Origin of the sequence: Variovorax sp. 350MFTsu5.1 (assembly GCF_048302515.1) — a bacterium.
Taxonomy (GTDB): Bacteria; Pseudomonadota; Gammaproteobacteria; order Burkholderiales; family Burkholderiaceae_C; genus Variovorax; species Variovorax guangxiensis.
Window position 1 is genome coordinate 5,864,721 of sequence record NZ_CP157620.1, and the last position, 57,671, is coordinate 5,922,391.

Sequence of the window (57,671 nt, forward strand, 5' to 3'; positions counted from 1 at the left end):
GATGGCGCTCCGACGGCGTGCTCGACTTCCTCGGACGCGCCGACCAGCAGCTCAAGATCCGCGGCTTCCGCATCGAGCCCGGCGAGATCGAGGCCGCGCTCACCCGACTGCCCCACATCGCACAGGCCGCCGTCATCGCCCGCGAGGACTCCCCCGGCCACAAGCAGCTCGTGGGCTATGTGGTGGCCGAGTCCGCAGGCTCGACCGTCGACACTGCCGCCCTGCGCCGCAGCCTGTCGGAGTCCCTGCCGGACTACATGGTCCCCGCGGCCATCGTGGTCCTGCCCGCTCTGCCGCTCACCCCCAACGGCAAGCTCGACCGCAAGGCCCTGCCAGCACCGGACTTCACCCCCCACAGCATCCGCGCCCCGCGCACCCCCCAGGAGGAGATCCTCGCGGCACTCTTCGCCGAGATCCTCCACCTCCCGCAGGTCGGCATCGACGACAACTTCTTCGACCTCGGCGGCCACTCCCTGCTGGCGACCAAGCTCATCAGCCGCACCCGCTCCGCACTGGGCGTGGAGCTGGCCATCCGCACGCTGTTCGAGGCCCCCACCGTCGCGCAGCTTGCCCAGCGCCTGGGCGAGGACTCCACCGCCGCACGCACGCCCCTGCGCGCCCTGCCCAGGCCCGCGCAGCTGCCGCTGTCCTTCGCGCAACAGCGCCTGTGGTTCCTGCACCGCCTGGACGGCCCCAGCGCCACCTACAACATCCCCCTCGCACTGCGCCTGGGCGGCCCCCTCGATGCCGAGGCCATGGCGCAAGCCCTGTGCGACATCGCCGCGCGCCACGAGAGCCTGCGCACCGTGTTCCCCGACACGGACGACGTGGCCCAGCAGGTGGTCCTTCCACCGGAGGCCGCACGGCCTGTCCTGCAAGTGCTCGATGCGTCCGAGGCCACGCTGGCCGAGCAGCTCTCGCAGGCCGCCGGCCACGGCTTCGAACTTGCCCACGAGCTGCCGCTGCGCGCGTGGCTGTTCCGCCTCAACCCCCAGCAGCATGTCCTGCTGCTGCTGTGCCACCACATCGCCAGCGACGGATGGTCGCTCGCACCGCTGGCGCGAGACCTGTCCACCGCCTATGCCGCGCGCTGCCAGGGCAAGGCCCCCGCCTGGACGGCGCTGCCGGTGCAGTACGCCGACTACGCCCTCTGGCAGCGCGAGCTGCTGGGTGACGAGGCCGATGCCGACAGCACCGCAGCGCGCCAGCTGACCTACTGGCAGCAGACCCTGGCCGGACTGCCCGAGCAGCTGGAGCTGCCCACCGACAGGCCCCGCCCCGCCGTCTCCAGCTACCGCGGCCAGAGCATGGCGTTCACGATCCCCGCCGAGGTGCACCAAGGCCTGCTCGCCCTCGCCAGGGAAGGACAGGCCAGCCTGTTCATGGTGCTGCAGGCGGCGCTGGCCACGCTGTTCACCCGCATGGGAGCAGGCACCGACATCGCCCTGGGCAGTCCCATCGCCGGTCGCACCGACGAGGCCCTGGACGATCTGGTGGGCTTCTTCGTCAACACGCTCGTGCTGCGCACCGACACCTCGGGCAATCCCAGCTTCCGCGAGTTGCTCGCGCGCGTGCGCAACACCGACTTGGCCGCCTATGCGCACCAGGACCTGCCCTTCGAGCGGCTGGTGGAGGTGCTCAATCCCACGCGCTCGATGATGCGCCATCCGCTGTTCCAGGTGGCCCTGGTGCTGCAGAACAACGCCCGCGCCAGCTTCGAGCTGCCGGGACTGGTGGCCACGGGCGAGCCGGTGCGCAACCACACGGCCAAGTTCGACCTGTCCTTCGCCCTGTGGGAGCAGCGCGACAGGACCGGGCAGGCGCAGGGCATCGCCGCCCGGGTGGAGTTCGCCACCGACCTGTTCGAGCTGGCCACGGTGGAGCAGCTCGTGGCCCGCCTGCAGCGCGTGCTCGAAGCCATCGCCGCCGACCCCGCGCAGCCCATCGGACGCATCGAGATCCTCGCGCCCGAGGAGCGACAGCAGATCCTCAGCGGCTGGAACGACACCGCCCACCCCGTGGCCGAGGCCACCCTGCCCGCCCTCTTCGAGCAGCAGGCCGCGCGCACCCCGGAGGCCATCGCCCTCGTCTTCGAGGACCAGCGCCTGAGCTACGCCGAACTCAACGCGCGCGCCAACCAGATCGCCCACCACCTCATCGCTCAGGGCGTGGGACCCGAGCGCTTCGTCGCGCTCGCACTGCCCCGTTCGATCGAGCTCGTCGTCGGCCTGCTGGCCATCCTCAAGACCGGCGCAGCCTACCTGCCCCTGGACGTGGACTACCCCAGGGACCGCCTGGCCTTCATGCTCCAGGACGCAGCCCCCGCCTGCATGCTCAGCGACTCGGCCACCGCGCGGCTCCTGCCCGAGGGCGTATCCACCGTGCTGATGGATGCCCCAGACGTGCGCGAAGCCATCTCCTCCCGCTCCCGCGCCAACCCCACCGACTCCGAGCGCACGCGCCCCCTCACCCCCGCCAACCCCGCCTACGTCATCTACACCTCCGGGTCCACCGGCAAACCCAAGGGCGTGGTCGGTCCTCATGCTGGCGCCATCAACCGGCTGAAATGGATCCACACGGCGTATGCCTATGACGAAAGGAAACCGTCTATCGCCAAAAGCTCCATCGCATTCATCGATGGAACGACTGAGCTTCTTGGCCCCCTGCTGTTCGGCGCGCCTGTTGTGATGGCCAGCGCCCACACAACCAAGACACTTGACGATCTGGTCACGCTGGTCGCGCACCACCGGATCGAACGCATCACGCTCGTTCCAAGTCTGCTCGCTGCCTTGATCGAACAAGGCGATGCCTCGTGTCTGACGGACTGCCGACTCTGGATTGTGAGCGGCGAGGCACTGACCACGGAACTGGCCACTCGCTTCACGACGTTCCTGCCGCACGCGCAGCTCTTGAACTTCTACGGTTCCTCGGAGGCAACGGGAGACAGTGTCTTCGCACCTGTCGGCAAAGACGAAGCACCGATCGGCCGTCCGATCTGGAACACGCAGGTGTACGTGCTCGATGCGGCCCTGCAGCCCGTGCCCGCGGGCGTACCCGGCGAGCTCTACATCGCAGGCGCAGGCCTGGCTCGCGGCTACCTCAACCGCCCCGGCCTGAGCGCCGAGCGCTTCGTGGCCAACCCCCACGGCCCCGCGGGCAGCCGCATGTACCGCACCGGCGACCTCGCACGATGGCGCTCCGACGGCGTGCTCGACTTCCTCGGACGCGCCGACCAGCAGGTCAAGATCCGCGGCTTCCGCATCGAGCCCGGCGAGATCGAGGCCGCGCTCACCCGACTGCCCCACATCGCACAGGCCGCCGTCATCGCCCGCGAGGACTCTCCCGGCCACAAGCAGCTCGTGGGCTATGTGGTGGCCGAGTCCGCGGACTCGACCGTCGACACTGCCGCCCTGCGCCGCAGCCTGTCGGAGTCCCTGCCGGACTACATGGTCCCCGCGGCCATCGTGGTCCTGCCCGCTCTGCCGCTCACCCCCAACGGCAAGCTCGACCGCAAGGCCCTGCCGGCACCGGACTTCACCCCCCACAGCATCCGCGCCCCGCGCACCCCCCAGGAGGAGATCCTCGCGGCACTCTTCGCCGAGATCCTCCACCTCCCGCAGGTCGGCATCGACGACAACTTCTTCGACCTCGGCGGCCACTCCCTGCTGGCGACCAAGCTCATCAGCCGCACCCGCTCCGCACTGGGCGTGGAGCTGGCCATCCGCACGCTGTTCGAGGCCCCCACCGTCGCGCAGCTTGCCCAGCGCCTGGGCGAGGACTCCACCGCCGCACGCACGCCCCTGCGCGCCCTGCCCAGGCCCGCGCAGCTGCCGCTGTCCTTCGCGCAACAGCGCCTGTGGTTCCTGCACCGCCTGGACGGCCCCAGCGCCACCTACAACATCCCCCTCGCACTGCGCCTGGGCGGCCCCCTCGATGCCGAGGCCATGGCGCAAGCCCTGTGCGACATCGCCGCGCGCCACGAGAGCCTGCGCACCGTGTTCCCCGACACGGACGACGTGGCCCAGCAGGTGGTCCTTCCACCGGAGGCCGCACGGCCTGTCCTGCAAGTGCTCGATGCGTCCGAGGCCACGCTGGCCGAGCAGCTCTCGCAGGCCGCCGGCCACGGCTTCGAACTTGCCCACGAGCTGCCGCTGCGCGCGTGGCTGTTCCGCCTCAACCCCCAGCAGCATGTCCTGCTGCTGCTGTGCCACCACATCGCCAGCGACGGATGGTCGCTCGCACCGCTGGCGCGAGACCTGTCCACCGCCTATGCCGCGCGCTGCCAGGGCAAGGCCCCCGCCTGGACGGCGCTGCCGGTGCAGTACGCCGACTACGCCCTCTGGCAGCGCGAGCTGCTGGGTGACGAGGCCGATGCCGACAGCACCGCAGCGCGCCAGCTGACCTACTGGCAGCAGACCCTGGCCGGACTGCCCGAGCAGCTGGAGCTGCCCACCGACAGGCCCCGCCCCGCCGTCTCCAGCTACCGCGGCCAGAGCATGGCGTTCACGATCCCCGCCGAGGTGCACCAAGGCCTGCTCGCCCTCGCCAGGGAAGGACAGGCCAGCCTGTTCATGGTGCTGCAGGCGGCGCTGGCCACGCTGTTCACCCGCATGGGAGCAGGCACCGACATCGCCCTGGGCAGTCCCATCGCCGGTCGCACCGACGAGGCCCTGGACGATCTGGTGGGCTTCTTCGTCAACACGCTCGTGCTGCGCACCGACACCTCGGGCAATCCCAGCTTCCGCGAGTTGCTCGCGCGCGTGCGCAACACCGACTTGGCCGCCTATGCGCACCAGGACCTGCCCTTCGAGCGGCTGGTGGAGGTGCTCAATCCCACGCGCTCGATGATGCGCCATCCGCTGTTCCAGGTGGCCCTGGTGCTGCAGAACAACGCCCGCGCCAGCTTCGAGCTGCCGGGACTGGTGGCCACGGGCGAGCCGGTGCGCAACCACACGGCCAAGTTCGACCTGTCCTTCGCCCTGTGGGAGCAGCGCGACAGGACCGGGCAGGCGCAGGGCATCGCCGCCCGGGTGGAGTTCGCCACCGACCTGTTCGAGCTGGCCACGGTGGAGCAGCTCGTGGCCCGCCTGCAGCGCGTGCTCGAAGCCATCGCCGCCGACCCCGCGCAGCCCATCGGACGCATCGAGATCCTCGCGCCCGAGGAGCGACAGCAGATCCTCAGCGGCTGGAACGACACCACCCACCCCGTGGCCGAGGCCACCCTGCCCGCCCTCTTCGAGCAGCAGGCCGCGCGCACCCCGGAGGCCATCGCCCTCGTCTTCGAGGACCAGCGCCTGAGCTACGCCGAACTCAACGCGCGCGCCAACCAGATCGCCCACCACCTCATCGCTCAGGGCGTGGGACCCGAGCGCTTCGTCGCGCTCGCACTGCCCCGTTCGATCGAGCTCGTCGTCGGCCTGCTGGCCATCCTCAAGACCGGCGCAGCCTACCTGCCCCTGGACGTGGACTACCCCAGGGACCGCCTGGCCTTCATGCTCCAGGACGCAGCCCCCGCCTGCATGCTCAGCGACTCGGCCACCGCGCGGCTCCTGCCCGAGGGCGTACCCACCGTGCTGATGGATGCCCCAGACGTGCGCGAAGCCATCTCCTCCCGCTCCCGCGCCAACCCCACCGACTCCGAACGCACGCGCCCCCTCACCCCCGCCAACCCCGCCTACGTCATCTACACCTCCGGGTCCACTGGCAGGCCCAAGGGGGTGATGGTTTCGCATGCGGGCCTGAACAGCCTTGGCACTTCCATGACGCAGCGTTTTGTCATCGGCCGAAGCGCACGCGTGCTGCAGTTTTCCTCGAGTGGTTTCGACGCTTCGGTGATGGATCTGCTGATGGCTTTTCACGCTGGTGCAACTCTGGTCCTGCCGGAGCCACAACAGCTGCTGGGGATGGAACTGGCCCAACTGCTTAATCAGCAGGCTATAAGCCATGCACTGATTCCTCCAGCCGCGCTGGCGACGCTGCCGGATGGCGAATATCCGCACTTGCAGACCGTGGTTGTAGGCGGCGATGCCTGTTCGGACGAGTTGGCCGCACGCTGGTCGAGGGGACGCCGCATGATCAATGCTTACGGTCCGACCGAAATCACGATCTGTGCCAGCATGAGCGCTCCGATGAATGGGCAAGAGCGCCCCTCCATCGGCCGCCCGATCTGGAACACGCAGGTGTACGTGCTCGATGCGGCCCTGCAGCCCGTGCCCGCGGGCGTACCCGGCGAGCTCTACATCGCAGGCGCAGGCCTGGCTCGCGGCTACCTCAACCGCCCCGGCCTGAGCGCCGAGCGCTTCGTGGCCAACCCCCACGGCCCCGCGGGCAGCCGCATGTACCGCACCGGCGACCTCGCACGATGGCGCTCCGACGGCGTGCTCGACTTCCTCGGACGCGCCGACCAGCAGCTCAAGATCCGCGGCTTCCGCATCGAGCCCGGCGAGATCGAGGCCGCGCTCACCCGACTGCCCCACATCGCACAGGCCGCCGTCATCGCCCGCGAGGACTCCCCCGGCCACAAGCAGCTCGTGGGCTATGTGGTGGCCGAGTCCGCAGGCTCGACCGTCGACACTGCCGCCCTGCGCCGCAGCCTGTCGGAGTCCCTGCCGGACTACATGGTCCCCGCGGCCATCGTGGTCCTGCCCGCTCTGCCGCTCACCCCCAACGGCAAGCTCGACCGCAAGGCCCTGCCAGCACCGGACTTCACCCCCCACAGCATCCGCGCCCCGCGCACCCCCCAGGAGGAGATCCTCGCGGCACTCTTCGCCGAGATCCTCCACCTCCCGCAGGTCGGCATCGACGACAACTTCTTCGACCTCGGCGGCGACAGCATCAGCTCCATCCAGCTCGTCAGCCGCGCGCGCAAGGCCGGACTGCTCATCACGCCGCGCAGCATCTTCCAGCAGCCGAACATTGAAGCGCTGGCCGCGCAGTCCAGTTTCGAAGCATCGGCAGGTCGGCTAAATGCGGTAGGGAATCCAGCAGTTGGCGACTTGCCTCCTACACCGGTCATCCATTGGCTGCGCGAGCGTGGCGGCCCTTTGACGCGATTCAACCAGTCGATGCTGCTGCAGGTCCCTGCGGACATGCAGCAGGACCATCTCGTGATGGCGTTGCAGGCTGTGCTCGACCAGCACGACGCACTGCGCATGCGCCTCGTGCCCGGCTGGCATCTGGAGATTCCCCCAGCGCCATCCTTCGAGGCCAGGGAGTACCTGCGCCGCATCGACACGATCGGCCTGCACGAGGACGGCCTTCGCATGCTCATCGCCGAGGCTTCGCGCGCAGCCGCCTCCCGCCTGGACCCCGAGGCCGGGCGCATGCTGCAGGCCACCTGGTTCGACGCCGGCAGCGCACAGCCCGGGCGCCTGCTGCTGACGATCCACCACCTCGCAGTGGACGGCGTCTCCTGGCGCATCCTCGTGCCCGACCTCGAACTGGCCTGGCTGGCCGCCCAGCGCGGCGAGCGCGCCGGGCTCGGGCCGCGCAGCAGCTCCCTGCGCCACTGGGCGCTGCGCCTGAACGCCGAGGCACTCTCCCCACGCCGGCTCGCCGAGCTGCCGCTGTGGCGCGCCATCGTGGACGCCGCGGACCCGCTGCTGTCGCACCGCGCGCTCGATGCCACCCGCGACACGGTCGCCACCGCCCGGCGCCTGACGCTGAGCCTGCCCACCACGCTCACCTCCGCACTGCTCACGCAGGTGCCCGCGCTCTTCCACGGCCGCATCAACGACGTGCTGCTCACGGCCTTCGCCCTGGCCGTGGCCCAGTGGCGGCGCAAGCGCGGCGGTGAGCACGCACCCGGTGTGGTCTTCGACCTCGAAGGCCACGGCCGCGAGGAGATCTTCGAGGACATCGATCTCTCGCGCACCGTGGGCTGGTTCACCAGCATCTTCCCCGTGCACCTGGACCTGCAGGGCATCGACCTCGATGATGCCCTGCGCGGCGGCGCCCACATGGGCCGTGCGCTCAAGCAGAGCAAGGAGCGGCTGCGCGCCCTGCCCGACAACGGCCTGGGCTTCGGGCTGCTGCGCTACCTCAACCCCGAGACGTCCAAGGTACTCGCGGGGGCCGCACCGCAGATCGGCTTCAACTACCTGGGGCGCTTCGCCGCCCCGCAGGCCCAGGACTGGGCCGCCGCACCGGAGGCCAGCGCCTTGGGTGGCGGCGGGGATGCGGAGGCGCCGCTGGCGCACGCGATCTCGCTGGACGCGCTCACGCGCGACAAGGCCGAGGGTCCCGAACTCCAGGCCTCCTGGGCCTGGGCCGGCGAGCTCTTCAGCGAAGCCGACATCCGCGATCTTGCCCAGGGCTGGTTCGACGCCCTCGCTGCGCTGGTCGCGCACGCCCAGCGCAGCGACGCCGGCGGCTTCACGCCCTCGGATTTCCCTCTCCTGAGCCTGAGCCAGCCGGAGCTCGAGCGCATCGAGCAGCAGCACCCCGCACTCGAAGACATCCTGCCGCTGTCGGCCCTGCAGCAGGGCCTGCTGTTCCACGCCATGTACGACGAGCACGAGGCCGACGCCTACGTCGTGCAGATGGCCTTCGAACTCACCGGCCCCCTGGACGCTGGCGCCCTGCACACCGCCGCCAGCGCGCTGCTGCAGCGCCACGCGCACCTGCGCGCCGCGTTCCTGCACCAGGACCTCTCCGAGCCCGTGCAGATCATCCCGCGCCAGATCACCCTGCCCTGGCAGGAGATTGATCTGAGCGACCTCGCGTCGGACCAGCAAGATGCCGAGCTCGCTCGTTGGCTCAAGGCGGATGCCTCTCGTCCCTTCGAACCGACACAGGCACCGCTGCTGCGCTTCGCGCTCATCCGCCTGTCCGCCCAGCGCGCTCGCTTCGTCTTCACCAGCCACCACATCCTGCTGGACGGCTGGTCCATGCCGATCCTGCTCAAGGAGCTGTTCGCGCTGTACGCCAGCCGCGGCAACCCCGCCAGCCTGCCTGCGGCCACGCCCTACCGCAACTACCTGGCCTGGTTCAAGCAGCAGGACCGCGCCGCCGCCGAGCAAGCCTGGCGCGACGCCCTCGCAGGCCTGCAGGAGCCCACCCGGCTGGTCACCACCCAGGCCTCCACCTCGGGGCGCCAGTCCTCCTTCGCCTTCAGCCTGCCGCAGGCTCTGACCGACGCCCTCACCCGCCAGGCTCGCCAGCACAGCCTCACCCTCAACACCCTCATGCAGGGCGCATGGGGCGCGCTGCTCGCGCGCCTGACCGGGCGCCAGGACGTGGTCTTCGGCATCACGGTCTCCGGACGCCCGCCCGAGCTCGCCGGCGTGGAGGCCATGGTGGGCCTGTTCATCAACACCCTGCCGCTGCGCCTGCAGTTCGAGTCCGACGAGCCTGCCGTGCAGGTCCTCGCACGGCTGCAGGACCAGCAGTCCTCGCTCATCGCGCACCAGCACCTGGGCCTGTCGGACATCCAGCGCATCAGCGGCTTCAGCACGCTGTTCGATACGCTGTTCGTCTTCGAGAACTACCCCGTGGACCCCAGGGGGCGCCAGCCTTCCTACAACGGCCTGGAGATCGCGCGTGCCGGGGGCAGCGGGGGCGACACCACCCACTACCCGCTGAGCATCGCGGTCGTCCCCGGTGCGCAGCTGCAACTGCGCGTGGGCTACCGCCCCGACCTGTTCGCGCGCGACGCGGTCGACCAGCTGGTGGGGCGCCTGCAGCGCGTGCTCGAAGCCATCGCCGCCGACCCCGCGCAGCCCATCGGACGCATCGAGATCCTCGCGCCCGAGGAGCGACAGCAGATCCTCAGCGGCTGGAACGACACCGCCCACCCCGTGGCCGAGGCCACCCTGCCCGCCCTCTTCGAGCAGCAGGCCGCGCGCACCCCGGAGGCCATCGCCCTCGTCTTCGAGGACCAGCGCCTGAGCTACGCCGAACTCAACGCGCGCGCCAACCAGATCGCCCACCACCTCATCGCTCAGGGCGTGGGACCCGAGCGCTTCGTCGCGCTCGCACTGCCCCGTTCGATCGAGCTCGTCGTCGGCCTGCTGGCCATCCTCAAGACCGGCGCAGCCTACCTGCCCCTGGACGTGGACTACCCCAGGGACCGCCTGGCCTTCATGCTCCAGGACGCAGCCCCCGCCTGCATGCTCAGCGACTCGGCCACCGCGCGGCTCCTGCCCGAGGGCGTACCCACCGTGCTGATGGATGCCCCAGACGTGCGCGAAGCCATCTCCTCCCGCTCCCGCGCCAACCCCACCGACTCCGAGCGCACGCGCCCCCTCACCCCCGCCAACCCCGCCTACGTCATCTACACCTCCGGGTCCACCGGCAGGCCCAAGGGCGTGGTCATCCCCCAGCAGAACGTCGTGCGGCTGCTGGGTGCCACCGAGCACTGGTATCGCTTCGGACCGGACGACGTCTGGACCATGTTCCACTCCCATGCCTTCGACTTCTCGGTCTGGGAGCTGTGGGGGCCCCTGCTTCGCGGTGGCCGCCTGGTCGTCATCCCCAACCTGCTGAGCCGCTCGCCCTCGGAGTTCCTGGCCCTGCTCGTGCGCGAGAAGGTCACGGTCCTGAACCAGACGCCCTCGGCCTTCTACCAGCTCATGCAGGCCGACCAGGAGCAGCCGCAACTGCGCGCGGGCCTGGCGCTGCGCTGCGTGATCTTCGGTGGCGAGGCCCTGGAGCTGCGCCGCCTGCAGGATTGGTACGACCGCCATGCGGACAACGCCCCGGTGCTGGTCAACATGTACGGCATCACCGAGACGACGGTGCATGTCAGCTACATCGCGCTGGACCGCCACATCGCCTCGGCCGAGGCCAACAGCCTGATCGGGCGTGGCATCCCGGACTTGCAGGTGTACGTGCTCGATGCAGCCCTGCAGCCCGTGCCCGCGGGCGTGCCCGGCGAGCTCTACGTCGCCGGCGCGGGCCTGGCTCGCGGCTACCTCAACCGCCCCGGCCTGAGCGCCGAGCGCTTCGTCGCCAACCCCCACGGCCCCGCGGGCAGCCGCATGTACCGCACCGGCGACCTCGCACGATGGCGCTCCGACGGCGTGCTCGACTTCCTCGGACGCGCCGACCAGCAGGTCAAGATCCGCGGCTTCCGCATCGAGCCCGGCGAGATCGAGGCCGCGCTCACCCGACTGCCCCACATCGCACAGGCCGCCGTCATCGCCCGCGAGGACTCTCCCGGCCACAAGCAGCTCGTGGGCTATGTGGTGGCCGAGACCACCGGCTCGGCCTCGGACGCTGCCCTGGACACCCAGGCCCTGCGCCGCAGCCTGTCCGATACCCTACCCGAGCACATGGTCCCCGCGGCCATCGTGGTCCTGCCCGCTCTGCCGCTCACCCCCAACGGCAAGCTCGACCGCAAGGCCCTGCCGGCACCGGACTTCACCCCCCACAGCATCCGCGCCCCGCGCACCCCCCAGGAGGAGATCCTCGCGGCACTCTTCGCCGAGATCCTCCGCCTCCCGCAGGTCGGCATCGACGACAACTTCTTCGACCTCGGCGGCCACTCCCTGCTGGCGACCAAGCTCATCAACCGCACCCGCTCCGCACTGGGCGTGGAGCTGGCCATCCGCACGCTGTTCGAGGCGCCCACCGTCGCGCAACTCAACGAGCGGATCAATGCCAAGAACCAGAACGACTCGTTCGAGACGCTGATCCCGATCCGAGCCACGGGAGATACGACACCGTTGTTCTGCATCCACCCGGGGGGCGGATTGAGCTGGGGCTATGGGTCGCTCATCAAATACCTTGGCAACAATCGTCCCGTCTATGGCCTGCAGGCCCGAGGGTATGCCGACCTCGCGCTCATGCCGGATTCGATCGAAGCGATGGCGGCGGACTACCTGGAAGAGATCAGGAAGATTCAGCCTTCAGGCCCCTACAACCTCCTCGGCTGGTCATTCGGCGGGTATGTCGCCGTTGAAATAGCACGCCTCGCCACTTCCCAAAGCGGGCAGGACAACCAGGTTGTCCTTCTTGATACCTATCCACCGCATGTGAACATTTTCAAGGCGCCGATTCAGCAGCCCGACCTCGAACGACTCGACTTCCCTGTCGAGCGAAAAACTGCCTATCTCCAGCAGGAGAGAATATGGAAGGGCATCACCTTCAACACGGAAAAATCCATTCTTTCGAGCCTCAGCAAGAACCACATCGAAAGAATGAACCGAGTGACCAAACACAACGTGTCACTTCTCAAAGACTACAAGCCCGAGAAGATCTCTGGCAACCTGCTGCTGTTCGTCGCCACTGAAACACCTCGCCTTCCCTCCCCCGAGGTCTGGCTCCCCTATGTGACAGGCCAGGTCAATGTGTATGAAATCGCATGCCACCATGGCGCGATGACAGACCCCGAACCGATGTCCGAAATCGGCAAGGTTCTGACCTCAAAGCTGCAGGGAGCATTGCAGAGTACGTCTTAGCCAGATGGGTGTTGCTGCACGCCATGGCAGCATCACCCATCCCGGCAAAGACTCAGATATAAAGGGGGTCTTCGTTTGGGGAAACCCCAAGCTGGACTCAGCTCGGCGCCGGCGTATCGTCAGGCGGGTCCATGGCGTCAGCCTGCGATGAAGCCTGGATGTCGCGGATCTGCTCCTCGTCTGCTGCAGACTCAGCAACTGAGCTCAGGCTCGCCCTGAGCAATTCGGTGAAAGCCCTGACCACCGGCGCTGCGCTTCGCTTACTCGGATAGAAGACATTCAGATCCAGGGAGCGAACTTCCAAGTCCTTGAGCAAGTGCACAAGTTCCCCCCGGCGAACCTGGTCCCTGCACATGTGCTCAGGGAGACAGACAATGCCCAGCCCCTGAAGGGACAGATGGCGCGCGCCGGCGAGGCTGTCGATATTGAGCCGCGGACGCACATCCTTGAAGACCTCGAGCTCGAACAGATTGCCCAGTCCAGGCGCGAAATGAGTCTCCCGATCATTGGTCGCAATGATGTCGTGCACGCCCAGATCGTCCAGAGACTGAACAGCACCGCGGCGCTCCAGATAGGCGGGGGATGCGCAGAGCCAGCGAGCCAATGAGACGAAGCGGGAAGATCCCGGCGGGTGCGTAGGTCCACTGGAAATCGCGACATCCACGTTCTCCGAGCGAAGCTCGGCTTTCTGCATCGTGGAGCGAAGAACGACGTTGACCCCTTCATACCGTTCAAGGAATCGCGGCAGCACCGACTGCTGCAACTGCTCCTCCAGGCCTGCATCCGCTGCAATGCAGACCGTCAACTGCCCCTGGGGAGCCAGCCCTAAATCGCCGACATAGCCAATGGACTCGCCGATGCGCTTCATGATATCGACGCCCCGGTCCTTAAGCACATTCCCGGCGCGAGTGAGCTTGACCTTGCGCGTCGTCCGATTGAGCAGCGCGGTGCCCATCAGAGTCTCCAGTCGCACGATGCTGCGGCTGACGCTCGATTTGCTGATGCCCAGTTCGTCCGCAGCGGCGGAGAAACTGTAGAGCACCGCGACGTAGGTAAATATCCGAAGATCATTCAGATCAAGCAAATCCACCTTGTTCTGCGTTGTCGCTTCACCGTCTTGCATTCTGTGCAGTGGGGCTGAGAGTGTTGTTTTAGACAGATCGCCCGATTGCAGACGACCCAGATGCTTAAATGCAGACATGGTCAGGCACCACGAGCCTGCGTCTACAAGTCACCGCGCAAGTGTGCCCTACTTCAGTTGCCGCACCTGACACATTCCACTTGCCTCCAAATCCTCTGGCATTTTCCAAGCCGAGGACTCGGAAAAAAGCTCTCGCCCTGAATGCCATGCCGTGCAATGCTCGCTGGCTTTGCCGGTCAACAGACACCACGGACCACGTCACCAGCGCCGGAGTGAAAGCCGAAGATCGAGATAACGATCACAGCACCAGTTGCCATCCAAGGTCCACACTTGGCATCAACGTCAGCAAGCCTTGATAACGAAAATGCAAGGCAGTTTTCTTCCCTTTCCTTTGAACATGCCAGGAAAGCAAAAAAGCCACCCGACTTGCGTCGGGTGGCTTTGACTTTTTAACCGAAGCCGGCTTGCGCCAGCGTCAGATTAGAAAGCGTGACGGATACCGAAGTCGTAGCCGGTGGAGCTCTTCGGGGTGAAGCCGCCGGTGGTGATGAAGGCGGGGCCGCCAACGGTCAGAGCAGCACCGTTCTTGTTGCTCACGCGAGCGATCGTTGCGTACAGAGCCGTGCGCTTCGACAGGTTGTGAACGTAGCCCAGAGCCAGCTTGTTAGCCTTCGGGTCGTTGTTGTTGGCCGGGTTGAAGAAGTCGAACGGCAGGTTGCGGTCGTACTTGACGTGCGAGTACGAAGCGCGGATCAGGCCAGCGCCAACCGGCACGGTCACGCCGAGCAGGTAGCCGGTCAGATCGATGTCAGGACGGCCGCCCAGGAGAGGCGTCACTTCGTAGTCGATCTTGTTCTTTGCCTTCGACACTTCACCGAACAGCTTCACGGGACCGAAGTCATACGAAGCGCCCAGGTTCAGGGTGTTGACCTTGTTGGTCGTACCGACATAGTACTGGTCGCCCACCGTGCTGCTGCCGTAAGCGATGGCAACGTCCAGAGGACCGTTGGCATAGCCGAAGCGACCGCCGATGTAACGGCCTTGACGCGTGGTGTTGTCACCGCCAGGCGTAGCCAGACCCGGGCTGTACTTGTTCTTCTCAGACAGGGCGTACTGGAACTGGCCATAGAAACCGCCCAGGTTCGGGGGCAGGAAGTAGCCGATGCTGTTGCTTGCGCGAACGTAGTTGCTCGTGCTCACGTTGGGCACACCGGGAACAGCCGTAGGAGCGGTGCCGTTGAAGGCGCCGAAGCTGTTGTTGGCCGTGTTGATCAGGTTGGTACCAACGCCGTTGGTGCCGAACGGGTCGAACACGGTGTCGTTCCAGAACGTCGGGGTGTAGTCACGACCCAGGCGCAGTTCACCGAAACCACCCGACAGGCTCACGGTCGAACGACGTGCGAACGTCGAGATACCGGTTTGGCCGTCGTCATTGCTGATCGGGGCTTCGAGCCAGAAGCTGGCTGCCAGGCCACCGCCCAGGTCTTCCGTACCACGGAAGCCAATGCGGCTGGAGTTGTAGCCCGAGTTAGCCAGCTGACGGCTGCTGACCTTGACCGAACCTTGGTTCAGGTAAACAGGAATACCGAAAGCGTTGGGGAACACCGTCGGGCGCAGGTCGCGCGAGGTGCTCGAATAGCCGCTGATCGACGCGTCGACCACACCGAACAGCGTGACGGACGACTGAGCCGAGGCAACACCAGCGACAGCCAGCGCAGCCAGAGCAACCAGAGATTTTTTCATTGCAAGTTTCTCCAAGGTTAAACATAGGGCTCCGGTGCGAAGGGCTCACCGTGACTGGCACTTTTGTGCTCCCACCGGACCCCGGGCCAACCTCCTTTTGGGAAGTTGATGCTATTGCACCAGAGCCGATGCGCTAGGGCAAAACAATTCGCCCGAAAACAGGGGCGAAGGTCCGTTCCGTTGTGCTGAAACTACAACCCGATCCCAGCCGATCCGCACGCAGCCATCGCTCAAAAGGCATCAATTCCGCATTATGAGATGGAGGTGAACGCAACATTCGATGTTCGCGGAAGCTCAAAGCGGGTGGCCTTTCGCGCACTCTTTTGGAGCAACATCGCTCTGAGTCCACCCTGCCAAGGCTTCCGATCGGTAGCCCTGTTGTCTGATTGAAGCGGTGCGCCAACCAAACGTCCCGCAAACGGCGCGCACGTGTCCCCTGGCATCGGGGCCAGGTGGACACCCGGGTTTCCACTACATATAGTCACGGTCCATCGGGTGCGAGGGACATTGATTGCGACAGGCTGTGCACAGGGCGCAGCGCCTCGCGTTGCCGATTTGCGCAGTCACATACACATGACCGTCTGGGCCCTCGGCTTGAACCATACGACCGCGCCGCTCGATCTGCGCGGTCGTTTCGCGTTCGCGCTCGACCAGATCGCCCCCACGCTGCAGAGCCTGCGCAGTTCATTCGCCTCCGGCCGCCATCCCCAGGTCGAGGCCGCGATCATCTCCACCTGCAACCGCACCGAGATCTACTGCGCCTCGGAACACGCCGCGCTCGACCACACCTTCGGCTGGCTCGCCCAGAGCGGCGGCGTCGCCCCCGCCCTGCTGCGCTCGCACGCCTACACCCTGCACGACGGCGAAGCCGCCCGCCATGCCTTCCGCGTGGCCAGCGGGCTCGACTCGATGGTGCTGGGCGAGGCCCAGATCCTCGGCCAGATGAAAGACGCCGTGCGCGCCGCCGAGACGGCCGGCGCCCTCGGCAGCACGCTGAACCAGCTGTTCCAGCGCTCCTTCGCGGTGGCCAAGGAAGTGCGCACCGCCACCGAGATCGGCGCCCATTCCATCAGCATGGCCGCCGCCGCGGTGCGGCTGGCCGGCCAGCTCTTCGAGGACCTGCGCAAGACGCGCGTGCTCTTCGTCGGCGCGGGCGAGATGATCGACCTCGCGGCCACGCACTTCGCGGCCAAGGAGCCGAAGGCCATCGCCATCGCCAACCGCACGCTGGAGCGCGGCGAGAAGCTGGCCTCGCGCTTCGGCGGCGAGGCGATGCGCCTTGCCGACCTGCCCTCGCGGCTGGCCGAATTCGACATCATCGTGAGCTGCACCGCCAGCACGCTGCCGATCATCGGCCTGGGCGCCGTCGAGCGCGCGCTCAAGGCGCGCAAGCACCGCCCGATGTTCATGGTCGATCTGGCCGTGCCGCGCGACATCGAGCCCGAGGTGAAGGCGCTCGAAGACATCTATCTCTACACCGTCGACGACCTCGCACAGGTCGTGCAGCAGGGTCAGGCCAACCGCCAGGCCGCCGTGGCGCAGGCCGAGGTAATCATCGACGCCGGCGTGCAGAGCTTCATGCACTGGCTGGGCCAGCGCGGCACGGTGCCGCTGATCCAGCAGCTCAACGCGCAGGCCGACGAGTGGCGCGCCGCCGAGATGGCGCGTGCGCGCAAGCTACTGGCCAAGGGCGAATCGGTCGAGGCCGTGCTCGAGGCCATGTCGCGCGGCCTCACCCAGAAGATGATGCACGGCGCGATGGCCGAGCTGCACGCGGGCGACGCCGCCTCGCGCGAGCAGACGGCCCAGACGATCTCGCGCCTGTTCCTGCGCAAAGAGCGCAGCGGCACCGGCCATTGAACGGTGGCGCTCCCATAGCCCGGATAGTGCGAAATGCCTCTCTCAGGCCCGCCCCTTGGCGAACCGGTCTACGCCATCTACATTGCGTCATGCACCTGCTCAGCCTCCTCGCCCCATCAGTGCCCCGATTCATCTTGAGCGCCGCGCTTGCTGCCTCGATCAACACCGCAGGTGCCGCGGATCCAACCTTCGTCGAAAAGTCGCTGGGGGCGCAGACGGTGCGGCTACCCGTACTGGCAGCGTTCCCTGCGGCTTGCGAGGAAATTCGGCCGCTCGCCGAGCGCGCGGCGTCCCTGGCTCCCAGAAGCTCAAACTTCGTCACTTGCTTCGTGCCGGCGGACAAGTTGGTCTTGATTCGACAGGGGAGGGTCGCTGACCTTTATCCGTACATCACCGTGAGCGTCGATCCGGCCCATCCGAGCGGTCCCTTCACGGCGCAGGAGTTCGAGCAACTGCGCCGGGCGACCCATGCCAGGCTGGGTGATCTCCGAGCGGAATCAGGTGACGCGCAAAAGGAGTTGCAAGCCCAGGACTCGAGCATTGCCGCGCGCGGCGGCGACCTCAAGCGCGAAAACTACCGCCAGCAGTTGTCCGGATTCTTCGATGTCCCGACCAGGCTCGAGAGCTTTTCGTTCCTCGTGAATCGATCCGCCAAAGTCTCGGAGGCCGGAGCCAGCACCCCGCTGTGCGAAGTCAACGCCGTCAGCACCATCCTGTATTCGGGACGGCTCTTGCGCGTCCTGGTGATCGATGACTGCGGCGGCACCACACCAGGAGGGCGTGCCAGGGATGTCACGGCAGCGTGGCTGACGGCGCTCTCGCGCCTGAATTCCGATCGCAATTGATCAGGACCTTGATCGGAGCTTCAGACACGCCGCGAAACGCATCGATAGGCGTACGACGCGGATCATCGCGAGGACAGCGTGAGCACGTGAGGCGGACCGCTTTTCGGAACTGATCGCCGACCCTCGAAAAGGTCTCGAAGCATCAGTCGACGCGCGGACCGCCAGTTCGTCTGCTTGCGAATATGGCGGTCATCGATCGGAGCCAGCACCCTGGGCTTGATCGCCAGTGGCGCCGAGCCCGTTGGGTCGCGCCACCAACTGATGCTCCTGCGCATAGGCCCGCACGAGCATTTCGACCGTCGAAGCCAGGGAGCGGTGCTCTCTCGCCGCCGCCAGTTTCAGCAGTTGCTTGATGTCCGCGGTCGTGCGGATAGTCACGGTCTCATCCTTCATTCGACTCATACTCACTTTGCGAAAGCCGTCATGTGCCGCAAATGTACGGCAACTTCATCACGCAAAGATCGTTCCAGCGGACCATGGCCGGCAGGACATGGGAAGCATGTTTGCGGCGCCTGCCGCGATCTAGCTGGGGGCTGGACCGAAAAAGCTTGCGCGGCCCGCGCGAGCAGCCGCTTTCAGTCTCTGTTTCTGTTCCCCGGGTACGCCTTGGGGTACACCAGACCATCTAAGACCCTTGGATGCAAATCTCCCGCCGCACGTTCCACAGAACTTCTTTAGATGATCGCGCGATTCGGCGACGGGGAACTGGGCTTCAGGCTACAACCAGATATCCTTCCCGCCGCGTCGGCGTTGCGTTCTGCGCGTCATCCTCTCAACGATAACTATGCCCGCTTGGCAGCGAGAACAGCCCTTGGGCTTATGCTCGCGAACTACCGGAGCCGGCCACGAGCTGCCGCTCGTGTTGCCACGGGCAATGTCCGGTTCGGTCTCAAAAGCAGTCGCCCGAGCACAGACCCGACGTTGATGCCGCTTGGTGTTTGGCAAGTCTCCGCCATGGGTGGCTTGTTCTTTGATCAAGCCGCAACGACTCCGGAGTTCCTCTGAGTACCTAAGACGACTGGCCTTCCCTCGGTATTCCCGTGACAGTGACTGGCGAAGGTGCGCGTGTAGCCCGCTTGAAAATCGAAGGTGAGATCCCGGTGTGCTCCTTGAAGAAGCGCGAGAAATTGCCTGGGGCCGAGAACCCCAGGTCGAGTGCCACGTCCGTGAGTTCGGCACCTTCACTGACGCGCCGCATCGCCTCCTCGACTCTCACCCCACTCCAGAACACTTGCGGCGTCGTGTGCAGCTGGTCACGGAACAGCGCAAAGAAATGCGCGCGCGACAGCCCTACCTTGGCGGCTATTTCATCGATGGTCGTTTTTTCAGACACGTGCGCCCGCATATGAGCGATAGCTGCGCGCAGGCGATGGTCCAGGGTAACGCCAATGCCGCCCCCCACAGCGGGCGCATCGACGCCGATCGTAGAGGCCGCAATGGCAGCCTCCAGCAAGCGCTCCACTTCATTGTCGATCTGCTTGCGTCCGCTGCCGGCGGAGATCATCAGATCCAGTACGCGCCAGCACGAACGGCGCAACGCGTCGCCGATGGGAACGCGTGGTGACGGAAACCGGAAGCTTCGGTCCTTCGCCCGACCAAGCTCATCGAGCCAGTCTTTCTTGATCATGAAGACGATGAACAGGCTCGAACCGGTGTCGTCCAGGCGAACCATGTCGTGCGCCTCAAACGCGTTGACACCTAGCGCCACGCTTTCGCTGTAGGGCACGATTTCCGTACCGACGTGCGCGCAGGCTCGCGCGCCGCCCAGCCAAAGGGCGAGTTGCGTTTCCGAATGTGCGTGCGAGACCAGATTGGCACTCGCCTCCAGAACGATTGCCGTGCCGAACGCGCCTTCGTGGAGTGCATAGGCTTCCTGCATCTGCGTGCTTCATCGAGGTGGGTTGCCGCGATTGTTCCTCCCCTCATCCCTGAGCGGCATAGCGCCTCGGGTAAGTCCTTAGGACCACACCAGACGATTTGATACGGCGCCGGATCGCTCGATAAGCGCGCTCTGCTCGCAATTTCTAAAGTTGGCGCATCGCTAATACACAGGAGCAAACGTTCATGCGAATCGCCACTTTTACAAACGAGGGCCACCGAAAGGTCGGCCTAGTTTCCGAAGACGGGAAGACCATCACCCCACTGCAGCTCACCCAGGCCCAGGCCGATAGTGGCGTGCTGACGCTGATCGAATCCCTGGCCGAGGGCGGCTCGCTCCCGGAGGCGTCCGGTCCTGCGGTCACTCTGGCCGACGTAGTGCTGGACGCGCCGCTGCCCAAACCGCGCCGCAACCTCTGGTGCGTGGGCCGCAACTACCACGCGCACGCCAAGGAGCTTTCTGCCTCGGTGTTCAAGGACAACTCAGCCAAGACCGACGAGTGGCCCATTGTCTTCACCAAAGTGCCCGAGTGCGTCGTGGGCCCGCACGACGACGTGCTCGTGCCTTCCGAGGTGTCCACGCAGATCGACTACGAAGCCGAACTGGCCGTCGTGATCGGCAAGGGGGGCAAGAACATCATGCGCGCCGCTGCGATGTCGCATGTGTTCGGCTACACGGTCGTCAACGACGTGACCGCCCGCGATGTGCAGATGCGCCATGGGCAATGGGACATGGGCAAGTCTTTCGACACCTTTTGCCCCATGGGACCGTGGATCGTCACCGCGGACGAGTTCGACGGCACCAAGACGCGTGTGCGTTGCTGGGTCAACGGCGAAATGCGCCAAGACGGCCCGACCGAGAACATGATCTTTGACATCCCCACGCTGATCGAGACCATCTCGCGCGGCATCACGCTCTACCCCGGAGACGTCATCGCCACTGGCACGCCTGCCGGCGTAGGCATGGGCATGAGCCCACCGCGCTACCTGCGCGCGGGCGATGTGGTGCGCGTGGAAATCGACCGGCTCGGCGCCATCGAGAACAAATTCGTCTGAAGGGGGGCGCATGACGACTCAAGTTCTGAATGGTCTGACAGTCGAGATCGATGGTGAAGGCGCGGCGCTGCTGTGCATTCACGGGCTGGGTGGTTCGTCCAACAACTGGACTCCCATAGTGCCGGCGCTCGGTGGCTTCCGCCGCATCAGGCCCGATCTGCCGGGCAGCGCGAGGTCGCCGCTGCCTGCTGACGGCCAGGCGCTGTCCATCGAGTACTACGTGGAGACAATGACGCTTCTTTTCTCGACGCTCGACATCGGGTCGGTGCATGTGATGGCGCACTCGATGGGCACGATCGTCGCCCAGCACCTGGCACTGCGCAGGCCTGGCACGGTGAAGTCGCTGGCGCTCTTTGGGCCGATGGCTGCGCCTCCCGAGGCAGCACGCCCCAACATCACGGCCCGTGCCAACGCAGCGCGCGGCGGTGTGGCGGCCATGCAGGAAATTGCCGATGCCATCGTGAAAGGCGCGACGAGCACACAGACAAAGGAGCAGCAGCCGGCAGTGCTCGCGCTGGTGCGCGAGAGCGTGATGCGCCAGTCGCCCGAGGGCTATGCGCAAAGCTGTACAGCGCTCGCCGGGGCGCAATCGGCCGAGCTCGAACGCATCGACGTGCCAACGCTCCTGGTCACCGGCGACCAGGATGGCGTAGCCCCCGTGGTCAATGTCCGCACCATGCAGGAACGCATCGCAGGCAGCCGCCTCGTCGTGATCGAAGGATGCGGGCACTGGACGACTTTCGAGCAGCCGCAGCGCTGCGCACAAGAACTTGAAGCCTTCTACGCGGCACTGCTCTGAGCCAGCGCCGGATTCCATTTCGACAACCATGGCCGGCACCGCAAGCCGGAGGAGACAACGATGACCCGTATTGCATTTACCAATGTCCGCATCTTCGATGGCTCGGGCGAAGACCCATATACCGGCGACCTTCTCGTCGAAGGAAAGCGCATCGTAGAAGTCGCTCGCTTTCCAAAGCGCGTAAGCACCGACGATGCGCGCGTGATCGACGGCAAGGGCCGCTTTCTCATGCCGGGGATGACCGAGGCCCACACGCACTTCTCATGGAACGACCAGCCTTCACTCGCGGCTATTCAGTTCATGCCGCCTGAGGAGCACATGCTCTGGTGCGTGCGCGTTGCCAAGCGCTATCTCGACATGGGGTGGACCTCCGCGATTGGTGCCGCAGCGGCCAAGCCGCGGCTCGACGTGGTCTTGCGCAACGCCATCGACGCAGGCGAATTTCCAGGCCCGCGCTACCTCGCCGGCAGCCAGGAGATCACCACCATCGGCGCGCTGGGCGACAACACACTGCCACACATGAAGTTCGAGGAGCTCAGTTTCGGCAGCGTGTGCAGCGGCCCCGAAGAGATCCGCAAGTCGGCCCGCACCTTTATCAAGTACGGCGTCGATCACCTGAAGATCAATCTGTCCGGCGAGTACATCGCTGGCCTGCCGGCCGAGATGTCGCCGTTTGCGGACGACGAAGTGGCGATGCTGGCGCAGGAAGCCAAGCGTTACGGAAAACGCATGGCCGCGCATGCGCGCTCCAGCGAATCGGTCAAGCAGTGTGTGCGCCACGGCATTGAAATGGTCTACCACGCCAGCTTTGCCGATTCGGAGGCGCTAGACATGCTGGAGGCGGCCAAGGACCAGCACTTTGTCGCGCCTGGCATCGGATGGCTCATTCGTACAACCTACAACGCGGCCGAGTACGGCATCACCGAAGCTGTCGCTACTCAAATGGGCTACAAGCGCGAGTTGGAGATCGCGTCCGCTTCGTTGCGCGAGATGCATAAGCGCGGCATTCGCATCCTGCCGGGCGGTGACTACGGCTTTGCGTGGATGCCGCATGGCACCAATGCCAACGACCTTCAGTACTTTGTCGATTACATCGGCATGACGGCGAAGGAAGCGCTGACGGCGGCAACCCGACTGGGTGGCCAGATCATGCAGCGGCCCGATGAGCTTGGACAGTTGAAGGCGGGATTTCTTGCAGACATCGTCCTCATCGACGGCGACCCGCTGGAGGATTTGTCGCTGTTGACGGATCCGGCCAAAGTTCAGCTAGTTATGAAGGATGGCGAGATCCATAAGGACTGCGCCACGCCTGTTCCACCGCACGCCGCGCTGCATCTGGAAGGCGCCGACACGCCGCTGCGGGAACAAGGCGTTAAGGAAGCCTTGGCGGAGATGCACTGACCGCAGCGGGTTCGGCTGCTCGCTTGGATGTCACGGCGAGCAGCCGCTTTTCATCGCAAGCGGTCAATCATTGGACGCTCCTTAAGTTCGGCACTGGGCCCATACCGGCTATACGTGTTGCTCCGTAGCGGTCATTCTTGGGGCGGCTGTTCTGCTGGCGCTCTCATCAGCGACCTGCATCGATGATGTGGCCGCCATCAGGGGAGAGGCTGTACTGACCTGCCCGGTTTCTCCGAGACATTGATTTCTAGGAAGATGGCTCCCGCCCGAAGAGGAGCCCATGAAGAAGAGTCGATTCAGCGAAGAGCAAATGGTCACGATCCTGCGCGAAGCAGATCGCACGACGGTGGCCGAGGCCGCCAAGAAGCACAAAGTCAGCGACGCCACCATCTATGCCTGGCGCAAACACTTCGGCCAGATGGAAGCCGCCGACGTCAAGCGTCTGAAGGCCCTGGAGCTTGAGAACAGCCGGCTGAAGAAGCTCCTTGCCGAGAGAGATCTGGACCTGGAGATCCTCAAGGAGATCAACGCAAAAAAATGGTGAGCCCGCTGGCTCGGCGTGAGCAACTGGCCTTCGTGCGCGCACGGGGCTTGAGTCTGCGCCGCGCCTGCGGGCTCATCGGCATGTCACGCGCCACGCCCAGCTACGAGTTGCGCCTGCCTGCCAAGGATGCGCCGGTGCTTGCGGCGATGAAGGCACTGTCGGCCCAGTATCCGCGCTACGGCTATCGCCGAATTCGCGTGTTCCTGCGTCGCAGCGGCTTCGAGCTGAGCTGGTCACGCACACATCGCCTGTGGCGCCAGGCAGGCCTGCTGGTGCCCCGCAAGCGGCCACGCAAGCGCATCGCCTCGGTGCGCCCGCGCATCCACACGCCGTTCAAAGCCAACATGGTCTGGGCCTACGACTTCGTCTTCGACACCACGGCCAGCGGTCAGCAGATCAAGTGCCTGACCGTGGTGGACGAATACACCCGCGAGTGCCTGGCCATCGATGTGGCCGGGGCCATTCGCTCCAAGCGCGTCATCGAGGTGTTGTCGCGCTTGGTGAGCCTGCATGGGGCGCCGCTGTTCATGCGCTCGGACAACGGGCCCGAGTTCGTCAGCCAGGCCATCCTGGAGTGGATCGCGCACGCCGGCATCGCCACCGTGCTCAACGACCCGGGCAAGCCGTGGCAGAACGGCACCGACGAGAGCTTCAACGGCAAGTTCCGCGACGAGTGCCTGTCCATCGAGTGGTTCCGCTCGCGCCGCGAAGCCGCTGTCCTGATTGAGGCCTGGCGCAATCACTACAACGAGGTACGTCCCCACAGCAGCCTGCAATACTTGACCCCCGGCGGAGTTCAAACTCGAACTCCGCAAGGAACTGCAACCCGCCGTCTTCTAGGAAAAACTGTCTCGATTAAACCGAGCAGGTCACCAGCACTTCAAGCGGTACTTCGCTCGCGCGGTTGAAAAGCTCATGGCCGACCTTCCAAGCATCGGTATGGTCGCAGTCTGGGAAAAGTTTAAGCCGCCCGGTAAAGCACGAGCTTGACGATGGAACTTAACAGCAATGCCGCCAGCATCCTCTGGCGCATGCCAAGCGCCGGCTCGGGTGCAAAGCCCACCCCTGATCCACGAAGCGCCGAGCGTCAGATTTCGGCACCAGCCGTCGTCCAGTCGCCGCTCATGAATGTCTGGGACCAGTCCGGCCCGGTCATAGCCGCTGGATTCCCGACTGCCCGGTAGAAGTCTTCTGAATGCGGGCCCATGTCAGGCTCCGATATTGAGGTCAGCCGGCCCGCGGGCGTCCGAGTATCCCTCCGGATCATCTACCCAGCGCTGCAGCGCGGCACGCGGCCATCCGCAGGCGCGTCCACCCAAGTGCACAGGAGCTGGAAACTTGCCCTCAGCAATCCGGCGATATAAGGTGGCTCGGCTCAGTGCGGTGATGCGTATCACATCGTGCATGCGGAAGAACTCGGGCCCTTCCACACTCGAAAGGTCTGCACGACGGTGACTGGGATGAGGTTCAAAATGCATGACAACTCCTTGAAGTTGATTCGAGCCCTTAAGCAGCGACGTGAGTACCGACGGGCGGATCTCTGACCTGAAAATCCGGACAGCAGCAGCACTGGCGCCGAAACCAGAGCAGCAATCCCGTCGAGGCTCGATCAGCATTGCGATCGCATCCAGCGCCTCTCAAGACTCGTCTCACGCGTGGATTTGCGTCGAGCATGCGACGACTCACAACCTCCGACAACTAGCAACTTTGGCAGTAGGCAACTCCTACCTTTCGGCATTAGTGACCAACACGCTGAAATGGCAGATGAAACAGTGGCAGCTGTCGCGCACGAAGGGCCCCACACGACGCCCCCCGAAGGCGCCTTCAGCGAAACCGGTGATGTTTGCCAGACGCGCTGAGTACGGCCCGGCAAAAAAACTCCGTCGGCCGTCGCGCAGGTTCCTGGCTCACCGAGCCGGTGCTCCAGGTGACTTGGCATCAGTACGCTCCTGCGCTCGACTTCGCTTCGCATCCTTCCAGCGTTCCGCCATGCGCTGCCCCTCAGTCTGTACGGCCGGCATGAGCTCGACGAAGCGCTCCACGCGCTCGGCCAATTCGACCTGCCCCTGCCTTCTCAGCGCATCGGCGGTCGCCTGCCAGTCCGCCGCCACCTCCTGCCGCGTACGCTGCATCCCATCCCTTCCGGCATCCAGGCTTTCTCGCTTTGTCTGTAGAGCCCGCATCACGGCCCCTAGTTTGGCCCGCATGAAACTCGAAGTCTTGGGCGGCCGCCGACCTGCCCGCTCGCCCGGCGCCAATTGCGCGAACGCCCGAAGCGCACGCAACCGATGATGAATGGCGTCCTTCAGCGGCTTGCGGGTCTGCCCACGCACCTGCCGCGGCGTCGCGTTGGCCGCCACACCCTGCTCCCGCATCAGCGCGGCGAACTGTTCGCGCCATTGGCGCAGCGTCTCCTTGCGGATGTACAGACGCTTGCCGGGCTCGAACTCGTGCTCGCACTTGACCACGAGGTGCACATGCGGATGGGGCTGGTCGGTGTGCAGCACCATGGCGTAGCGGTACTGCAGCGCGAAGTTCTCCCGGGCAAACACATGTGCCGCCGCGAGCACCTTTTCCGGTGGCGTACCCGGCGGCATCGACAGCACGATGTTGTGGGCGAGCTTCGCACGGATGTCTTTCTGGCCTGGGGCCGGCTTGGGCCTGTAATGGCTGCCGCACAGGTCCAGTTGCCAGTCGATGACGATCTCCCTGGGCGCCGCACGTCCCTGCGTGGAAGGCCCTTCATCGGTCTCCAGGGGCAGCTTGCCGCGCCGGCTGATGTAGCGCAGGTGGGCCTCGACGCCGCCGATATCGCGGCCTCCGCCGGAGACCTTCACCATCACCTCGGGTGCACGTCCCACGGTGCGCTGGATCTGCGCGATCTCGTCAGCACCGAAGCGAAGGGTACCGCCAGGCCCGCGCCGGCCATGGCTCACGATGTCCAGCGTCATGTCGCGCACGCCATCGGCCGCTCGGTGACTGCCGCGTGAGAGCCGCAGCGTCTGCTTAGGCATGGTCCACCTCGCGGCCGCGGGCCTCCCAGCTGATCAGGTTGCGCTGCACGATGGCGGCCGTCGCCCGGCGCGCCTGCTCGATTTCCCTTCGGGCAAGCGCAAGTGCATCGATGATTTCGCAGGCCTGGGGCTGTGTGACGGTGTTCGGCAAACCGAACATCCGGAACCGCCGTCCGAGCGCGGCCAGTTGCGCGCAGGTCGCCTTGACCTGGGCGAGTTCGTTCGGTGGAAGCACCACAGGTCCATGCGCATGGTTGTGGATCAGCATGGCCAGGTAGCTACCCGGCTTCATGCCCCTCAGTTCAGCCCGTTCAGCAATCAGGGCGCGATCGCCCGCGCGAAGCCGCAGGGTGATGCGATCTTCGGAAAGACGGCCGGTGTCCGAAGCGCGCGGGGTCGGTGTTGAAGACGACACCGTGGTCGAGGGCGCAGTGGTGCGCAGAACTTCGTCGACGAGCTTGGCAAGCAGGCCGGCCTCGGTCAGTTGCTGACGTGCCGCGAGCGCAGCAAACCGTGTCCGGGTTTCGGTCGGCACCCGGGTCCCAATCACGCTCGATCGAGAGGTCTTGGTCATGCGACGCCATCGCTGTTAACAATGTCTGACGGCAGTCTATCCTGCCCTCACAGCCGCACAAGGACTCAGCCTTCGGAGCTCCAGCGCCGCCGGACAAAACCCCTTCGAGACTACCCAACACTTCGCCATCCACCTCGTCCGAGCGGCTGCTCGCCTTTATGTCGAATGAGGCAGCCACCGTCGTCTACGGCAGTTCGAGGGCGGCGAGTATTCGGCATGCCGAACACAATTGGAAGGCGAAGGTGCAATGTAGGTACGTATCAGCTTTGCCCCAGCGAAGGTGCCACTGCGCGCGGCCTACTCTCGCAGCGTGGACACAACCGACAGGTATGACACTGGCCCCGAATGGATCACCTCGATGCCGTGCAGCACCGTCGCATCGAACAGCAGCGTGTCCCCTGCCCCCACCTCAACCGCCTTCGCGCCATAACGGTAGGTGACGGACCCTGACAAGAAGTACAGGAACTTGAGCCCTGGATGCTGGAAGGTCACGTAAGGCCCGGCCTCCGGCAGCAACGTCACCAGGTAGGGCTCCACGAACAGGTTGCCCGACAGCGAATGCCCCAGCAGCTCGTAGCGGTAGTCCGCGACAGCGCCGATCCGATCGACCAAGACACCGCGTCCTGCACGCACATGGCAGAAGTCCGTGCGCCGGGCCTGATCACTGAAGAAGCGCGACGCCGGCACACCAAGACCCTGCGCGAGACGCTCCAAGGTCTCCACCGACGGTGACACCAGACCGCGCTCGATGCGAGAAAGCATCGAGGCAGAGATCCCCGAGGTCTTGGCCAGTTCGCCGCCAGACACCTCGGCCGCCATGCGCAGCGCCTTCACCTGTGCGCCGATACGTGCTGCGGACAGGCTGCGCACGACAGGCGCCGGCTGCCGCGGACGGACACGCGTCACCGACGCTGGCAAGCGCAGCGGGCGAGCCGTTGGCAGCGGCGAAGCAAGCTCTCTACGGGCCATCTTGAATCTCGCACATGAGAATGGTCAGGTAGCACCTTGTGCAAAGCATCGGGGAACGAGTGCGACACACAATAACTCGTCATATACTTTGTAGCTCTATGCCATTCTATATGTGGCAATCAGGCGGTGCCAAGCCGCCGCGCTCCTTCTGTTCCGCCGCCCAACTTTCCGCGTGCCTTTCGGACTGCGCGGGTCGCGGTAGGCATCCCGCAGGAGGCCTTCGACACAGTCTCATCTCGGACTTATGTCAGCATTCTTGAGAGAGGCGTGAACGTCCCTACGCTCACGAAGATCGATGCTCTGGTTCGGGTTCTGGGTCTGCACCCGTTGACTGTGCTCACGCTCGCCTACGCAAGTTCGCCGTCGTCTGAAGAAATCGGCAAACTCCAAGATCTGGTGGCAGGAGAAATCGCGAGCCTTGGGTTGACGGCGTTCTCGCCAAACTCACTGCCAAGAGGCAAGACTCGCAGCACCAAATAAGAAGTTTGGGCATACATCGAGCAGATCGAAGATCTCCCCATGGCCACAAGCGCTGATCTGTACCAGCTCAGCTGAGTCACTGAGCAGTTCATAAGCAACCCGAAGCGCATCGTGCAGCGGTCACACCCCGCCCAATCTGTGGGGTCATCCATATACAAGCGCCTCACTTCCTGAACGGCCATCAACCCGAGCTGTACTACGAACAAGCGATGCGCTCGATGGAGGCCGGGCATCTTCATCGCAGTGCGTCGGTCGCGATTCCTGCGGACGGTACCGGCGTATTCCGGGTTCCCGCCCGCGCTCGCTGCCTTCATTGTGGCCAGGGTCGTGCGCCACGCGGCGCTCGGCAAGCCGATGACGCATGTAGGCGAGGACGTCAGCGAGCGGCTGGACACCGTGCCAGCGAAGCGTGGTGAGCCAGATGATCGCCTAAGTGCAGATGCCCGCTGTGTGTATTGCCATCTCCGCCTCTGTATTCGCGGCACACGCTATTGGGGCTGAAGAGTTTGTTCGGGTTGCCGCACTCCACACTCGGGCCGTTGTGTTCTCGGGCTCGTGGTGATGAACGACGCGACGCAGGTCGTCGAGTAGAGGTTTGCGACGTGGCGTGCGCCTGGTCCTTATGTCGTCCTCGGACGACGCTGGCGCCTCGCCAGCTTGGCGCAACAGCGCCAGCAAGCTGGCCTCGTCCTCAGCCAGTGTCTTCGAGGAGCCGGCGCTGCTCGGCAGTCATCGCCTCGGCCTTCACTCCGAACCTCCAGGCCTTCAGCCGCGCGAGTTGTAAGGTGATCTTCTCGATCTTGGCGTCCTTGAACTTGATCTCACTGTCCTGGCGGCGCAGGCGCTGAAGAATCTGCTGCGCCGGTGCTGCGACGGCCTCCGGCGCCAGACCTTGCAGGTCTTCGTCCTTGAGGTCGTGCAACTCTTGCATGCGTAGATCATGCAGGTGGCGGTGACACGCCGCCACTGGGAGATGCGCTGTCAACGCACCGCCCTCGCGCGCTCGGCTAGAGCCGCGTGATTGAGCTCATCTCGGGTAGCTGCTGCCACAGCAAACCGCCCCTGACCGCGCTGGTTTTTATATGAGGCCAGATCGGATTGCCCAACTAGAACTCAAGAAACCTTGCAGTCCCAGAGATTCACCACGAGTTGCCAGCCATGCCCAGTGCCGAGTCGACGCCAGTTAGTTGTTCGGACGAAATCTGCTAATAATGCATGGCCGAGACACATATTTGTACATGTCATGGGCCATGCTTACAGAATTCACAACTGCGGATGGGCAAGCAGCTTCATTGTTGATGGCGACGGAGACGAGCGTGCCGCGCCCTGTGCCGGCCTGGGCGCGATGGCTGATTGATACAGGCTTTGAATGCATTCCACATGCCGTCGGGAACGCCCGCAACCGCAGAATCATCGTGATCACGACCCCTGCCGACTCGCCTGCCGCCGGCCTCATCGCGCTAGGCGCGTTGATTGGCCAGCTGTGCGACCCTGATGCCAATGAGATCCACTCCCACTTCGACGCGTTGCTGCGAAACGCGCGACAGTACGCAGGGCATTGCCGCGGGTGTACGACCCACTGTCATCCGAAGCGCGCCGGCTGCGGCTTTCTGTCAGCCGCTGCAGGCCGCATCCGCAAGTCACAGACGATGGCTGCGATGAGCATACTGGGGCACGGCCGAGACCCTTCGATCGGGGACTACATTGAAGTAAGCGCGCGGAATGGTTCTGCCAAGCTCTTTGCATCCAGCGCGAAGGAATACCACATCGATGGCTCATCCCCCTACATCGTCGCCACGTCGAACGGGTCGCTTTCCGGATACATGTTCGACGCGGTCTGCCCACAAGCCAAGATCCTTGGACCCAACCTTGCCACCCCGCACGCAGGAGTCTGCCTTGCGGGGCGGACGGGAGGTCCGGATTTCACCCGGTCCGCCCTAGACGGATGCGCGTTCTCGGTCGGCATCTCATCACAGCCGCTCGCCGAGATGCTGACTATCCAGGCGTGGGCACGACCAGGCGTCCTATCGCGCATGACTTATTTCAATCCGAGGACCATGCGCCTCGATCGTCCCGGGGCGCCGCCTAGAGTAGTCGTCGCCGATGGCGCTTCGACATTGCAAATCGTGCTGTCCCACAGTGAGTTCCGAAATTCGGATGTCATTGCCATCTTGCCCCGGAATGGGGATCAAGACCACTTCGAGGAAGCGCGAGACGCTGTGGCAAACATGCGGCAGTGGTACGACACCCAACCACTCCACACCTGCTCCTCCCGAACACCGCCTAGGGGGATCACCGGAATCGTGCTGTGCAGGAACAGCTGAAAGGTTCCTCCGGAATCGGAAGGGCGTTTGAACTCGCCGACCCGAAGACCTACTTGCGCTGGGATAGGTTCGTGTTCGGCGACGCCGCATTCGCTGCACTGCGCCGAGCTACGAGACACATTGCAGCAGCACTGTTCGCGACCGAAGACGAGGAACTCGCGGACCTCGCCGCCCGGCTTCAATTCGCCGTGGCAGGGTGGCTCACCACACCATGTGTCTTCGATTCACACATTGCCGGTCAACTCCGCTCGCTCTTGGGCGAAGCAGAATATTCCGGCAGAAGGTGGGGGCCGGAAATCTCAGGTCGATTCGTGACTTCGATCCGTGCATCAGAAGCGATGGCTAGCCGGGGCAGCCGAATGCGAACCGAGCTTGCGGAAGAGGTGCAGCGATTGCTGGTCGAAGACAAAGATATCCGTATCCATTGCCGTCGCACGGACAGGGAGACGTTTGAATCTGCAGTCAACTCGAAGGGCCCCCTGCAGATCGGGGCCAGGCATTTCATCCACTCGCCGCGCGAATACCGCAACTCACCGGCATTCGACATCCTGGTCAAGGTAGGCCCGTTCCGGCGACATGGTATAGCCGGCAGCCCGGATGCCTTGATCAATGCCCCGAAGTTCAACAGCATCGTGCAGTTCACCTGGGACGGCTTGGTCGACGATGCAGACTTCGGTGCCGATGCCTTCGACGCCATGCTCACCCACCACACGGGCGCGGGGACATCCGGCGATGACGTTGTCGAAGCATGCGGCTTCCGTTGGCACGTTGGAACGCTGGCGCGAAAGGACGAGAGCGGTTGGACGCTCCCCTCGGATGCAGCCGGCGAGGAGTCTGACCTGCCGGACGACCTTGACATCAGACCGCGTCGAGCGAACAAGGACCCGGTCGCCAGATCGGCACTCGTCCGGCTTGATCGTGACATGGGGATTCTCCAACCAACGCACGCCGATCTTCTGTGCCTGCGCAAGTCAACGTCAGCTCCGGGCTTCGAGGCGGATTGGGTCGAATGTGACGAGGTTCGCGAAGGAATGTTTCTCGTACTTGCCGATGTGGAAGAGGCGGCGGGCGCCAGCAGCGCCGCTGGGCCGAGCCTCCACGCCGAGACATGGAAGCACCTGTTGGGCGTATCGCTACGGTCCGATCGCGAGGGGACCATCAATAGACTCCGTCACGCAGGCATCGATCTGGCCGGAATCGCCAACTCCGTCGACAACTGGGTCTCGCCTTCCACGAACGTCGTCCATGCGCCCCTCAGCGAGCGGCATTTCATGTGTCTCATGAAAGTCGTGACAGAACTTCACGCCGAGTGGGACCGGCGGCGCTGGCATCTCGCATGGCGCGAGGTCACCCAATCGCGAGGCGAAGCAATAGTCGCCGGCTTCGCAGAGCACGAGAAGCTCCGAGACCGGGTGTTTGCCACGCTGGACCTCATGACCCTGGCCATCACGGAAGGGCTTGCGACCGGTTCCGACTTCAGCAGACCAGCTCCGGTCAGCTCTGGGCTGCGCGGCGCGTTTAGTTTCAGACGGATCCTCGGCGTCGAACGCGGATTCCGCGCCCCCCAACGCGAGATGCGTCATGTCCGACCATCCATCTCCTTCACAAAATGGCTCTACTGATTCCGGCGTTCGTCGATGAACGCACACCGCCCGGAGAGCGCGACATCTTTGCCCGCCTGACGGCGTGCCCCGAAGACTGGATCGCGCTCCATGCGCTGGATTTGGCACCCTGGAACCGCGGCCTGCGAACCGAGATCGACTTTCTGCTCATCGTTCCTGATCTGGGCATCCTGTGCATCGAGGTCAAGTCGCACGAAGAGATCCGGTTTGACGGTCAACGCTGGCATCCAGACTCCATCAAACGATCGCCATTCAAGCAGGCGCTGGACGCAAGCAAAACCTTCGCAAGGCGTGTCAAAGATCACATGCCATCGCTCAGGGATGTGCCGGTAGTGCATCTGTGCGCATTCCCGAATGCGCGCTTCGACGTACAGACCAACATCTCCATCAACAGGCCCGAGTACATCGACAGCGATGAAATGGAAGCACTTGATGGCGCTGCCGACTTTGCATCGCTGATCAGGACAAAGCTCCGCCTCGGCATTGAACTGGATCGCACTCTGCGAGGTCTGACAAAACCGCTCTCCAGGCCGCAGATGGACGAGATCGTCAGATTCTGCACACCCGTGGAGCGTCGGCGGCCTTCGGCCGCAGAAGAGATCGCACGCAAGTCACAGGAGATGGATCGTCTGCTGCGCGTCCAGCAGTTTCCGGTTCTGTCGCTGACGCGGTCCAACCCACGCGTCATCGTGACCGGTCCCGCAGGTACCGGAAAAACGCTGATCTCCATGGAAGTAGCGCGTCGAGCGGCCCTGGATGGCCAGCGGGTTGCACTGCTGTGCCACAACCAGTTGATCGGGGACTGGATTGCCGAGAGGATCCGGAGCGATAAGACGCTCCCACCAACGCTGGTGGCAGGACGCGCCATCAAGGTGATGTCAGAGATGACCAACGTGCCGATCCCCCCAAATTCCTCCAGCGCATTCTGGGACAGCGAGCTCCCGGAGCTTCTCGAAGACAAGCTCACCGACGCAGATTTCGCGGCATTAGCGCAATTCGACCTTCTGGTGCTGGATGAGGCACAGGACCTGATGGCTCGCCCATCACTCTGGGCATGCCTTGAGCTGTTCCTGAAGGGCGGTTTCTCCGACGGTGCATTCGCCGTCTTCGGAGACTTTGAGCACCAAGTGCTGACCGGCGGCGACACCGCACGCGAGACCCTCGAAAACCTCATCGCTAGTGCACGACCAGCGCGGTGGGCTCTGGATGAGAACTGCCGCAACTACCAGTCCGTGGGGCAAGCTGCAACGAGCCTTTCCGGCTGCAGGGAGCGTCTCTACAGCGGCTATCTGCGGTCGGGTGGTGGTGCCAGAAGCTACGACATCGATTTCTATGAGGATGAAGAGCAGCAGCTGAACATCCTGAAGGCGTGGTTGCACGACTTCAAGGTGCTGGGGTTCCGACCGTCGGACGTCAGCGTCCTGTCGTTCAGCCGCGACGAGTTCAGTGCCGCCGGGCAGTTGCGGAGCGCGGGCATCCCTCTGGCACCTGCTTGGCAGCGCAGCGATCGGCACACTTCCTTCGCCAGCGTCCATGCCTTCAAAGGCATGGAGAACAAGGCGGTCATCCTGACAGATGTGTCGCTCAATGACCAAGACTTCAAGCGGGCACTTTTCTACACCGGGGCTACCAGGGCGACTGAATGCATGCGGATCCTCTGCCATGCATCGTCCGCGCCAGTGATCAGCCAGTGGCTGAAGGAATAGAGGAAGACAATGAAAGAACGCAGCGAGCTAATCGAGAGCGTACGGAGCGAGATTGTGGGTCCCGCGCGGCATAGGGCTCCTACCGTCGTCACGTTCTCGGACAAGGAATTCAAGGATTCGGTGCTTTGGCGACGTGGGGCTCTTGCCTGGAAGCCTTTCGCAGATGGCGACGCAGAGGAAGTGCTGTATTTTGAAGGCGAGTCGCCTCACCGGAAGTACGGCGTCGGCATGCTGCACCCCCTTGGCAACCACCCTATACCGTCCACAACCGCCTCAGAAGAGAGCGACACCCTTGGCGCCGAGATGCCGGAAGCAGACTCAGCCGTTGAGACGTCCAGCGCCCACCAGGCTTCCGGCGACAACGACGATACAGATGCAGATCAGAACGCAGCAGACAGAGGCACAGACGAGGATTTCGAGGTCACTGGCGGATCCACGCGACGCCCGTCGACTTTGGGAATCTCATTCTGCATGTCCCTTCCGGTAGATGCAAAGCTACTAGTCGCCCTTCCCTCCAGGCATCGGTTTTCATGGCAGGAGCAAGATGACGCGGCCTTTCCGGTAAACGGCAGGTATGAGAAATGCGGCCGACGCTGGATAGACGACAAGGGCAGAGATCGCCGCGATACCGTTTGGCGCAGGAACTCCGCCGTCGGAGGAGGTGTAGTCGTCGAGTTCTCCGCCGCCGAGCTGGCATCCGGAACCCCGATCAAACGCGACGTGGTCCTACCCGTCGGTTCTCCTGTCAGGCTCCGGCTCGATTGCTTCCCCCGTGCCATGAAGGGCAAGCAGGGTCAGTGGCTGATCACACTGGTGCTTCGCAATACCTCAGTCCTGCCAGAGGGCGGCGAAGAAAAGGAGTCCATCCTCTTCCAGTCGTTCTTTGAGGTGACTGCAGATCGGGGAACCATCCTACCGTACCCCGAGAGCACAAGAAGCTTCGAATCGCTGGATAAGGACGAGCAGTCGCTTGCGCTGCTGTATCGCGAATCAGCAATCTTTGGTGTGGGGCACGGTTGTGCGGCCGCGTGGAGCGCAGCACCGGGCGAAGAGCCCTCCGCGCTTCAGGCTGATGCCATGCCCTCTGTCGAGTTGCCAAGCATGACCCCCGACATCATGCTCGAAGGCCGCGCGCTGTCGTTGAAGATGCGAGACTTGGCCGACCTTCCCGCTAACGGAACCGGACCGGCCTGGGATGCACTGCAACTGGTGTCCGACGGGTATCGTGACTGGATCGCCAAGCGCCAGATCGAGACTGCGTCTCTTCCAGAAAGATTCAGGGACATCGCACAGGACCACTTGAACCAGTGTCACGCCTGTCTGGATCGCATCGACCGCGGCATCACACTCATCCGCAACAGCGCACCGGACCGTGATGCCTTCCGGCTGGCGAACAAGGCGATGCTGCTGCAGCAGATCGCGACCAAACAGACCACAAAAAGGGATGCCGCATGGGATCCGGCGGGGCAGAGGATCGTGTTCCAGAGCGCGCACGTCTCGCCCTGGGATGTCCTCGCGAAGGGCTGTGAGAACGGCTCGCGAATCGGTTCATGGCGGGCATTCCAGATCGCATTCCTGCTGTTGTCTCTCAGCGGACTGTCGGACCCGTCGGACGCCGACCGGGACATTGTCGATCTCATCTGGTTTCCGACGGGCGGTGGCAAGACAGAAGCATATCTGGCTGCCATGGCTTTCTACATGTTCAGGGAACGGCTGAAGATGCAGGAAGGCGGCACTCTGCAGCGTGACGCCACCAATGTCCTGATGCGCTATACCCTGCGGATGCTGACGACACAGCAGTTCCAGCGCGCCGCAAGCCTTATCTGCGCAATGGAAGTGCTGCGCCGGGAGAGCCGGCTTCCCGAGGTCGAGATTCCGGGGCGGCGGTTCTCCCTCGGGCTTTGGGTCGGCGGAGATGGATCACCCAATAAATGTTCGGAAGCAAGCACGCAGTACTCGCGCTATCTCAAAGGGGACCTGAAAGGCAACCCCCTGGTCCTGACCGAATGCCCATGGTGCCGGGCACAGATCGGCAAGCTGGATTCTTTCACTCGCGGCAAGAAGGCGGGCAGTGCTCGCGCGCTCGGCGTCTCCAGCTCGCGGGAAGGCCCCATGCTGCATTGTCCTGACCCGCGTTGCGCGTTCGGCGCTGAGGATCCGGACCGATGGCTTCCGGTCGAAGTCATAGATGAACGGATTTACCGCTACCCTCCGTCGCTCCTGATCGCGACGGCCGACAAGTTTGCGATGATGGCTTACCGACCCGGGGCAGGCGCTCTCTTCGGTAGAGCAATCATGCCGGACGGAAAGATCAATCAGGATGCCATGCCGCCTGGGCTGATCATCCAAGACGAGCTGCACCTCATCTCCGGCCCGCTCGGAACGATGTACGCGCTGTACGAATCAATCTTTGAACAGCTGTGCACTACCGACGCGTCCGGCGTCTTGTGCAAGCCAAAAATCGTGGCCTCGACCGCCACCATACGCGGAGCGGAAGATCAGGTGAAGGTCCTGTACGGGAGAGAGAGAACCTCGCTCTTTCCCAGCCCCGGCCTTTCCATGAGCGATTCATTCTTTGGCCGCTATGCGAAGGAGCCCGACGGCCGTATGAGTCCGGGTCGCCTGTATGTCGGCGTTCACGGAGTCGATCATGGATCCATCCTGACAACGCAGGTCCGCGCCTTCGCGGCGGCGTTGTACAAGCCAGCGGCATTCGATCAGACAAAGCGCGACCCCTGGTGGACGCTGCTAGCCTTCTACAACAGCATCCGCGAACTGGGCGGTGCGCGCACGCTTTTCGACAGCGACATCCGATCCCGCCTAAAGTTCCTCTTCAACAGGGAAGGAATCGACGGCGACGGTCGTCGAACGCTTGCCATCGTTGACGAGCTGACGAGCCGGCTCTCCCAGCCGGAGATCGTAGCGATGATGGATCGGCTTGCCAGGACCTACGAGACCTCAGGCGGGGCCGGCGTCTTCGACGCCTGTCTCGCTTCGAACATCATCGAAGTCGGCGTAGACATCGATCGACTCTCTCTCATGGGCGTGGTCGGTCAGCCCAAGACGACGTCGACATACATCCAAGTGACAGGCCGCGTGGGACGGAAATGGCAGGAGCGACCTGGTCTCATACTGACTCTCTACAACCCATCCAAAAGCCGCGATCGCTCGCACTTCGAGCAGTTCCACGGGTATCACCGCCGTCTGTACGAACGCGTGGAGCCTACCTCCGCCACGCCATTCGCGATCTCGGCGATCCAGCGGGGATTCGCCGGCGCTGTGCTCACCTGGGCCAGACAGCAGGTCGATGAGCCGGTACGGAAGCTTGCGTCCTACCGACAGGCGTTGGACCAGGCCGTCGAGATCCTGATCAATCGATGCTCAATCGTGCAGAACGGCAACGACGCGCAGCGCTCCATCAGCGAACTCAGGCGCATGCATGCGGAGCTGATTGCCAAGTGGCAACGCAATCCGCAGGAATGGGAACAGTTTCCTCAGTCGACCTCAGGCGAATATCTGATGCTCTGGCCGGGGCAGTACGCGACGCAACTGCAGGAAGCGCGTGGCGTGAAGGTACCTACGAGCATGCGGCAGGTGGACAGGACAGGCGAGTTCGCGATCACACCCGCATATGCAATGGTTTCCGGCTCGGCCGGTTCAGGAGATTAGATGGGAAGCAAACAGATACGCACGGGTCAGTTGATTGCGCCATTCGGACCCGGCAGCCTGTACACCGATCGCCAGGGCATTCCGCACGTGGTCGGTGGCCTGGACCACTGGTACAAAACATGGAGTGAAACACAGGGACTGCAAGACTGTGAGGAGCCTCTTGAGTTCGAGGTATTCGAGCCGCGGCTTGCCGAGCTGCTGAAGATCGAACGCTTCCGCACGCCACCGGATTACCGCATTCCTCTCAGGCACCAAGATCCGCCTCCGAATGCCAGCCTGAAGATCCCTGCCCTTCGCTTTCCGCGCTGGTACCGGAACACCCGCAGCGGCGAGCTCCGGAGATTTAACTTGGATACCCGTATCTTGGAACGGCCCGGGGACGGCAGCAGATGGCAACCGGTCCGCTTCATCGCCGTCTGTCAGCACGGTCACCTCTGCGAGTTTCCCTGGAAGGCATGGATCGACTGCCAGTGCCCGGACGACGGCAGTCTCGAGCTGACCGACAGAGGCGGCTCCGAGCTGTCCAGCATTGTCGTGAAATGCACATCCTGCCCACCGGGCTCGGTTGGTTCGAGGGGTCGCCCGCTCAGCGGCACCACTGTGAAGCCCGATCAAACGAAGGGCGAGAAGAGCGAGTTCGAGAAGGCCGGCATCCGCTGTCCCGCCGAACATCCCTGGCTGGGCGAAGGGGCGCATGACGCCCTGTGCGCCGAACCGCTCATCGGCGCACTGATCAACCAGACAAACATCTACTTCCCGCGGACCATTTCGGCGATCAGCCTTCCGGACCTCGCGGAGCAGGACGACGCGGTGATCGATATCCGACAGGTGCTCGACAGCTTGCCCAATATAAGCGCGCTCAAGACATTGTGGAAGCTCAAGGAGTTCGATGCCGTCGTCTTGGTGGCCTCGAAGTCGCTCGCGGATCTGCAGATTCTTCACGAGCCCGACAAGGTCAAGCTGGCGCTGGACAGTCTTTTTTCTGGCGCAAAGGATCAGACGCAGTCGGTTGCCGCCATGCCTGTACAGCCCGAAACCGAAGTGATGCGCTTCCGCCGGGCAGAATTCGACATCCTGCGGGAGGAGATCGACGACCCGCGACGGTCGCCCAGAATGCGTGTGCGAAAAAGCGTTGTGCCCGCAGATCTATCCGCATGGATCGGACGAGTGGGCTTGGTCGAGCGCCTGTGCGAGACACGCGCCTTCTACGGATTCGATCGGATCGAACCTTCACGATCACCGCTGTCAGATCTTCCCACCTCGGCGCTCAGGCAGCTCTTCCGTGAACCACCCAAAGGGTCCGAGCAGTGGCTCCCGGCGGTCCAAGTCTATGGCGAAGGAATCTATCTAGAGTTGAAGGAGGAGCAGATCGCGGCCTGGCAGCACGCCAATGCAGGCTGGCTCGACACAAGATTGAGCCCGGAATTTGTGCAGCGATTGGAGGAAAGCTGCTGGGCACTCCGGCCGCTCATTCCAGGCGGCCGTGACTGGGCGTCGCGATTCCTGCTCGTGCACAGCCTCGCGCACCTGCTGATCAGCCAGCTCGTCTTCGAGTGCGGCTATTCCACCGCAGCCCTTCGCGAGCGGCTCTTCGTTTCCTCTGACCCGGCCGCGCCAATGGCCGGGATGCTGATCTATACGGCCTCGGGAGATTCAGAAGGCACTTTGGGAGGCCTGGTCCGCATGGGCCAGCCGGAACTCCTCGGTCCAGTGTTCCAGCGTGCGCTCACCCGTGCGGTCTGGTGCTCGGCCGATCCCGTCTGTTCGGAGGACCTGGGAGGTCAGGGTTCACGGCTAGCGAATCTCGCTGCCTGCCATGCCTGCGCCCTTCTTCCCGAGACGTCGTGCGAAACCATCAACCAGGGACTGGACCGGGGCATGCTCGTGGGCACGCCATACGAGAGGGGTCCGGGAATCTTCTCCCGCTTGGTGGATGATGCTCTTCTTGCCGAGTGAGTGCATGCGGACGAGCTTCTATCCAGGCAACTGAGCAGGAATTACTTCCCCAAGGGAGCACGGCGTAATGCAGCTTCTTCTCCCGGGTATTGCCAGACAACAAATACAACTTGACATGAGTAGCAGCGTGACCAATCCAACCATGAAAATCCTGTACGGCCCCCCCGGGACCGGCAAGACCTGGCAGGCAGCGCAGGAAGCCGTCAAAGCCATTGAGCCGCAGCGCTATCAGAAGGCGCAAACTGCGGCAGATCCTTTGGAAGAGGTCCGCAAGCTGCATGAGACCCTCGTCAATGACGGTCGCATCATCTGGGTGACTTTTCATCCAAGTTATTCCTACGAGGATTTTGTAGAGGGATTCCGGCCCAGCATTGGGCCCAACGAGCAGCTCCTCTATACAGTCGTCGAGGGACCTTTCAAGACGATCTGCCGTCGCGCGACGCTAACGTCCGACCTTTCGGTCGGAGAAATGCTGCAGGACGGCAACGGCAAAAAAACCATGGAAGTGGTGAACAAGAACACCGAAGGGTGGTTTGTCAAAGTCAATACGACCAGGTCGGACGCAGTCGCCGCATCAACGGTAAAGTTTGTTCCCCGCGCTGTTATCGAAAGAGTGATTGAACTGGGACTCCCCCCTCCGATCTTCTCCATCGCAGGGAAGAGCCTCATCGAGCTCTCTAAAGTCGGCATCGACATGAATGACCCGGACGTGCCAGCCCCGCAGGAGGGAGAGACAGCTGCGAAGCGTAACGGCGCGAACGTCCGGAAGATCATTGCTGCTCGAACCGGCATTCTGTCTAGCTCGGACCTCAGCAACCAGGCACACTTCGGTGCAGTCCTGCGGCGCCTGATGGAACTCAAAACCACGGGGGGACAGCAAGGGGGCGCGGTCGCGATGGTCATCGATGAGATCAATCGGGCGGAACCATCCAAGGTCTTCGGTGAACTTATCACTCTGCTGGAGCTGGACAAGCGGGAAGGCATGCCGGACGAGCGATCCGTCTGGCTTCCCTATTCAAAGAAGCCCTTCTCGGTCCCGGCCAACGTTTCCGTCATCGGAACGATGAACACGGTCGACCGATCGCTTACAGCACTCGACTTCGCCATGCGGCGGCGGTTCACATTTGAGTTGGTCGCAGCGGATCCGAATCTGGTCTCACAAGATTGGGGTGGCGTCGATCTACAGGCACTGCTCAAGCGCATCAACTCACGCGTTGGCATTCTGCTTGGCAGCGGCCATGAGTTCGGTCATGCCTTCTTGATGCCACGCCGGCTTGAATCCCTGCAGGCCGATCACGACTGGACCCGGGCGGACGCGGGACTTCGTGGTGTGGCATATGTTCTGAGGACAAATATCATCCCCACACTCACCGAGTATTTTCACGATGACTGGGACAAAGTCCGCGCCATCGCAGGCGAGACCAAGGATGACCAGGGCCTGCTCTTTCTGTTTGAGAAGCCCCCGGCTGATGCTCAGTTCTTCGCAAGACTGCCGGATCAGTACGAGTTCTCTGAATCGAGTTGGGGCGTGCACGCCGAATGGTGGAACCCCGAAAGCCCAAAATGGGACTCTGCTCGCTTCCTGCGCTTTGCACGCGCACTGGCCAATGGCCAATAAGCCCGATCGGTGATGCGGGTCCTAACCACCTGGGAAGGAATGCCGGTTCCGCTTCCGGAAGCGCCGGAACGCCGTGCTCTTGCCGAGCGCATTCTGCGAAAGACGGAGAACGGCCCATCGCCGGCTTTCCGCTGGAAACGGGGCAAACTTTACGCAGGTGAGATGGCTGGCTGTATCCAGATCGGAGACCTACGCATCAATGTACTGCCCAAGACCGATGCTCAGGACGAGAACAGCGACGGGCGGTTTCTTCTGAGCCTTCTTCGCTACGCTGGCTATCTCAAGCAGACACACATTGCCGATACCGCGGATGTCGAAACATCGATGCGGGACCCTCTGGAGGCTGTCATATCCGAGGTAGCAGCAGAAATGACACAAGGGCTTCTGGGCGGAATTCCGAAGCGTTACGAGCTTCGCCAGGAGGATTCGCTCTCGCCCAGAGGGCGCATCGACTTCAACCTGCTCTCGCGGCGCCTTCCGTCCCGCGTCGATCTCCCGATCAGTCATGCACCGCTTTCGGTCGACAACATTCTTGCTCAGTGCATCAAAGCACTTGCAATCGTCCTTCAGCGGATCACGCGCAGCGAGAAGAACCGACAGGCTTTTGCAGCGGTCTTGATGCAACTTGCCGGCGTCCGATCAATCCGCCCTACATTGACAATGATCGACGGTATATCGCTGTCCCGTTACGAGACGCACTGGACACGGTCGCTGGCGATTGCCAGATTGGTCCTGGCGGGTCAGGCTCCCGACCCGACACACTCGGGCAAGTCGGCTGCCTTTTCAATACTCTTTCCCCTTCACCATCTCTTTGAACGCTCACTCCGGCGGTTGATTGCTGAGGCCATGCAGGGCAGCGGCATCGCCGTGGACCATCGGAGCCGCCCGCTCCATCTCTACGAAGATCCGGCAACCAGCCAGGGAATACTCCGCCTCAGACCCGACTACATTTTCACCACAGATGGGGAAAGCACAGCGGTCGCAGACGCCAAATGGAAGCGGGCAACAGAAGAAGGCAAGGTCAACGGCATTGAACGGGAAGACCTGTATCAGATCCACGCGTACCTGACCCGCTTCAACGTCAAACGGGCGGTCGTCTTTCTGCCCATAGCGCCGTGGATGGGAGCCGGCTGGAGAAGAACCATCAATGTCATGGGTGGTGCACAGAACGTCACCCTTCTGGGTACCGACATCGCCGGGCTGATCGATCACAACAACGCCACCCGCGAGCCAGCTCGCGCCGCATTCAAGAAGGATCTGGTCGAGCTGATCCAGCCACCTTGATCCTTTGACTCCGGACACGCCTCTCCCGGATTTCTATCCGCGCAGTTCCGGGGTCGGTGAGGCTTTCAATGCGCCGCCTCTCAAGCACGATTCCGTCCCGTGCACCAGCCGGATCGACCCGGACAACCATGGGCCGGTCTGGAATATCGATGAGATCTACCTCATGCGGCAGTCGATATGCCGCATTGATGTCTTCAACCACCTGGCCAAGACCCTGCTCCAGTTCGTGCTCCCAGATACGGATGACACGCCATCCTCTGGAACGCAGGAGCGCGGTCTGGCGCCGATCCCGATCGGTGTTCGATGCAAGCTTCAGGCCCCAGAAATCTTCTCTGCTTCTGGGGCGAACGTAATGCAACGGGCAGCCATGCCAGAAGCAGCCATCGACGAAGACGACCAATCGGGCACCCGGAAAGACCAGATCCGGTCTTGCACCTTCTATTCTCATCCCCAACCTGTATCTCAGGCCGGACCGCCACAGAGCTTGTCTCAGAGCGACTTCCGGCCCCGTGTCTTTACCCCGGATACGCGCCATGTTGGCACTTCGGGCCGCCGCGTCAATGTCGATGACAGCCCCCTTAGTGCTCATACTCAGCCCGCCATCGGCAGTTGACGAGGAGTGTTCCTGTCGACGCGAGCGGTTTCGACCAGAGCCAACACCTGGGCAACGCGCTCCGCGAACTGCAGGCTCAGCAGCGGCGGAACGGCGTTGCCCACAACCTTGAAGCCGTCCACCAGTCCAACGCTGCCGAATCTGTAGTCATCCGGGAATGACTGGATGCGGGCGGCCTCGCGCACTGAGAGCGTCCGCGGAACGAACGGATGCACAAATGCATACGTGTCCTTCGCCATATGACTGACGATGGTCTTGGATGGTTGGGAGGGGTCCATCCGGGACAACCAGTCCCCGTGAGCCCCATCCCTTTTCTGCAGGTAGTTCTCGGTCAGCAGATGATGCGTGAGTTCTCCCGGTTGAGCCGGGATGGCCTCTAGCAACAGACGGATGCTGAGCGATCCATCCAAGGTTTTGCAAAGGCCGGCGACTTCCTCGGCATTGAATCCAAAGCGCTTTGTTAGCTGAGGCGACTTATGCAGCACTGATTTGAGGTTGGTCAGCACGGCAGACAACCGCTCCAGCGTCGGAGCCCCATCGCAGCGATAGTCCATCCAACGCTTACCGGGCCCCATCAACTTGAAGAAGTCTTGGTCGTCCACCCGCGGAGGTCTGGCGATGTGGGCATCGGCTGCATCGCCTCTGAACGCCCAGTTCCTATAGACATCCCCTGCCGTGTCAGAGGCCCGTAGTGGCGCGGCACGCGCGCCCTGCGCCCTGGGCACCGCAGCCACCGCATCCTTCACGTTGAACGACGGCGAAGGCAGGCCCTCCAGCGCGACTTGCAACGGAACATGTTCCCGATGCTGGAGTGTCAGACACCATGTCGCTGCATCAATGCCATTCAGGGGGCCGCTGCAATCGCCCCGCACGCCGGCCATCACGAAACGCTCCCGACCTTGAGGCACTGCGTGCTCGGAAGCTACCACAATACGTCTGGCAACGGCGTAGCCGAGCCCATCGTGCGAAACCTCCTTGATGGCTTCGGCAAGGATGTCAGCCGCGTCGAATTCGATACCCTCAGACTTGACCACAGCCTGGAAATGCCTGACGTTCTCGAATAGGAAGATGTCGGGCGCAAGCGCAGACACGAAGAGTACGTACTGATGCATGAGCTGGTTGCGGCTGTCAACCGAATCCTCATCCTCATGAACGTGGACACCCTGCTCCTTGAGACTGCGGATCTTGCCCCGGCCTATACGACTGAATCCCTGACACGGCGGTCCGCCAAGCAGCACCGACACCCGCCGACCATCGCGATAAAGAGCCCGCAGCCCAGCATCCACCTGCGCGTTCTCAAAAAAGCTGCGGCGGATAGCCTCCCGTGTCGCCCGCCAGTTGAGCCAGAGCGACTTCACCTTCCGCATCACCGGCGTGTCCATGAAGACACGGAACCGCCCAATGCGATCTGCAGCCGATGCAAGCTGCCCACGTCCGGAGCCCTCCGCTCGCTCCAAGAGCTTGGCAAGTTCGGCCTCCCAAAGCCGGCGTGCGGAGTTTCGACAGGCACGAACGACACGGTCCTCGATGTCGAGAGTCAGTTGGCGGACGCCTTCGTCAACAACGCCGTCTGCATGCCAGATCAACGGGCCGAAACGGGGAAATGCAACACCCGTAGCAGGCAGTTTGGTCGCATTGTGAAAGCCTACAACCGAGGTCTGGCCGAGGACGTCGGACCCCAACTGCTTCAACGCAGCCAGGTAGACGGGGTCCCCCCGCAACTCGGCAAGGTCTCGCAGAAACCCGGTGTCTAATACTTGGAGGGTCTTTCTCAGCATGTCGACACCGCCGACGCCGAGTTGACACAAACCGTCTTTAAGCGCTGCATCCCCAGTGGATCGAGCCATGTGGTCCAGATAGAACCCACGGACCTCTGATTCATTGAGGAAGTCAGTGATGTCGCTCCTGCGCGCAACAGGCAGCTCACCTTGGGTCGGGTGGTTGTCGTTGAACACCCTGACCATCGGCTCCTCGATATCGAGTGCCATGGCAACACGGAACACCGCCTGGTCCTTAAACCGCTCGAACCCGAGAGACATTCCTCCGCAGCCGCAGAAAAGATCGACCACATGGCGGGGTCGCTCCGGCACCAGAGCCGGCCATGCAAAATCCATCAGCGGCGATACCGCCCGTACAGCAGCGCGCCGAGCAGCCTGTCCACTGCCAACCGTAGGCACATTCTGCTTGGACTGCCCATCCAGCCAGAGCCGGTACTTGGCAAGCGAGTCGCTGCGTACGTAAGAACCGGCCAGATGACGTTCAAGGGCGGCAAGCCCGACCCCGATCTGCCTGGCGGCGTCTGCCGGCTTGATGCCCGTCGACAGAATTCGGCCCTGGACCTGTATCAGTACTGGATCGATCTGCATGGGAACCGCTCAAAAGAAACGTGTCGCGCGCTCATGACGCAGGACGAGAAAGAAAAACTCATCTGGGGATTGAAGAAGACTTCCGGCCGGAAATGCAGATCCACCAACATCACGCACGCTCCTGCTCAAGCAGTCGGTAGATGGCAAGGTTGATGACAGCAGCACGGCTCTGTCCCATCACCCGAGCGAGACGATCCACTTTTGAAAGCATGTCCGGTGTCATCGTGTGGGAGATCTGGAGGCGGTCGCCCTTTCGGACGCCCTGCCTTCCGTCCGATCGCGATGGACGTCCACGTGTTGCCTTGGCCGAAATCGTCACAGAGGGGATGGTCGATTAATATTAATCTAATATTACTCGAATCCTCCAAGTCGAGGTCCGCCGTTCGGCTCTGTCACGCTGCGCGCTCCTGCGGTCGACGATGCCCCACGGATACGGCATACCTGCTCGGCAAAGTCGCAGCGCTTGCCTTGAAACAAGCAATCGCTTTCCTCATGACTTGATGCCCTCCGATCGGTAAAGGCCCTCGCCGTCCGCCAGCAAATATTCTCTGCCACGCGGCGCTGCCGCCCTGATCTGAAGTTCGTTGAGTTGCCCCATGGTGTACCCAAAATCGACTGCGGTTGAAAAGCAGTCTGGGGTACACGGTGGGGTACACGCAAGAACGGGACTATGTGAGATCTAGTGATGCCGCTTGGGTCGCCTTTTTCGAGGCAAAGCCCTTGACATACAAGGGCTTTTGAGCCGTCCTGGGTTGCGGCTTCGCTTTGAACCGGTGAGGTCGGTGGTATCCATCCCGCTCCAAATCTTCCAGTATCAAGGAACAAATGGCCTGCACTGGTGATCCCGAACAGCACGCCGAGCTCCCTTCGTAGGCGAGGCGGGGCGAGCTTCTGCTACAAACTAGCTCTTCATCCCTGTGTTGCAGAAGGGATGCGCCATTTGTCCATTGATGACATCGCCCGTACCGCCCTCCGCGCGCCTAACGATATGGTCGTAAGAGACGGACTTGGTGGGATGGAGATATCCATTGCAAATAGGACACCTCAAAGCGCTACTAAGGGCCGCATTTACAAACATCATCGACTTTGCGTCGTCGCTGAAATGTGGAGCGCTCTGGAACGCGTTGATGTCCAAAATCCGGCCTCGCAGTCCGAGTTGCGCAATCGCGTCCTCCGCGACGAGCGCCCCACCTGTTGCAGCTGTATCGATGAGGTACTCAAACAGCTTTTTCATGCGCGGAACTCGCTGCGCTTTGCTCATGTTCTGCTGAACAAGCGCGATAAGTGATTTGTTGTCCACGAGGAACGCCTCGACAGCGCTGCGGGCTCGCGTGAATTTCTTGAAGAATCCGTCATCGTTGTTGCGCACTCTCTCAGTCAGCAACGCGGTCATCCCGAGGAACAAGAAACGGTTGTACTTGCCCCTCTCGTTGTAGAAATATACGGCCGGGTGCAGCCCCAAGCTTCCCGCAGAATTGCCAGTGATGCGATTTAAGATCTCGAGCGATCGGCGGAGAAAACCAATGGTCGCCTCACCGGTCTCGTCAATCGGGTGCTTATCGATCGTCAGGGTCTCGGCCTGGCGGGACCCGGAAATCGTCAAGAAGTCGATCAGCAGCGATAGGGCTTCGACCGGAGATACGGAACCGCCAAACGGCACATCCAGCGTCTTCAAGGGCAGATTCGATTCGGGCTCGAAGAGAAGCTCATAGAACTCGCCCGCGGTCCCCTCAATCTGCTCCCGATGCATCTCCGAGAAGCTTGACCAATACTTGTGGCCCGTTCCGGAGCGCAGAATCGCCCGGGCGCCGATCGCTATGGGCTTTCGACGGTTCTTGATGAGCATTTCCTCGGTGTCATCGAGAGGCGTTCCTTGCGAATTGATCTTGAAAAATGACGTTTCTGCGACATCAGCGTTCCCCTGAATCCATTGGAGGTTCAGCGCGCGGGTAAAGAGGCGATTCGCACGTCGAGGTGCAACTGGATCAATCGACACTTTTGCGTCGATCAAACCCCGAAGGCTCGTAAAGCGACCAACCTTCTGCTCGATCACCTGTCGAGTGCGCTTAGCGATCTTTTTCTGATCCTCTGAGATCTCCCCTTTATAAAAGGCGGAACTCAACGCGCCGTCGCCATAGTCGTCCTCGATCCAAGCACGCAGGGCACTCAGTCGATGCCCGCCATCAATCACGAAAATGTATGTTGGCGACTTCCACAGGATGAGGGACGGAATCACCTCGTTGTCGAGAAAGCTCGCAACAAGCGTCGCAACCTGCTCAGGCGACCAATGGTTCGTTTCTCGCTGGAAATCCGGCTTGCGGAGCAACTTGAGAATCGCCGAGTCCGAAAGCAGGTTGGTTATCGGAAAGTTCTGGAATAGGTCCAGTGCGAACTCTTCCTCAGCAACCGCAAAGTCCTCGCGAGGGATCATTGCATCGAGCGTTACGCGCTGGGCCATCTTCTCATCCTTGTTAAAAGGCTATAACAGCGCATGTTAGGCGCCACTTTATTTTCGCGCCGAGCAGGCGCAAGACGCTTCTGGTCTGAACCGGGTCGGCTAGTACTCGGACGGCCGGCGCCGGTGTCGCGGTTGTCGCGGTTGTCGCGGTTGTCGCGGTTGTCGCGGTTGTCGCGGTTGTCGCGGGCATTCTGCCTTGCCGGGCTCAACCACCGGAGCATGCGAATTCAAAAATTCGAACATTACCCAGAGGTTTTCAGGATGGAGGTGAAAACCCGCACTTCGATCGCTAAGCGAAGCAAGCTCCCACACGATATACGGGAGCGCGATCAAGTCGAGACAATGAGCGTCGCGACGACGCACACCAAGGCTCTTCCGCCCGGGCAGCATCCCGGCAGTTGCTGTACGATGCCTCGGAGGCCCCTAAGCAATTGATTTGTCTAGGGTTTTGGGACTTACGCGAACAACTGCGAAAGTAGTGTTGGCGGACTGGCTAAATCCCGTCGCCCGCCTCGCTGGCAGACGCTTCGCCCCGGGTCGAAAGAAGAATCAGGTGCCAGCGTATCGCGCATCCTCTTGGAAATTCCCGCCGATCTGCTCGCGGCTGGGGCATGATCAAGTTTCTTCCCATGCTCGATGCGGCGCGGTGCATCGAAACCATGCATTGAAATTTGTCGGTACTTTTGTCGGTATCTTTTTTCTGCCAGCCCGAGGAATTCAATATCCATGCGGATTTTTGAAATACCTGCGATTCCTGTCGAAGGCACCACCAGATCGCCAAGTCGTTGAATCGCAACGGCTTTTCAAGACCCCAGGCAGGCCCGGCGTAAGCCCCGCCCACACGCGGGTCCGGGTCAACGACCAGTCACACGCCCTCGGTCTAATCCGCGCGTGACATCAGACGCCCACCTTCTCCTCCCCTCCTCCGGCTCCCGCAACATCCTCGGTCGCCGCCTCCTGTTCACCTTCTCGGCCGTCCTGCTGCTGACCCTCGCGGGCTCCGGCATCGGCATCCGTTCGCTCGCCAAGGTCGACGAGGCCACGCGCGAAGCCATCCAGCAGCGCGGCGTGTCGGAGCGCATCGTGGCCGATGCCTACCGCCTGCAGGCGATCAATGCCGAGCGCTACAAGGCGATGGCGCTGAGCTCCGAACCCGAGGTCGGCGAGATTCTTGCGGCGGACATCCGCGCAACCTCCGCCAGTTACGACGAACTGATCAAACAGCTCGACCAGCGACTGCACGACGAGGCCGACCGCGCATTGCTCGCGCAGGCCGACGCCGCCGCCAGGGACTTCGCGGGCGCCGTCAAGGAACTGATCGCCGCGCGCGACTCGGGCCTCACCGAGCGCATCCGCAATGTGTACGCGCAGCGCTTCCAGCCCAGTTCGGCCGCGCTGCTGGCCGCCGTTTCCAGGCTCGCGCAATCGCAGCGGCTGGCCATCGACGTGGCAGGCGAGCACGTCGCCGAGCTGAGCGCCTCGGCGCGCATTGCGCTGGCGCTGTTCAGCGTGGCCGCGCTGCTGCTGGGCGGTGTGCTGGCGCTGGGGCTGATGCGCAGCATCGGCAGGCCGATCAGGCTCGCGAGCGACACAGCCGGACGCGTGGCCACCCTCGACCTGCGCCAGGACATCGAGGGCCACTCCCGCGACGAGGCGGGCCAGATGCTGCAGGCGCTGGGCGCCATGCAGGGCGCGCTGCGCGAACTGGTGCAGCGCGTGCGCGAGTCGGTGCAGAACGTGCGCACGGCGGCCGCCGAGATCGCGCACGGCAACTCGGAACTCTCGGCACGCACCGAAGGCGCCGCGGCCAGCCTGCAGCAGACGGCGGCGGCGCTCGGGCAGGTCATGCACAACGCGCAGCAATCGAGCACGGCCGCCGGCGAGGCCGAACGCATGGCCGGGGCCGCCGCCACGGTCGCAGCGCAGGGCGGCGAGGCGGTGTCCCAGGTGGTGAGCACCATGCAGGACATCCGGCGCGAGTCGCACAGGGTGGCCGACATAACCGGCGTGATCGACGCCATCGCCTTCCAGACGAACATCCTGGCGCTCAATGCCGCGGTCGAGGCTGCGCGGGCCGGCGACGCGGGACGCGGCTTCGCGGTGGTCGCGTCTGAGGTGCGGCAGCTGGCCACGCGATCGGCCGCGGCTGCCCGCGAGATCAAGAGCCTGATCGAGAACTCGGTGCAGCGCATCGAGTCGGGCACCGCGCTCGCCGACGACGCTGGCCGCACGATGGGGCGCATCGTCGCTTCCATCGGCCAGGTCGCCGACACGGTCGGCGCCATCACGATGGCGACGCAGTCGCAGGTGCAGGACATCGCCCAGATCGACGCCGCCGTCGCCCGGCTGGACGAGATGACGCAGAAGAACGCGGCCATGGTCGAGGAGTCGGCCGCCGTATCGGAAAGCCTGCGCGACCAGGCCCGCAACCTGGACACGCTCATCAGCCAATTCGTGCTGCCCGGCGACGTACCGCGCGACGCACTGCCCTCGGCACCGCGCCGCGACTTCTCCCGCGACATCCCGGTGTCGCCGCGGCTGCGGCCCGCGGCCTGATCCGCGGCCGGGCAGCTGCTTGCGCCCCGGCCTTCGTTACGTACTGACAAGGTAACAGCGCTACGTAACAAGTGCCGAAGTGCGTCCGCCCGGCGCTTTCATCGCGGCATGGCTCCGGCAAAAATCTCCATGTAAATCAACAGTTTGCGCGCACCTTGCCCCACGCCGGCGCCTGCGCAAAAAAGCGGCACACAAGTTGCCCCGTCAGCCACTCCCACTACCGAGGAGGCTGCCATGGCGGATGCCAACACAACGATTTCTTCGATCGCCGGAGGCGCCGACAGCAGTGCCGCCACGCCGGTGATCCTCGCGCAGGCGACGGTCCGGCCGGTCGCTCCCATGGGGGCGGCCGCCGCCGCCTCGGCAACACCGGCTGCGGCGCCGGCCGGCATCGGGTCGCTGTCGAATGCGACGCCCGGCACGGTCGTCATGCGCGACGGCGTGGCGATCCCGGTGTCCGGCAACCAGACGCTGATGGCCGGCGACCGCGTGATCGTTCCGCAGGACGGCCATGCCAACGTTCTATTTCCCGGATCTGCCACCAACAAGGCACCCCTGGCCGGCGTGTTCACGGGCGGCACGGACGCCACCATCAGCTCGACCAAGCTCGCGAGCGGCCTGGAGCAGGTGAACGTGGACGTGGCCTCCGGCGACCTGGAAGTGACCGCGCCCGACAGCGACGCCGAAGCCGCCGCGCTCGCGGTGAGCAAGAAGACCGCTGCCGGCAGCGGCATCGGGCTGGGCGAATTCGCGCTCGGCGCGCTGGGCGCCGCCGGGCTCGCGGCGGCACTGGGCGGCGGCGGGGGCAGCGACGGCGCGGTCCCCTTCTTCGTTCCGGGCATCGGCGAAAGCGATGCGGATGCAGACGCGGACGCCGATGCCGACGCGGATGCGGACGGCGACTCGGATGCGGACGCCGATGCGGATGCCGACGCTGACGCCGACGCCGATTCGGACGCCGATGCCGATTCGGACGCGGACTCCGATGCGGACGCCGACTCGGATGCCGACGCCGACGCCGACGCCGATGCCGACGCGGACGCCGACCACCTGCTCGACCCAGGCGATGGCGCCGCCGACCATCTGGTCGGAGCCCTCGACAACCTGCTCGGCCTTGGCGGAGGCGGCGGTACGGCCGCCGCCGCGCGCAGTGCCGCGGTCACGAGCTCCGCGCCCACGCTCTCGTCGCTGATGCCCACGGTCGACGGCCTCACCGACCTCGTGGACGACGTGCTCTCGCCCATCGCGGGCAACGAATTCAGGCCCGACGATCCGAACGCCTTCGACCCGCTGGACGACACTGTAGACGGCATCACCGCCGACCTCGGCGGCGTGCTCACACCCGTGGTCGACGGCCTGCTGGGCGCCGGCCTCACCGGCGCGCTCATCGGCTCGCTGAACGGCCAGGTCGACTACCTGACCGACGCGCTCGGCAACATCCTCGACAACGTGCTCGGTGGCGACGGACTGCTCGGCGGCGTAACCACCGGCCTGGGCATCGACGGCCTCGTCGACCAGATCGTCGGCGACGAAGGCGTGGTCAGCCAGGTGCTCGACGGCCTGCTCGGCGAAGGCAGCCTCGTGGGCAGCGTGCTCGGCGAAGACGGATTGGTCGGGCAGCTGCTTGGCGACGGCGGCTTGCTTGGCGGGCTGCTGGGCGGCGTACTCGGCGGCGATGGCAGCCTCCTCGGCGGCGTGCTGGGCGACGACGGCCTGCTGGGCGGTGTGCTCGGCGGCGATGGCGGCCTGCTCGGTGGCGTGCTGGGTGACGACGGCCTGCTGGGCGGCGTACTCGGTGGCGACGGCGGCCTGCTCGGTGGCGTGCTGGGTGACGACGGCCTGCTGGGCGGCGTACTCGGTGGCGATGGCGGCTTGCTCGGCGGCGTGCTGGGTGATGACGGCCTGCTGGGCGGCGTACTCGGTGGCGATGGCGGCTTGCTCGGCGGCGTGCTGGGTGACGACGGCCTTCTGGGTGGCCTGCTGAGCGGCGACGACGGCCTGCTCGGAGGCGTACTCGGCGGCGACGGCTCGCTCGCCGGCCTGCTCGGCAGCGAGGGCCTCACCGGCGGCTTGCTGGGCGGCGACGGGCTGGTCGACAGCCTGCTCGGTCCCGACGGCGTGGCCGGCGGACTGCTTGGCGCAACGCCCCTCGGCGGCTTGCTCGGCGGCGAAGACGGCCTGCTCAGCGGCGTGCTGGGCGACAACGGCCTGATCGGCGGCCTCCTCGGTGGAGACGGCCTGCTGGGCGGGGTTCTTGGCGACGACGGCCTCCTCGGTGCCGATGGCCCACTGGGCGGTCTGCTCGGTGGTGATGGCGGCCTGCTCGGCGGCGTGCTGGGTGATGGCGGCCTGCTGGGCAGCGTACTCGGCGGCGATGGCGGCCTGCTCGGTGGCGTGCTGGGTGACGACGGCCTGTTGGGCGGCGTGCTGGGCGACGGCGGCCTGCTGGGCGGCGTGCTCAGCGAAGACGGTCTCGTCGGCGGCCTGCTGGGCGGCGTCACCAACGGCGATGCCGGTGGCCTGGTCGGTGGCCTCCTCGGTGAAGACGGCCTCGTCGGCGGCCTGCTCGGCGGCGTCACCAACGGCGATGCTGGTGGCTTGGTCGGTGGTCTCCTCGGTGAAGACGGCCTCGTCGGCGGCCTGCTCGGCGGCGTCACCAACGGCGATGCCGGCGGCCTGGTCGGTGGTCTCCTCGGTGAAGACGGCCTCGTCGGCGGCCTGCTCGGCGGCGTCACCAACGGCGATGCCGGCGGCCTGCTGGGTGGCGTGCTCGGCGAAGACGGCATCGTGAACAACCTGCTCGGCGACGAAGGCCTGGTCGGCAGCGTGCTGGGCGCAGACGGCCTGGTCGGCCGCCTGCTCGGCTCGCTCGGCGGCGACGACGGCCCGGTGGCCAACGTGCTGCAGTCGGCGACCAGCGAAGCGGCTGCTCCGGCGGCACATGCGGCCTCCAGCGCGGCGGCGCCGGCGACCGACATCCTGGCCGGCACTTCCGGCACCGTGGCGCCGGTGGTCGAGACAGTGGCCCACGTGGCCGAAGGCGCGGCCGGTGCAGTGGCTTCCGGCGTGGGCGAAGTCGTCGCGCCGATCACCAGCCAGGTCGAGCAGACGGTGAGCCACGTGGTGAACCCGGTCACCAACATCCTTCACGGCCTGCTGGGCTGAGCGGACCACCCGCTCGCCCGCTGCCGGCCCCGGGGTGCCGATGTAGGCAGGCGCTCACGCACTTGCCTTGCAATGTCCCGCATGGGCGGGCGCTGCGCAGAGTCAATGTGGAGGTTCCGTGGATCCCGGTTCCTCCTCACGACGCATCCGTGCGTCGTTAAGCGCTCCCTCGAGGGGCGCTTTTTTTTGGGGGGCGTGCGTGAACGCCGCTGCTCCTCAGCGGATCAGGCTCATCGGCGCGACCTGCGGCGTCACCTTCTGCTCGGTCGCCGTCAGCAGCTGGCCGTTCGATTCCTTCCAGCACATGAGGTTGGTGGTGCCCGAGCCCGCCGGTCCCGGCGCCTGTATCGATACCGCCTTCCACCCCTTGCACGCGCCGCCGACGGTGGTGGGGCGGTCGAGAAACACGTAGTCGGTGCCGGCGTCGATGCGCATCACGCCCGCCACGCCGGGCGGAAGCGGCTTGCGCGTCTGGGCGGACGCCGCGCATGCGGCCGTGGCCATGGCGATGCCCAGGAAGAAGATGCGAGTGCGCCCCATGCGTGCTGCTCCGGTTTGACGAACGCCGATGTTATGGCCGGCGACACCGTGCGGCGAGCGCATCCATGCCCGGCCCGCCCTCATTGGCCTCACACCACGCGGTGCTCCTCCACCACGAAGGCCGTGATCTCCGCAAGGAAGGTGAGCGCATGCGCCATCGTCACCTGCCCTTGCGGCGATGCGAAGGCCGCATCGAGCGTGCCGGGGTTCTCGAACCACAGTTCGACGATGCCGTCGATCGGCAGCTCCGCATAGCCGCAGGGCGTGCCCTTCACGAACTCGCGCGCGGTCACCACGTTCTGGCGGTAGCCGCTCACGCCGGGCATGCGGCGCACGTGGTCGGCGTGCACTTTCCATTCGCGGCGGAAGTCTTCTTCCGACTGCTCGACGGGCCGGCGCAGCAGCGAGATGCGCTTGAGCAGCCCCTCGGGCTTGGGCGGCGGCGCTATCACCTCGGTCTGCGCGACGGTCACGATGTGCAGGCCGCCCAGAAAGCGTTCCTCGTCGGCGCGGATGGCGGCGGCGAGCTCGCCGCGGTTGAAGGCAGCGTCGGCCTGCTTCGCCTCGTCGAAGCCCAGCTGCGAGAAGCCGTCGAAGTCCCACGGCCCGCGCGCGAAGTCGATGCCGCGCTGCAGCCGGTCGAGCACGAGGTTCTGCCGGTAGCCGCGCAGCGTGGGCAGCTGCGCCACCAGCGGGCCGTGCCTGTCGCGCCAGTGGCTGCGGAAGGCCTCGTCGGTCCATTCGGGTTTCTTGCGGATCAGGCCCATGCGCAGGGGCGTCGGTTCGGTCATCTGCTTGTCTCCTTATCGTTGATTTGCAAGGCGGCTTCGGCCTCGGCGCGCGCTCGCGCGAGGCCGGGCGCGCGCTTGGCCAGCCACACGCCGTGGCGCACCGGCCAGCGCCGGAAGCCGGGGTCCGCACCGAGCGCCGCGGCCGCGTGGTGCGCCCAGTAGGGGTCGAGCAAGGCCTCGCGGCCCAGGGCGACGAGATCGGCCTGCCCGGCGGCGAGCACGGCCTCGGCCTGATGCGCGTCGACGATCATCCCGACCGCCTGCGTGGGCACCTGCGCCTCGCGCCGGATGCGCGCGGAGAACGGCACCTGGAAGCCCAGCCCGCGCGGCACCGGCAGCGCGCGCGTCTCCTCGGTGAGGCCGCCCGAGGAACAGTCGATCACGTCGACGCCGCAGCGCTTGAGCTCGCGCGCGAGCACCACCGAGTCGTCCAGGTTCCAGCCATCGGGCGTGCCGTCGACCGCCGAGAGGCGGCAGAACAGCGGCTTCTCCGCCGGCCACGCGGCACGCACGCGCTGCGCGATCTCCAGCGCGAGCCACATGCGGTTGTCGCGGCTGCCGCCGAGCGCATCGTCGCGATGGTTGGCGTTGGGTGAAAGGAAGCTGGCGACGAGGTAGCCGTGCCCGAAGTGCAGCTCGACCACGTCGAAGCCCGCCTTGTCTGCGCGCACCGTGGCATCGACGAAGCGCTGCACCACCGCCGCGATGCCATCGGCATCGAGCGCGCGCGGTGCCGACCAGCCCGGCCCCGCCGCGATCGCGCTCGGGCCCAGGCGCTCCCACGGCTCCTCGTCGGCGGCCATGCGCGCATCGCCGAGTGCTGCGCCACCCTCCCACAGCGGCTCGCTGCCCGCCTTGCGGCCTGCATGCGCGAGCTGCACGCCGATGGCGCTGCCCTGCGCATGCACGAAATCGACCACTGCCTTCAGCGGCGCGATCTGGCTGTCGTTCCACAGGCCGAGGTCGGCGGTGCCGATGCGACCGCGCGGATCGACCGCTGTGCTCTCGGTGAGGATCAACCCCGCTCCGCCGAGCGCGAACTTGCCGAGGTGAACCATGTGCCACGGCGTGGCATGGCCGCGCTCGGCGGCGTGCTGGCACATCGGCGAGATCACGACGCGGTTGGCCAATGCGAGGCCGCGCAGTTGCAGGGGCTGGAACAGCAGGGGGAGAGAGTCGGTGGACATGGATGGAAGAAATCAGGGTGCAGGCTTGCGCACGGCGGCGGCTGCCGGCCGCGTGCCCAGCCACGTGCCGCTCATCACCGCGGCGAAGCCGAACAGGTGCCACCAGGTCAGCACCTCGCCCAGCAGCAGCGCCGCGACCGCGACGCCGAACACCGGCACCCAATAGAGAAAGACAGCGGTGCGCGCCACGCCGATGACGGAGATGGCGCGGTTCCAGATCAGGTTGCCGGCGGCGGTGGCGGCCACGCCCGAGAACAGCACCAGCACCCACGGCCACGCACCCGGGAACAGCTGCGCCGCGCCCAGCGGCGAGGGCCCCAGCAGCGTGTGCAGCACCAGCATCGCGGTGCCCATCACGTAGATGCCCCAGCTCATCGAGAGCGGATCGATCTGCCGCGCCAGGCGCTGCACGCCTACGCCGCCGACCGCGAAGCTCACCACCGACAGCGCCAGCAGCAAATCGCCCAACCCCGCGTGCGACAGGCTCGCGCCCGGATGGCTCAGCACCACCGCCGCCACGCCCGCGAAGCCCAGCGCCACGCCGACTAGCCGCCGCGCCGTCAGCGCCTCGCGGAACACCAGCGCCGCCATCAGCGCCGACACCAGCGGACTCAGCGCCATGATCAGCGCGCCGTTGGTGGCCGTCGAACGCTGCAACCCCAGCGCGAACAGGATCTGGTTGGCGTACACCATCAGGAAGCCGCAGCCGGCAAGTGCCGCAAGACGCCGCATGCCGAACACCGGCACCCCGCCGCGCCGCCACAGCAAGATCGCGCTCAGCGCCACGCACGCCACCGCCATGCGCAAGGCCGCCAGCGGCAGCGCCTCGAAGAAGCCCGTCAGCACCTTCACCGCCGACACGTTCACGCCCCACACGAGCATTCCCAGCAGCAGCCAGGCCTGCACGGCGGCGGGTGTGGCGCCAGCAGAGGCTGATGAAGACGACGACGGCGCAGGCTGGTTCATTTCAATCGTTCGTCAAAGACAACGCCACACCACGGCCCGCGCAGCGAGGCCCCCTCGCGGGCTCCCGCGGAACCGGCTCTGCCGGGCCGCAGGGTGCGCCCCCGCGAGGGGGTGTCCGAGCCACACGAAGTGGGCGAGGCTGGGG

Annotated in this window: 33 protein-coding genes (1 of these 33 only partly in view); 16 read left to right on the forward strand and 17 right to left on the reverse strand. The window is 64.4% G+C overall.

Features of this window, described 5'->3' with window-relative positions; translation table 11 throughout:
* Positions 1-12,401 carry the 3' portion of a non-ribosomal peptide synthase/polyketide synthase gene (locus ABL843_RS26720; protein WP_418117908.1) on the forward strand. The gene continues 5,737 nt to the left of window position 1, outside the view, so only the last 12,401 of its 18,138 coding nucleotides appear in the window; its start codon lies off the left edge, out of view; its stop codon occupies positions 12,399-12,401.
* A gap of 97 nt (positions 12,402-12,498) precedes the next feature.
* Here ABL843_RS26720 and ABL843_RS26725 read toward each other — a convergent pair whose 3' ends face one another.
* Both ABL843_RS26725 and ABL843_RS26730 read right to left on the reverse strand, forming a co-directional pair.
* Complete coding sequence (locus tag ABL843_RS26725; RefSeq protein ID WP_418117909.1) at positions 12,499-13,524, reverse strand: LysR family transcriptional regulator; 1,026 nt, start codon at positions 13,522-13,524, stop codon at positions 12,499-12,501.
* Positions 13,525-14,022: 498 nt separating this feature from the next.
* A complete protein-coding gene (locus ABL843_RS26730) occupies positions 14,023-15,285 on the reverse strand; it encodes a porin (protein WP_418117910.1) in 1,263 nt (420 codons plus the stop codon).
* A 573-nt stretch (positions 15,286-15,858) separates the two neighbouring features.
* Here ABL843_RS26730 and hemA point away from each other — a divergent pair.
* Together hemA and ABL843_RS26740 are read left to right on the forward strand one after the other, a co-directional pair.
* Positions 15,859-17,145 (forward strand): glutamyl-tRNA reductase, encoded by a 1,287-nt coding sequence (gene hemA, locus ABL843_RS26735; RefSeq protein ID WP_418117911.1) that lies wholly within the window; start codon positions 15,859-15,861, stop codon positions 17,143-17,145.
* 89 nt (positions 17,146-17,234) lie between these two features.
* Positions 17,235-17,990, forward strand: a complete 756-nt coding sequence (locus ABL843_RS26740) for a hypothetical protein (protein ID WP_418117912.1) — start codon at positions 17,235-17,237, stop codon at positions 17,988-17,990.
* Positions 17,991-18,179: 189 nt separating this feature from the next.
* Here ABL843_RS26740 and ABL843_RS26745 read toward each other — a convergent pair whose 3' ends face one another.
* Together ABL843_RS26745 and ABL843_RS26750 are read right to left on the reverse strand one after the other, a co-directional pair.
* The gene (locus ABL843_RS26745) at positions 18,180-18,383 is read right to left on the reverse strand and encodes a hypothetical protein (RefSeq protein WP_418117913.1); all 204 of its coding nucleotides are present in this window, start codon (positions 18,381-18,383) and stop codon (positions 18,180-18,182) included.
* Positions 18,384-18,999: 616 nt separating this feature from the next.
* The gene (locus ABL843_RS26750) at positions 19,000-19,869 is read right to left on the reverse strand and encodes a helix-turn-helix domain-containing protein (RefSeq protein WP_418117915.1); all 870 of its coding nucleotides are present in this window, start codon (positions 19,867-19,869) and stop codon (positions 19,000-19,002) included.
* A gap of 185 nt (positions 19,870-20,054) precedes the next feature.
* Here ABL843_RS26750 and ABL843_RS26755 point away from each other — a divergent pair, with 185 nt between their 5' ends.
* The 4 genes from ABL843_RS26755 to ABL843_RS26770 all read left to right on the forward strand — a co-directional run bounded on the left by ABL843_RS26755 (position 20,055) and on the right by ABL843_RS26770 (position 24,576).
* Positions 20,055-20,924 (forward strand): fumarylacetoacetate hydrolase family protein, encoded by an 870-nt coding sequence (locus tag ABL843_RS26755; RefSeq protein WP_418117916.1) that lies wholly within the window; start codon positions 20,055-20,057, stop codon positions 20,922-20,924.
* 10 nt (positions 20,925-20,934) lie between these two features.
* Positions 20,935-21,723: an alpha/beta fold hydrolase gene (locus ABL843_RS26760; RefSeq protein ID WP_418117917.1), complete on the forward strand. Its 789-nt coding sequence runs from the start codon at positions 20,935-20,937 to the stop codon at positions 21,721-21,723.
* A gap of 60 nt (positions 21,724-21,783) precedes the next feature.
* Entirely contained in the window at positions 21,784-23,124 is a 1,341-nt protein-coding gene (locus ABL843_RS26765; protein ID WP_418117918.1) for an amidohydrolase family protein, read from the forward strand.
* A gap of 280 nt (positions 23,125-23,404) precedes the next feature.
* Positions 23,405-24,576, forward strand: a protein-coding gene (locus tag ABL843_RS26770) for an IS3 family transposase (RefSeq protein ID WP_418117919.1) whose coding sequence is annotated in 2 segments (ribosomal slippage) — positions 23,405-23,663 and positions 23,663-24,576 — 1,173 coding nt in all. Because the reading frame shifts where the segments join, the coding sequence is not laid out codon by codon here.
* A 300-nt stretch (positions 24,577-24,876) separates the two neighbouring features.
* On the opposite strand, the gene ABL843_RS26775 is transcribed toward ABL843_RS26770, so the two are convergent.
* The 5 genes from ABL843_RS26775 to ABL843_RS26795 form a co-directional block, all read right to left on the reverse strand.
* Complete coding sequence (locus tag ABL843_RS26775) at positions 24,877-25,284, reverse strand: helix-turn-helix transcriptional regulator (RefSeq protein WP_418117921.1); 408 nt, start codon at positions 25,282-25,284, stop codon at positions 24,877-24,879.
* A gap of 291 nt (positions 25,285-25,575) precedes the next feature.
* Positions 25,576-26,619, reverse strand: coding sequence for a relaxase/mobilization nuclease domain-containing protein (locus tag ABL843_RS26780; RefSeq protein WP_418117922.1), 1,044 nt, complete (start codon positions 26,617-26,619; stop codon positions 25,576-25,578).
* A 55-nt stretch (positions 26,620-26,674) separates the two neighbouring features.
* The gene (locus tag ABL843_RS26785; RefSeq protein WP_418117923.1) at positions 26,675-27,256 is read right to left on the reverse strand and encodes a hypothetical protein; all 582 of its coding nucleotides are present in this window, start codon (positions 27,254-27,256) and stop codon (positions 26,675-26,677) included.
* A gap of 297 nt (positions 27,257-27,553) precedes the next feature.
* A complete protein-coding gene (locus ABL843_RS26790; protein ID WP_418120526.1) occupies positions 27,554-28,075 on the reverse strand; it encodes a helix-turn-helix domain-containing protein in 522 nt (173 codons plus the stop codon).
* Between the two features lie 1,321 nt (positions 28,076-29,396).
* The gene (locus ABL843_RS26795; RefSeq protein ID WP_418117924.1) at positions 29,397-29,636 is read right to left on the reverse strand and encodes a hypothetical protein; all 240 of its coding nucleotides are present in this window, start codon (positions 29,634-29,636) and stop codon (positions 29,397-29,399) included.
* Positions 29,637-29,955: 319 nt separating this feature from the next.
* Here ABL843_RS26795 and ABL843_RS26800 point away from each other — a divergent pair, with 319 nt between their 5' ends.
* The 7 genes from ABL843_RS26800 (at position 29,956) to ABL843_RS26830 (ending at position 42,884) form a co-directional block, all read left to right on the forward strand.
* A complete protein-coding gene (locus ABL843_RS26800; RefSeq protein ID WP_418117925.1) occupies positions 29,956-31,029 on the forward strand; it encodes a hypothetical protein in 1,074 nt (357 codons plus the stop codon).
* A complete protein-coding gene (locus tag ABL843_RS26805; RefSeq protein ID WP_418117926.1) occupies positions 31,014-32,651 on the forward strand; it encodes a hypothetical protein in 1,638 nt (545 codons plus the stop codon). Before ABL843_RS26800 ends, ABL843_RS26805 begins: the two co-directional genes overlap by 16 nt.
* Positions 32,639-34,357, forward strand: a complete 1,719-nt coding sequence (locus ABL843_RS26810; RefSeq protein ID WP_418117927.1) for an NERD domain-containing protein — start codon at positions 32,639-32,641, stop codon at positions 34,355-34,357. The genes ABL843_RS26805 and ABL843_RS26810 overlap by 13 nt, the downstream gene beginning before the upstream one ends.
* 9 nt (positions 34,358-34,366) lie before the next feature.
* Complete coding sequence (locus ABL843_RS26815) at positions 34,367-38,026, forward strand: helicase-related protein (protein WP_418117928.1); 3,660 nt, start codon at positions 34,367-34,369, stop codon at positions 38,024-38,026.
* A complete protein-coding gene (drmB, locus tag ABL843_RS26820; protein ID WP_418117929.1) occupies positions 38,027-39,982 on the forward strand; it encodes a DrmB family protein in 1,956 nt (651 codons plus the stop codon).
* A 115-nt stretch (positions 39,983-40,097) separates the two neighbouring features.
* A complete protein-coding gene (locus ABL843_RS26825; RefSeq protein WP_418117930.1) occupies positions 40,098-41,600 on the forward strand; it encodes an McrB family protein in 1,503 nt (500 codons plus the stop codon).
* A 39-nt stretch (positions 41,601-41,639) separates the two neighbouring features.
* Positions 41,640-42,884 (forward strand): McrC family protein, encoded by a 1,245-nt coding sequence (locus tag ABL843_RS26830; protein ID WP_418117931.1) that lies wholly within the window; start codon positions 41,640-41,642, stop codon positions 42,882-42,884.
* Here the strand turns inward: ABL843_RS26830 and ABL843_RS26835 are convergent.
* The 4 genes from ABL843_RS26835 to ABL843_RS26850 all read right to left on the reverse strand — a co-directional run bounded on the left by ABL843_RS26835 (position 42,847) and on the right by ABL843_RS26850 (position 48,321).
* A complete protein-coding gene (locus ABL843_RS26835; RefSeq protein WP_418117932.1) occupies positions 42,847-43,473 on the reverse strand; it encodes a very short patch repair endonuclease in 627 nt (208 codons plus the stop codon). The genes ABL843_RS26830 and ABL843_RS26835 overlap by 38 nt on opposite strands.
* 2 nt (positions 43,474-43,475) lie before the next feature.
* Positions 43,476-45,863, reverse strand: a complete 2,388-nt coding sequence (locus ABL843_RS26840) for a DNA cytosine methyltransferase (RefSeq protein WP_418117933.1) — start codon at positions 45,861-45,863, stop codon at positions 43,476-43,478.
* 109 nt (positions 45,864-45,972) lie between these two features.
* Positions 45,973-46,086 (reverse strand): ribbon-helix-helix protein, CopG family, encoded by a 114-nt coding sequence (locus ABL843_RS26845; protein ID WP_418117934.1) that lies wholly within the window; start codon positions 46,084-46,086, stop codon positions 45,973-45,975.
* Between the two features lie 678 nt (positions 46,087-46,764).
* Positions 46,765-48,321: a GmrSD restriction endonuclease domain-containing protein gene (locus tag ABL843_RS26850; protein ID WP_418117935.1), complete on the reverse strand. Its 1,557-nt coding sequence runs from the start codon at positions 48,319-48,321 to the stop codon at positions 46,765-46,767.
* A gap of 891 nt (positions 48,322-49,212) precedes the next feature.
* On the opposite strand from ABL843_RS26850, the gene ABL843_RS26855 reads away from it, so the two are divergent.
* Both ABL843_RS26855 and ABL843_RS26860 read left to right on the forward strand, forming a co-directional pair.
* A complete protein-coding gene (locus ABL843_RS26855) occupies positions 49,213-50,877 on the forward strand; it encodes a methyl-accepting chemotaxis protein (protein WP_418117937.1) in 1,665 nt (554 codons plus the stop codon).
* A 234-nt stretch (positions 50,878-51,111) separates the two neighbouring features.
* Entirely contained in the window at positions 51,112-54,042 is a 2,931-nt protein-coding gene (locus tag ABL843_RS26860; protein WP_418117938.1) for a hypothetical protein, read from the forward strand.
* 216 nt (positions 54,043-54,258) lie between these two features.
* Here ABL843_RS26860 and ABL843_RS26865 read toward each other — a convergent pair whose 3' ends face one another.
* The 4 genes from ABL843_RS26865 to ABL843_RS26880 all read right to left on the reverse strand — a co-directional run bounded on the left by ABL843_RS26865 (position 54,259) and on the right by ABL843_RS26880 (position 57,526).
* On the reverse strand, positions 54,259-54,582 hold the full coding sequence (locus tag ABL843_RS26865; protein WP_126023608.1) for a hypothetical protein: 324 nt from the start codon (positions 54,580-54,582) through the stop codon (positions 54,259-54,261).
* 89 nt (positions 54,583-54,671) lie between these two features.
* On the reverse strand, positions 54,672-55,373 hold the full coding sequence (locus ABL843_RS26870) for an EthD domain-containing protein (RefSeq protein WP_418117939.1): 702 nt from the start codon (positions 55,371-55,373) through the stop codon (positions 54,672-54,674).
* Positions 55,370-56,560: an NADH:flavin oxidoreductase/NADH oxidase gene (locus tag ABL843_RS26875; RefSeq protein WP_418117940.1), complete on the reverse strand. Its 1,191-nt coding sequence runs from the start codon at positions 56,558-56,560 to the stop codon at positions 55,370-55,372. The genes ABL843_RS26870 and ABL843_RS26875 overlap by 4 nt, the downstream gene beginning before the upstream one ends.
* 12 nt (positions 56,561-56,572) lie before the next feature.
* Positions 56,573-57,526: a DMT family transporter gene (locus ABL843_RS26880; RefSeq protein ID WP_418117941.1), complete on the reverse strand. Its 954-nt coding sequence runs from the start codon at positions 57,524-57,526 to the stop codon at positions 56,573-56,575.
* Positions 57,527-57,671: the final 145 nt, after the last annotated feature.

Excerpts from the sequence above, each read along its gene's own strand:
- ABL843_RS26760 (WP_418117917.1), top strand. The coding sequence starts at position 20,935 with ATGACGACTCAAGTTCTGAATGGTCTGACAGTCGAGATCGATGGTGAA.
- ABL843_RS26840 (WP_418117933.1), bottom strand. The coding sequence starts at position 45,863 with ATGCAGATCGATCCAGTACTGATACAGGTCCAGGGCCGAATTCTGTCG.
- ABL843_RS26755 (WP_418117916.1), top strand. The coding sequence starts at position 20,055 with ATGCGAATCGCCACTTTTACAAACGAGGGCCACCGAAAGGTCGGCCTA.
- ABL843_RS26740 (WP_418117912.1), top strand. The coding sequence starts at position 17,235 with ATGCACCTGCTCAGCCTCCTCGCCCCATCAGTGCCCCGATTCATCTTG.
- ABL843_RS26765 (WP_418117918.1), top strand. The coding sequence starts at position 21,784 with ATGACCCGTATTGCATTTACCAATGTCCGCATCTTCGATGGCTCGGGC.
- ABL843_RS26750 (WP_418117915.1), bottom strand. The coding sequence starts at position 19,869 with ATGCAGGAAGCCTATGCACTCCACGAAGGCGCGTTCGGCACGGCAATC.
- ABL843_RS26860 (WP_418117938.1), top strand. The coding sequence starts at position 51,112 with ATGGCGGATGCCAACACAACGATTTCTTCGATCGCCGGAGGCGCCGAC.
- ABL843_RS26730 (WP_418117910.1), bottom strand. The coding sequence starts at position 15,285 with ATGAAAAAATCTCTGGTTGCTCTGGCTGCGCTGGCTGTCGCTGGTGTT.
- ABL843_RS26875 (WP_418117940.1), bottom strand. The coding sequence starts at position 56,560 with ATGTCCACCGACTCTCTCCCCCTGCTGTTCCAGCCCCTGCAACTGCGC.
- ABL843_RS26785 (WP_418117923.1), bottom strand. The coding sequence starts at position 27,256 with ATGACCAAGACCTCTCGATCGAGCGTGATTGGGACCCGGGTGCCGACC.
- hemA (WP_418117911.1), top strand. The coding sequence starts at position 15,859 with ATGACCGTCTGGGCCCTCGGCTTGAACCATACGACCGCGCCGCTCGAT.
- ABL843_RS26830 (WP_418117931.1), top strand. The coding sequence starts at position 41,640 with ATGCCGGTTCCGCTTCCGGAAGCGCCGGAACGCCGTGCTCTTGCCGAG.
- ABL843_RS26800 (WP_418117925.1), top strand. The coding sequence starts at position 29,956 with ATGCTTACAGAATTCACAACTGCGGATGGGCAAGCAGCTTCATTGTTG.
- ABL843_RS26790 (WP_418120526.1), bottom strand. The coding sequence starts at position 28,075 with ATGGCGGCCGAGGTGTCTGGCGGCGAACTGGCCAAGACCTCGGGGATC.
- ABL843_RS26745 (WP_418117913.1), bottom strand. The coding sequence starts at position 18,383 with ATGAAGGATGAGACCGTGACTATCCGCACGACCGCGGACATCAAGCAA.
- ABL843_RS26810 (WP_418117927.1), top strand. The coding sequence starts at position 32,639 with ATGGCTCTACTGATTCCGGCGTTCGTCGATGAACGCACACCGCCCGGA.
- ABL843_RS26865 (WP_126023608.1), bottom strand. The coding sequence starts at position 54,582 with ATGGGGCGCACTCGCATCTTCTTCCTGGGCATCGCCATGGCCACGGCC.
- ABL843_RS26880 (WP_418117941.1), bottom strand. The coding sequence starts at position 57,526 with ATGAACCAGCCTGCGCCGTCGTCGTCTTCATCAGCCTCTGCTGGCGCC.
- drmB (WP_418117929.1), top strand. The coding sequence starts at position 38,027 with ATGGGAAGCAAACAGATACGCACGGGTCAGTTGATTGCGCCATTCGGA.
- ABL843_RS26825 (WP_418117930.1), top strand. The coding sequence starts at position 40,098 with ATGAGTAGCAGCGTGACCAATCCAACCATGAAAATCCTGTACGGCCCC.
- ABL843_RS26725 (WP_418117909.1), bottom strand. The coding sequence starts at position 13,524 with ATGCAAGACGGTGAAGCGACAACGCAGAACAAGGTGGATTTGCTTGAT.
- ABL843_RS26850 (WP_418117935.1), bottom strand. The coding sequence starts at position 48,321 with ATGGCCCAGCGCGTAACGCTCGATGCAATGATCCCTCGCGAGGACTTT.
- ABL843_RS26780 (WP_418117922.1), bottom strand. The coding sequence starts at position 26,619 with ATGACGCTGGACATCGTGAGCCATGGCCGGCGCGGGCCTGGCGGTACC.
- ABL843_RS26775 (WP_418117921.1), bottom strand. The coding sequence starts at position 25,284 with ATGCTGATCGAGCCTCGACGGGATTGCTGCTCTGGTTTCGGCGCCAGT.
- ABL843_RS26870 (WP_418117939.1), bottom strand. The coding sequence starts at position 55,373 with ATGACCGAACCGACGCCCCTGCGCATGGGCCTGATCCGCAAGAAACCC.
- ABL843_RS26815 (WP_418117928.1), top strand. The coding sequence starts at position 34,367 with ATGAAAGAACGCAGCGAGCTAATCGAGAGCGTACGGAGCGAGATTGTG.
- ABL843_RS26795 (WP_418117924.1), bottom strand. The coding sequence starts at position 29,636 with ATGCAAGAGTTGCACGACCTCAAGGACGAAGACCTGCAAGGTCTGGCG.
- ABL843_RS26835 (WP_418117932.1), bottom strand. The coding sequence starts at position 43,473 with ATGAGCACTAAGGGGGCTGTCATCGACATTGACGCGGCGGCCCGAAGT.
- ABL843_RS26845 (WP_418117934.1), bottom strand. The coding sequence starts at position 46,086 with ATGACACCGGACATGCTTTCAAAAGTGGATCGTCTCGCTCGGGTGATG.